Annotated in this window: 46 protein-coding genes (1 of these 46 running past the window's edge); 27 read left to right on the forward strand and 19 right to left on the reverse strand. The window is 73.9% G+C overall.

The window, feature by feature from the left end:
• Positions 1 to 188: 188 nt before the first annotated feature.
• On the reverse strand, positions 189 to 815 hold the full coding sequence (locus tag D7I43_RS23505) for a flavoprotein (RefSeq protein WP_120330729.1): 627 nt from the start codon (positions 813 to 815) through the stop codon (positions 189 to 191).
• Entirely contained in the window at positions 812 to 2170 is a 1359-nt protein-coding gene (locus D7I43_RS23510; protein ID WP_120330730.1) for a radical SAM/SPASM domain-containing protein, read from the reverse strand. The genes D7I43_RS23505 and D7I43_RS23510 overlap by 4 nt, the downstream gene beginning before the upstream one ends.
• Before the next feature lie 373 nt (positions 2171 to 2543).
• Between D7I43_RS23510 and D7I43_RS23515 the strand changes: the two genes are divergently transcribed.
• Both D7I43_RS23515 and D7I43_RS23520 read left to right on the forward strand, forming a co-directional pair.
• A complete protein-coding gene (locus D7I43_RS23515; RefSeq protein WP_158610138.1) occupies positions 2544 to 3119 on the forward strand; it encodes a winged helix-turn-helix domain-containing protein in 576 nt (191 codons plus the stop codon).
• Positions 3120 to 3123: 4 nt separating this feature from the next.
• Positions 3124 to 4398: an MFS transporter gene (locus D7I43_RS23520; RefSeq protein WP_120330732.1), complete on the forward strand. Its 1275-nt coding sequence runs from the start codon at positions 3124 to 3126 to the stop codon at positions 4396 to 4398.
• A gap of 105 nt (positions 4399 to 4503) precedes the next feature.
• Here D7I43_RS23520 and D7I43_RS23525 read toward each other — a convergent pair whose 3' ends face one another.
• The 4 genes from D7I43_RS23525 to D7I43_RS33255 form a co-directional block, all read right to left on the reverse strand.
• Positions 4504 to 5118, reverse strand: coding sequence for a recombinase family protein (locus D7I43_RS23525; protein ID WP_120330733.1), 615 nt, complete (start codon positions 5116 to 5118; stop codon positions 4504 to 4506).
• A 187-nt stretch (positions 5119 to 5305) separates the two neighbouring features.
• The gene (locus tag D7I43_RS23530; protein WP_120330734.1) at positions 5306 to 5950 is read right to left on the reverse strand and encodes a hypothetical protein; all 645 of its coding nucleotides are present in this window, start codon (positions 5948 to 5950) and stop codon (positions 5306 to 5308) included.
• 25 nt (positions 5951 to 5975) lie between these two features.
• Positions 5976 to 7169, reverse strand: a complete 1194-nt coding sequence (locus D7I43_RS33250; RefSeq protein WP_204985274.1) for a Tn3 family transposase — start codon at positions 7167 to 7169, stop codon at positions 5976 to 5978.
• Positions 7063 to 8973 carry a DUF4158 domain-containing protein gene (locus tag D7I43_RS33255; protein WP_204985265.1) on the reverse strand — a complete coding sequence of 637 codons (1911 nt, stop codon included), beginning with the start codon at positions 8971 to 8973 and terminating at the stop codon, positions 7063 to 7065. The genes D7I43_RS33250 and D7I43_RS33255 overlap by 107 nt, the downstream gene beginning before the upstream one ends.
• Positions 8974 to 9440: 467 nt before the next feature.
• Here D7I43_RS33255 and D7I43_RS23540 point away from each other — a divergent pair, with 467 nt between their 5' ends.
• Positions 9441 to 10151: a DUF2975 domain-containing protein gene (locus tag D7I43_RS23540; protein ID WP_192902250.1), complete on the forward strand. Its 711-nt coding sequence runs from the start codon at positions 9441 to 9443 to the stop codon at positions 10149 to 10151.
• Complete coding sequence (locus D7I43_RS23545) at positions 10151 to 10390, forward strand: helix-turn-helix domain-containing protein (RefSeq protein WP_120330842.1); 240 nt, start codon at positions 10151 to 10153, stop codon at positions 10388 to 10390. Before D7I43_RS23540 ends, D7I43_RS23545 begins: the two co-directional genes overlap by 1 nt.
• On the opposite strand, the gene D7I43_RS23550 is transcribed toward D7I43_RS23545, so the two are convergent.
• From D7I43_RS23550 to D7I43_RS23570, 5 genes are all read right to left on the reverse strand, one after another.
• The gene (locus D7I43_RS23550) at positions 10387 to 11643 is read right to left on the reverse strand and encodes an RNA polymerase sigma factor (protein WP_120330735.1); all 1257 of its coding nucleotides are present in this window, start codon (positions 11641 to 11643) and stop codon (positions 10387 to 10389) included. The two genes, D7I43_RS23545 and D7I43_RS23550, sit on opposite strands and share 4 nt — an antisense overlap.
• Before the next feature lie 130 nt (positions 11644 to 11773).
• Positions 11774 to 12130 carry a YciI family protein gene (locus D7I43_RS23555; RefSeq protein ID WP_120330736.1) on the reverse strand — a complete coding sequence of 119 codons (357 nt, stop codon included), beginning with the start codon at positions 12128 to 12130 and terminating at the stop codon, positions 11774 to 11776.
• Between the two features lie 188 nt (positions 12131 to 12318).
• Positions 12319 to 13509 carry an XdhC family protein gene (locus D7I43_RS23560; protein WP_120330737.1) on the reverse strand — a complete coding sequence of 397 codons (1191 nt, stop codon included), beginning with the start codon at positions 13507 to 13509 and terminating at the stop codon, positions 12319 to 12321.
• The gene (locus D7I43_RS23565) at positions 13502 to 14080 is read right to left on the reverse strand and encodes a nucleotidyltransferase family protein (RefSeq protein WP_120330738.1); all 579 of its coding nucleotides are present in this window, start codon (positions 14078 to 14080) and stop codon (positions 13502 to 13504) included. The genes D7I43_RS23560 and D7I43_RS23565 overlap by 8 nt, the downstream gene beginning before the upstream one ends.
• A gap of 117 nt (positions 14081 to 14197) precedes the next feature.
• Positions 14198 to 15040, reverse strand: a complete 843-nt coding sequence (locus D7I43_RS23570; RefSeq protein WP_120330739.1) for a LysR family transcriptional regulator — start codon at positions 15038 to 15040, stop codon at positions 14198 to 14200.
• 72 nt (positions 15041 to 15112) lie between these two features.
• Between D7I43_RS23570 and D7I43_RS23575 the strand changes: the two genes are divergently transcribed.
• The 6 genes from D7I43_RS23575 to D7I43_RS23600 all read left to right on the forward strand — a co-directional run bounded on the left by D7I43_RS23575 (position 15113) and on the right by D7I43_RS23600 (position 21997).
• Positions 15113 to 16381, forward strand: coding sequence for an MFS transporter (locus D7I43_RS23575; protein ID WP_204985266.1), 1269 nt, complete (start codon positions 15113 to 15115; stop codon positions 16379 to 16381).
• 142 nt (positions 16382 to 16523) lie between these two features.
• Positions 16524 to 18392: an acyl-CoA dehydrogenase family protein gene (locus tag D7I43_RS23580; protein ID WP_147427282.1), complete on the forward strand. Its 1869-nt coding sequence runs from the start codon at positions 16524 to 16526 to the stop codon at positions 18390 to 18392.
• Positions 18389 to 19438: a phosphate acetyl/acyltransferase gene (locus D7I43_RS32810; RefSeq protein WP_158610139.1), complete on the forward strand. Its 1050-nt coding sequence runs from the start codon at positions 18389 to 18391 to the stop codon at positions 19436 to 19438. Before D7I43_RS23580 ends, D7I43_RS32810 begins: the two co-directional genes overlap by 4 nt.
• A gap of 77 nt (positions 19439 to 19515) precedes the next feature.
• Positions 19516 to 20466 carry an ATP-binding cassette domain-containing protein gene (locus D7I43_RS23590; RefSeq protein ID WP_120330742.1) on the forward strand — a complete coding sequence of 317 codons (951 nt, stop codon included), beginning with the start codon at positions 19516 to 19518 and terminating at the stop codon, positions 20464 to 20466.
• Complete coding sequence (locus D7I43_RS23595; protein WP_120330743.1) at positions 20463 to 21236, forward strand: ABC transporter permease; 774 nt, start codon at positions 20463 to 20465, stop codon at positions 21234 to 21236. Before D7I43_RS23590 ends, D7I43_RS23595 begins: the two co-directional genes overlap by 4 nt.
• Complete coding sequence (locus D7I43_RS23600; protein ID WP_120330744.1) at positions 21233 to 21997, forward strand: ABC transporter permease; 765 nt, start codon at positions 21233 to 21235, stop codon at positions 21995 to 21997. Before D7I43_RS23595 ends, D7I43_RS23600 begins: the two co-directional genes overlap by 4 nt.
• 190 nt (positions 21998 to 22187) lie before the next feature.
• Here the strand turns inward: D7I43_RS23600 and D7I43_RS23605 are convergent, their stop codons facing one another.
• The gene (locus tag D7I43_RS23605) at positions 22188 to 23033 is read right to left on the reverse strand and encodes an acyl-CoA thioesterase (RefSeq protein ID WP_158610140.1); all 846 of its coding nucleotides are present in this window, start codon (positions 23031 to 23033) and stop codon (positions 22188 to 22190) included.
• A gap of 76 nt (positions 23034 to 23109) precedes the next feature.
• Here D7I43_RS23605 and D7I43_RS23610 point away from each other — a divergent pair, with 76 nt between their 5' ends.
• Both D7I43_RS23610 and D7I43_RS23615 read left to right on the forward strand, forming a co-directional pair.
• Positions 23110 to 24270: an acyl-CoA dehydrogenase family protein gene (locus D7I43_RS23610; protein WP_120330746.1), complete on the forward strand. Its 1161-nt coding sequence runs from the start codon at positions 23110 to 23112 to the stop codon at positions 24268 to 24270.
• Positions 24271 to 24386: 116 nt separating this feature from the next.
• Entirely contained in the window at positions 24387 to 25559 is a 1173-nt protein-coding gene (locus D7I43_RS23615; RefSeq protein ID WP_120330747.1) for an acyl-CoA dehydrogenase family protein, read from the forward strand.
• Positions 25560 to 25657: 98 nt separating this feature from the next.
• Here D7I43_RS23615 and D7I43_RS23620 read toward each other — a convergent pair whose 3' ends face one another.
• Complete coding sequence (locus tag D7I43_RS23620) at positions 25658 to 26053, reverse strand: VOC family protein (RefSeq protein WP_240033109.1); 396 nt, start codon at positions 26051 to 26053, stop codon at positions 25658 to 25660.
• A 79-nt stretch (positions 26054 to 26132) separates the two neighbouring features.
• Between D7I43_RS23620 and D7I43_RS23625 the strand changes: the two genes are divergently transcribed.
• A complete protein-coding gene (locus D7I43_RS23625) occupies positions 26133 to 27662 on the forward strand; it encodes a GMC family oxidoreductase (RefSeq protein ID WP_158610141.1) in 1530 nt (509 codons plus the stop codon).
• Between the two features lie 29 nt (positions 27663 to 27691).
• On the opposite strand, the gene D7I43_RS23630 is transcribed toward D7I43_RS23625, so the two are convergent.
• The gene (locus D7I43_RS23630; protein ID WP_240033110.1) at positions 27692 to 28978 is read right to left on the reverse strand and encodes a condensation domain-containing protein; all 1287 of its coding nucleotides are present in this window, start codon (positions 28976 to 28978) and stop codon (positions 27692 to 27694) included.
• 78 nt (positions 28979 to 29056) lie between these two features.
• Here D7I43_RS23630 and D7I43_RS23635 point away from each other — a divergent pair, with 78 nt between their 5' ends.
• The 9 genes from D7I43_RS23635 to D7I43_RS23675 are packed head-to-tail and all read left to right on the forward strand — an operon-like array spanning position 29057 to position 47638.
• Positions 29057 to 30025: a ferritin-like domain-containing protein gene (locus D7I43_RS23635; protein ID WP_120330750.1), complete on the forward strand. Its 969-nt coding sequence runs from the start codon at positions 29057 to 29059 to the stop codon at positions 30023 to 30025.
• A gap of 12 nt (positions 30026 to 30037) precedes the next feature.
• Positions 30038 to 36472 carry a non-ribosomal peptide synthetase gene (locus D7I43_RS23640; protein WP_120330751.1) on the forward strand — a complete coding sequence of 2145 codons (6435 nt, stop codon included), beginning with the start codon at positions 30038 to 30040 and terminating at the stop codon, positions 36470 to 36472.
• Positions 36469 to 41493 (forward strand): non-ribosomal peptide synthetase, encoded by a 5025-nt coding sequence (locus tag D7I43_RS23645; protein ID WP_120330752.1) that lies wholly within the window; start codon positions 36469 to 36471, stop codon positions 41491 to 41493. The genes D7I43_RS23640 and D7I43_RS23645 overlap by 4 nt, the downstream gene beginning before the upstream one ends.
• Before the next feature lies 1 nt (position 41494).
• Complete coding sequence (locus D7I43_RS23650) at positions 41495 to 42595, forward strand: NAD(P)H-binding protein (protein WP_158610142.1); 1101 nt, start codon at positions 41495 to 41497, stop codon at positions 42593 to 42595.
• Positions 42592 to 43824 carry a Gfo/Idh/MocA family oxidoreductase gene (locus D7I43_RS23655; protein WP_240033111.1) on the forward strand — a complete coding sequence of 411 codons (1233 nt, stop codon included), beginning with the start codon at positions 42592 to 42594 and terminating at the stop codon, positions 43822 to 43824. The genes D7I43_RS23650 and D7I43_RS23655 overlap by 4 nt, the downstream gene beginning before the upstream one ends.
• On the forward strand, positions 43821 to 44597 hold the full coding sequence (locus tag D7I43_RS23660; RefSeq protein WP_120330754.1) for a thioesterase II family protein: 777 nt from the start codon (positions 43821 to 43823) through the stop codon (positions 44595 to 44597). Before D7I43_RS23655 ends, D7I43_RS23660 begins: the two co-directional genes overlap by 4 nt.
• A gap of 11 nt (positions 44598 to 44608) precedes the next feature.
• The gene (locus tag D7I43_RS23665; protein WP_204985267.1) at positions 44609 to 45418 is read left to right on the forward strand and encodes an FAD binding domain-containing protein; all 810 of its coding nucleotides are present in this window, start codon (positions 44609 to 44611) and stop codon (positions 45416 to 45418) included.
• On the forward strand, positions 45415 to 45918 hold the full coding sequence (locus D7I43_RS23670; protein WP_120330756.1) for a (2Fe-2S)-binding protein: 504 nt from the start codon (positions 45415 to 45417) through the stop codon (positions 45916 to 45918). The genes D7I43_RS23665 and D7I43_RS23670 overlap by 4 nt, the downstream gene beginning before the upstream one ends.
• A gap of 28 nt (positions 45919 to 45946) precedes the next feature.
• Positions 45947 to 47638, forward strand: coding sequence for a carbamoyltransferase family protein (locus D7I43_RS23675; protein ID WP_120330757.1), 1692 nt, complete (start codon positions 45947 to 45949; stop codon positions 47636 to 47638).
• Positions 47639 to 47718: 80 nt separating this feature from the next.
• Here the strand turns inward: D7I43_RS23675 and D7I43_RS23680 are convergent, their stop codons facing one another.
• Together D7I43_RS23680 and D7I43_RS23685 are read right to left on the reverse strand one after the other, a co-directional pair.
• Positions 47719 to 48204, reverse strand: a complete 486-nt coding sequence (locus tag D7I43_RS23680; protein ID WP_120330758.1) for a VOC family protein — start codon at positions 48202 to 48204, stop codon at positions 47719 to 47721.
• 11 nt (positions 48205 to 48215) lie between these two features.
• The gene (locus tag D7I43_RS23685; RefSeq protein ID WP_120330759.1) at positions 48216 to 49325 is read right to left on the reverse strand and encodes a methyltransferase; all 1110 of its coding nucleotides are present in this window, start codon (positions 49323 to 49325) and stop codon (positions 48216 to 48218) included.
• A 59-nt stretch (positions 49326 to 49384) separates the two neighbouring features.
• Between D7I43_RS23685 and D7I43_RS23690 the strand changes: the two genes are divergently transcribed.
• A complete protein-coding gene (locus D7I43_RS23690; protein ID WP_120330760.1) occupies positions 49385 to 50800 on the forward strand; it encodes an LLM class flavin-dependent oxidoreductase in 1416 nt (471 codons plus the stop codon).
• 19 nt (positions 50801 to 50819) lie between these two features.
• On the opposite strand, the gene D7I43_RS23695 is transcribed toward D7I43_RS23690, so the two are convergent.
• Both D7I43_RS23695 and D7I43_RS23700 read right to left on the reverse strand, forming a co-directional pair.
• Positions 50820 to 51374, reverse strand: coding sequence for a putative immunity protein (locus D7I43_RS23695; RefSeq protein WP_120330761.1), 555 nt, complete (start codon positions 51372 to 51374; stop codon positions 50820 to 50822).
• Positions 51375 to 51463: 89 nt separating this feature from the next.
• On the reverse strand, positions 51464 to 52615 hold the full coding sequence (locus tag D7I43_RS23700) for an acyl-CoA dehydrogenase family protein (protein ID WP_120330762.1): 1152 nt from the start codon (positions 52613 to 52615) through the stop codon (positions 51464 to 51466).
• A gap of 91 nt (positions 52616 to 52706) precedes the next feature.
• Here D7I43_RS23700 and D7I43_RS23705 point away from each other — a divergent pair, with 91 nt between their 5' ends.
• From D7I43_RS23705 to D7I43_RS23715, 3 genes are read left to right on the forward strand one after another with little or no spacing between them, the layout of a single operon-like run.
• Positions 52707 to 54425, forward strand: coding sequence for an AMP-binding protein (locus tag D7I43_RS23705; protein WP_120330763.1), 1719 nt, complete (start codon positions 52707 to 52709; stop codon positions 54423 to 54425).
• 25 nt (positions 54426 to 54450) lie between these two features.
• On the forward strand, positions 54451 to 54756 hold the full coding sequence (locus D7I43_RS23710) for an acyl carrier protein (protein WP_120330764.1): 306 nt from the start codon (positions 54451 to 54453) through the stop codon (positions 54754 to 54756).
• The gene (locus tag D7I43_RS23715) at positions 54753 to 55892 is read left to right on the forward strand and encodes a methyltransferase domain-containing protein (RefSeq protein WP_240033112.1); all 1140 of its coding nucleotides are present in this window, start codon (positions 54753 to 54755) and stop codon (positions 55890 to 55892) included. The genes D7I43_RS23710 and D7I43_RS23715 overlap by 4 nt, the downstream gene beginning before the upstream one ends.
• A gap of 59 nt (positions 55893 to 55951) precedes the next feature.
• Here D7I43_RS23715 and D7I43_RS23720 read toward each other — a convergent pair whose 3' ends face one another.
• On the reverse strand, positions 55952 to 57544 hold the full coding sequence (locus D7I43_RS23720; protein WP_120330765.1) for a (2,3-dihydroxybenzoyl)adenylate synthase: 1593 nt from the start codon (positions 57542 to 57544) through the stop codon (positions 55952 to 55954).
• A gap of 93 nt (positions 57545 to 57637) precedes the next feature.
• Between D7I43_RS23720 and D7I43_RS23725 the strand changes: the two genes are divergently transcribed.
• On the forward strand, positions 57638 to 57671 hold the 5' end (the start) of the coding sequence (locus D7I43_RS23725) for a methyltransferase (protein WP_192902251.1). It continues 1004 nt past the right edge of the window; 34 of the gene's 1038 nt are visible here — the first part of the coding sequence; the start codon lies at positions 57638 to 57640; its stop codon lies beyond the right edge, outside the window.

Raw genomic sequence — 57671 nt, forward strand, 5'->3', positions numbered from 1 at the left:
TGCGGCCATCGCGCATCACTCTCCTTCACTGGGCTTAGCCGTCTCGAAGGATCGCGCGGTGGCCGTCTCCTATCTACCCAACACGCCCATCACGGGCAAGTCGTACACCACTTCCGTGGACGCAACCCACCAGGATGTTGCGGGCGTTTCTCATCTTGGGCTCCTTGGCTCAGGGCACGCTGTATCCGTCAGGCGGAGGTAGGTGCCTGGTCGATGCGGGCTTTCTCGAGTCGTTCGCCGATGATGTCGGCAATGTCGGTGAAGGACGGCATGGCGGGGTTCTGGACCATGCGTTTGCTGGACACTTCGAAGCCCTCTCCCCATTCGGGCTCGATGACTTCGAGCCCGTCGGCGCGGCACTGTGCGAGGTTGCGTGTTACGGCGGGCTTCGACCACATGACGCGGTTCATCGCGGGGACCAGCAGTACGGGGGTGTGGGCGGCGAGGATGGTTGCGGTGAGCAGGGTGGGTGCGTGTCCGTGCACCACGTCGGCCAGGAGGTTCGCGGTGGCGGGGAGCACCAGGATCAGGTCGTGGCTGGAAGCCACCTTGACGTGATTGCTTCGGAAGGCAACCTCGGGATCGGTGGAGTCCAGGACCTCGTCGGCGAACAGTCCCGCGGTGCGCGGGGGAATGAACCGGGCGGCTGATGCGGTGAGTAGCACGGTGACGTGGCAGCCCAGCTTGGCGCGCATGGTGGCCAGGTAGTTGGGCAGCATGACCACTGATGCCGCGCCGCAGGCCCCGACCAGGACTCGCGCGGCGGGTCCCGGCTGGTCGCCGGCCGGGGAGGTCTGCGCGGGTCGGCCGGTCATCGGACGGCTCCTGTGGGAATGGCGAAGCCGTTGAGCTCGGCGACGAGGTCGAGCCGCTCCTGGGTGTTGAACTTGAAGCTGGGGCAGGGACCGTAGCCGTCGCGCCACAGTTTTGGGCAGGCGCCGCCGCAGGTGGGGTAGAACTCGCAGGAGGAGCAGGCTCGTTGCCCGCCTGCGACCTCCTGCATCCAATCGTCGTAGGCGCCTTCGGGCCGGAGATCTGCTCCTTGCGCCCAGGGTGAGGTCACATCCCCGACGGCGGTGTGGGACAGGTGGTCGACCAAGGGCTGTTCGCTGCAGGAGAAGATGTTCCCGTCCGGTGCGATCAGCTCGTCGGAGCGGGTGACTGCGGGGCAGACCACGGGGGCGGGGGAGGCGGGCAGGATCTCGAAGTTCAGGCCGAGTTGGCGCATGAGTATCAGCCACTGCGCCTCTCGCTCGGCGAAGTGACGCTTGCCGAGTTCGATGGCGCTGACGTCGTTGCCCCAGGAGTGCACGGGTTTGATGCCGAAGCGCACACGGGGGTGAGCAAAGCCGTGGCTGGCGAGTAGTTCCAGGAGATCGGTGATGGCGTCTTCGTTGTGGACATCGACGTTGGAACGGATACCGAACGTCAGTCCGGCTGTCGACTCGTCGTCGAGGGCCTGCTTGATCGCGTCGATGATACGCCAGAAGGATGCTCCGCCGCTCTTCAGCGGCCGGTGCCGGTCATGCATTTCAGGCGGTCCGTCGATGGTGATCTCCGCGTGCGTGACCTTGCACTCCTGCGCCAAGGCCCTGATCTTGCGGATGTCGAGCAGTGCACCGTTGGTGATGATCACGGAGCTCCAGTCGAGCTCGCGTTGCTCCACGACGGGGACGAAGGACTGCGAGAGGTCGCGGATGGCGGCGAAGCCCATCAGTGGTTCGCCGCCGAACCAGTCCAGGCGCATCGAGGTTGTCTGCGGGTGCTTCAGCATTGCCAGGACCCGCCGGCGGACGGCCTCTCGGTGGTTGCCGCGCAGTGAGGTGCGCCGGTGTGTCTGGCCGCAGTAGGTGCAGCCCATGTTGCAGTAGGCGGTCGGGAAGAGCGCGATGTGGCGTCGCCCCGGATCATCGGCGTTGTTCGTGAAGCGTTGCGTCACGGCCTCGAGTTCGTCCTCGGCTGCGGGTACCAGGAGCTGGTAGCGCCGCAGGACGTCGAGTTGCTGCTCGCCCAGCGCGGGTACCCGGCCTGCTTCGAGATCGTCGGCCACAGCCTGCTTGACCGGAAGTACCTTGCTGACGCGGGTCGCGTAGACCAGACGCACCGCGTCCCCGTTGGACGCGAGGTAGGTGTTTCGGCTGATGACTTTGTAGCGACTTACCTTCTCCACGGTGCTGGGGCCCCCCGTCCATCCTGCGCAGAGCCTTCGTTTACAGCGGAGCGGGCGCCGTTTGAAAACAGCGCCCGATCCGTGTGGACGTGCATGCTCCCGCTGGCGCCTGGCTCAGCAGAAGACGTTCACCGAACGGTCAGCCGGGCCACCGGCGGTGGTGGTGACGAGTGCGTCGTCGTACATGGAAGGCACCTCCCCTCTGGTTTCCATCGACGATGTTCGACCTTTTCAGGCCGCGCAATGAAGCTAACCTCCGTCTTTTTCATGAGTCATGCTTTCTTGTAAAAGGAAAACTGAATGAAACTTGACACTTCGGAGGGTTATTCAAGAAACCTTGAATCATGCGCTGACTTCACGTATCGTCCACGTCGTGGACGAGCTGCAACCCCGACGCGTGGATCAGGTGGAGGTCTTGAAGTCCTTCTCCCATCCCCTGCGCTTACGCCTGTACTACGCGCTGGCCAGACATGGCTCCGCGACCGCAACCGTGCTGGCCAAGGACGTGGGAACGACCGCCCAGCTGGCCTTCTACCACCTGTCGAGGATGGCCGAACTAGGCGTCCTCGAAGAAGATCTTGAAGCGCCGAGCCGCGGCCGCGAGCGTTACTGGAAGCAGTCGGCCCGGGGGCTTTCCTTCACCCCGGACGATCTCGGCGACAACACTGTCAGTGACCTTGAGGTCCTGCACCGTGCTCAAGCCGGCATCCACCTCGAGCAACTGCAGGAGTTCTTCAACTCCGGCCCCAACCCGAGCGACGGGTTCCGGTCGGCAGCCTTCGGTGCCGACATGGTCCTGGACCTCACTCGCGCCGAGGTCGACCTCCTACGCGAGGAACTGACCCAGACACTGCTGCGATTCCGTGATCGGCAGCCGCCGATCGCCGAACGGTCAGGAGACCCCAGCCGCAGCATGTTCGTGTTCATCCATGCCTTCCCCATGAAATGACGCCATGACTGACACCGATTCCCGCGATACCACCGCCTCGTCCGCAGCTCCCACGGCGGCCGACGCCACTGTTGTGCCACAGCCGCTGTGGAGGCTGTCGCTGTGGCTGACCGCCGAGCCCGTCTCTCTCATCGGCGACCAGATCTTCTTCCTCGCCATCGCCTGGACCGCTGTGCAAGCGGCAGGACCGAAAGGCGTTGGCCTCGTCCTCGCCGCCGGCGCCCTGCCTCGGGCGCTGCTGATGCTTTTCGGCGGCGCCATCGTCGACAAACTTGGCCCCCGCCGCGTAGCTCTCACCAGCGACATCCTGCGAGCTCTGCTGATGATCGCGGCCGCCGCTATCGCTGCTGCTGCTCCCCATTCGATTGCACTACTGCTGGCGCTGGCGGTCAGCTTCGGCATCATCGACGCGCTGTTCTACCCCGCGACCGGATCGCTGGCGCCCCGCGTCGTACCGCAGCAGCAGCTCGTGCGCGTGCAGAACATCCGCGCCCTCGGCACACGGATGGCCGTGCTGTTCGGAGCCCCCCTGGGCGGTCTCCTGCTCGCCATGGGCGGCCCGTCGCTGTCCTTCGTCGCCAACGCTGCGACCTTCGTCCTGTCGGCCGCAGCCCTGGCCGTCCTGCGCGTCCGCAGCGAAACGTCTCCACATCAGGTGCCGGAGAGCATCCTGCGGCAGGTGACCGACGGATTGCACTACGCCGTCGCCGACCCCGTGGCCCGCAACCTCCTCCTGCTGGTCGCTCTTCTCGAGTTCGCCGTCAACGGCGTCATCAACACAGCCTTCCCCGCTCTCGCCGTAGACCGCGGATGGGGAGCCCAAGGCCTGGGATGGCTCGTTGCGGTCTTCGGCGCAGGTGCCGCAGCCGCCGCCCTGGTGCTGATCATCGTCTCCCGCGCCCCCCGGCCCGGATTGATCGTCGCCGGTGCGGCGCTCACCGGCAGCGCCGTCATGGCGCTGTTCGCCGATGCCCACAGCCTCTACCTCACCCTGAGCCTGTCGTTCGCCGTCGGCGTCGTCGGCGGCGTCGTCGCCGGAATAGTCGTACCCATCATCCAAACCACGACCCCCGAAAACCTCCTGGGCCGACTCATGAGCCTGTTCGGCCTTGCCACCGTCGGCGTGGCCCCCCTGTCGATTGCCGCTGCAGCGCTGATCACCGAGCAGGCCGGCCTACGAACCGCTTTCCTGTTCGCCGCGACGCTGACCCTAATCGGCGCCATTGCCTGCACGGCCAGTACATACGTACGCCGCATCCAGCTTCGGCCGTCCAGTTAGGCCCGCCGGTGCAACGATCGCGATCATGGTAGGAGGTCCAGCGCCCGGGGAAGGCGGCAGAGAACGTCGTCTCCGACGGCTTCGGGGTGTCCTGGTCAAGCCTGCTCACGGCTGACCGGCGACGGGCGTTTCGATGAGGTAGCGGTGCAGTGAGGTCTTCGGGATGCCGGTCTTGCCGGCGATCGTGCCGAGGCTGTGGCCCTGGGCCTTGAGCAGCCGCGCGTACTCGATCTTCTCGGGCGGGTGGGCGACCGGCCGGCCGACGTGCCGGCCGTTGGCTTCGGCGATGGCGCGGGCGTTGGCGGCGCGTTCGGCGGTGAAGGTGCGTTCCATCTCGGCGAACAGGGCCAGCAGCAGGAACGCGATGCGGCCCATGCCTTCGTCGGCGGTGTTGATCGGCAGCGGATCCGCGAGGGACCGCACGCCGATGTCGCGCTCGGCGAGGTCGTGGACGAGGTTGAGGACCTCGCGCAAGTTGCGGCCGAGCCGGTCGAGGGTGTGCACGACGATCATGTCGCCGGGACGCGCGTACTTCAGCAGCGCGGTCAGGCCGTCGCGCTCGACGGTGGCACCGCTCTTCTTGTCGGTAAAGATCCGCTCGTCACCGATGCCGACGGCGGCCAGGGCGTCGAGCTGGCGTTCGAGGCTCTGCTTGGTGGTCGACACCCGGGCATAGCCGAGGTCGAGCCCGCGCGGCGGGTGCACGTCGCCGGTGGCCATACCGGAACCGTACCGGAAATCATCACCGTACGGCTATTTCGGAACACCCTTTGTGGAACGACTTCCGGAACAAGCTCAAGATCGATTACATGCCCTGTGACCTCCGGCGGACGGGCGATCGCTGTCCGCCGGAAGACGTTGTTCCACTTCCAAGGAAGTGGAACAGCCCGTTACCCCCCGGTAGCGGTCACAGCGGTTCGAGGTCGTCGATGTCTTCGCGGCCCGTGCCCGCGAGCAGTTGCAGGGCTTCGCGGAGCCAGCCCAGCTCATCGGGGTGGGTAACGACGGTGGTCCAGCGCCGGACAGCTGTACCTTCGTCGAGGTCGTCGGCGCCTTCGTAGTCGCCGGGCAGCCGGACCGTAATCCACACGTCCTCGTCGAGCAGGTCGGCGGCCTGGCGCAGCCGCATCACGGTCGGGTCCTGGGTGAGGCTGTGGTCGTCGCCGAGGTCGTCGAGGTCGATGCCGTGTTCGTCGTCCTGGTCGTGCTCGGCAACCAGGCCGGCGGTGCAGACCACGGCGAGCCGGGGCTGCTGCTGCGCGGGTGGGTGCAGGCCTTCGGCGACCCCGCAGTACTGCTCGTAGGCGGCCTGTGGGTGCAGCCCGAGGAACTCGCCGAACTGCCACCAGTCCGCGCCGGCGGCGAGTGCGTCGCGGACCACGGCGGTCTGGACGTGCCCGGCGTACTGCGCGAGTTGCTGCGCCGCAGTGGCGGCCCGGGTGAAGTCGCCAACGGCGACCGCGGTAGCGGCGTGCTCGAGCGCGGCGCCGAGGATGACGCTGGCCCGCTGGTGGAGGTCCTCGGTGTGGGTCATGGGCAGGGCCTTCGGCATCGTCGGTGTCTCCTCACAGCAAGGCTCAGCGGACGGGGCCGGTGTCGTCTCCGGCCGGGGTGGCCGGGCGGGTGTCGGCGGTCAGGGTGATGCGCCGGCCGAGGTCGAGTTTCACCTCGCCGTACGGGGCGATGTTCGACCAGAACAGCGGGTTCAGGCCGCGCTCGTCCTCGGCGGTCAGCGTCACGGCGCCGTCGACGATCACGTCCTGGATCATCAGGGTGTTCAGGTAGCCGATCGACGCTTGCAGCACACGCAGACACAGCACGGACAGTTCCTGCTGGTCGCGGCGGTTGCCGGGGATGTCCCCGCCCTTGCCGAAGAAGATCACGCTGTTGCCGTAGTTCCACGACTCGACCACGTTCAACCCCGAGTTGATCTCCCGCTGCAAGTCCCGGTCGCGCAGGTACCGGCACGCGAAGATCGTGCGCTGAGCCCGGCCCAACTCTTGCATCGCCTGGTAGGTGGGGTGCATCAGGTTCGCGCGGTGGAAGCGGCGCAGGATCGCCGCGGTCGACGCGGTCTTGTTCTTGATCGAGATCGCGTACTTGATCATGTGGTCGTACTCGTCGGCGATCAGGTCCCAGTCGATCGCCCGGTTCACCATCGCCGGCGCCAGCCCGGGGTACGCGTCGCGCCAGCCCGATCCGGCCGGGTACAGCCGCAGGTGGTTGATCCGCTTGATCCGCGGCAGCAGATCGAAGCCCAGCAGCCGGGTCAACCCGAAGCCGATCACCGACTGGCCGTGAGTGTCGACGTAGTTGGCGGCCACGTCCATCTCGGTGCCGTGGTGCATCGCCCCGTCGACCATTGCAGCGACCTCGGATGCGGTGCAGTTGAGCAACTGGGAATGTATGACCATGCTCTTGCGCTCGACGTGCCAGTAGATCAGCACACCACGGCCGCGGTAGCGCGAATGCCACTCGGTGAACAGGTTCTGGTCCCACGCACCGAAGTGGGTCGAGTCCGAGGCCACCGCGGTCGACCCGCCGCCCCACAACGCCCGCTGCCGGACCGCGAAGGTGGCGTTGGCGATGTCCACCGCCAGCGCGCGGACCAGTTCTGGGGTGAGGTAGCGGCGGACCAGGTAGTACAGCTCGTGCTCCCGGTGGCTACCGGCGGCCGCCACGGCCCGGATGCCGGTGTTTGTGCCGTACCCGTGCACGCACAGCAGCAGCTTCTCCAGGAAAGCGTCCGCGACGTCCTCCCTCCCGGTCATCGCCGCGATGGTGGCCAGGCAGTTCGAGCGCAGCACCGCCTCCTTCAGCGCGTCGATCAGCGGCACCACGCCCCACCGCTGCACGATCGTCTGCTTGAGCCGTCCCAGGTTCCGCGGCTCGGCCACCGCTTCGAGGGGGGGTCAGCCGGATCGCCCCGTCCCTGCCCCGCGCGACGATTTCCAGGAAGCCCAACCCGGGCAGGGCGTCCTGCAGGGCGGCCAGCTCACCCTCGTGCTCAGCGCGGACCTGCTCGATGAACTCGGTCGCATCGAGGGGTTTGGCGAGTGCGGCGTAGTGCTCACGGCGGCGCTCGGCGAAGTCCGGCTGCAGGTCCTCCTCCGGGTTGCGGAACTCCGCAGCGCCGGCCACCCAGATGCCCTTGCAGCGCAGCTGGTCACACAAGGCTTCCAGGGTGCGCAGCTCGTAGATCGCCCGCACTACCCGCTTGGATCCGCCGCGGGCGGTGCGGTAGACCAGCGACTCCCAGTCCCCGGCCAGACCGCGGTGTCGCGGCACCACCTCCCCCTCTGGGTAGTAGGTGAACTGGGCGTCGTCGGCGTAACGGCACACCAGCTTGACCGCGTCCAGCACCGGCTGGTGCGAGTTCTCGCACCGGAACTCAAGCACATCCAGCAGCCGGATCAGGCCCTGCCGGTAGTGGCGGGTGTAGGACTCCCGGTAGGTGGCCTGCACCTTCGTCTGGATCGCCGTGCGCCCGGACCTAAACTCGGCCGCCAGGTTGCGCAGGTTATCCGAGCCGACCAGCGGGAACACCACCTGCCGCACGGTCTCGTCCGGGCGACGCAGCGCGGCGTCGGCGACCTTCAGCAGCAGGTTCTCCTTGCCGCCCACCCGGGTGAACTCCGCGGCCAGTTGCCGGAACACCTTCTTCTCCGCGCGCAGCCCGATCCGGTGCACCGTCGAGATCAGCAGCTGCGCCAGCTGATCGGTGATCTCCTGCTGCCGGGCCACCAGCAGCGCGGCCAGCATCGCCGCCTGTACCGGCACCGAGCGCCGGCGCACGTGGCTCGGTGACTCGATCAACGCCAGGTGCCGCCACTCCGCGACCACCTTCACCGCGATGTCGTTGAACAGACCCTCCGGCAGCGCGAACGCGCGGATCGCCTCCAGCTTGGCGACCTCGTCCAGCATCGTCTTCAAGCTCACGTCCCCGGCCGCGGTTTTGATCCAGCGCAGCAGACTCGGATCCTCCACCTTGCCATCGACGCCGTCCGGATCGTCGCCGGTCTGCACCAGCCCGAGCAGCCGGCCCAGCACGCCGGGGTCGAGCCGGCCGGCGACCCGGGCCGCGACGGACTCCCCGCCCTGGGCCAGTGCGCTGGCCACCAAGCGGTCAAGCTGCCCTGGCGTTGGCGGCTCCAGCTGCCGGGTACGGCACTCGGCCAGGAAGTGCTCGCGGACCAGCTCCGGCCGGCGGACCCGCTGCGCAAAGTCCCCGGCCAGCCAGTCGGTCAGCTTGTCGAAGTCAGCAACCGTAAACGTCCGGAAGCCGAAAAACCGGCGGATCTCCGCCCGGTGCCGCTTGATCGTGGGCCCGTCCCACGCGTAGAAGCCCAGATCGGACGGCGGCACATTCACCTGCGCCGCCACGAACTCCACAACCTCGTCACGCAGCTCCGTCCGCGCGCGCGGGAACCGGCCGAACCGGCCGTAGAACTTCAGCAACAAGGCGAACGCCAGCTTCGTCGGGCCGTCATGCTTGCCCACCAACAGGTTCGTCTCCCCAGGCAGCAGCGTCCAGTGCTCGACCAGGTCGGCGAAGTTCTCCGGAAGACGCGACACAGACCGACATCATTCCGCCGAGATCAGCCCAGGACCATCCCACCCACGTTGATCAACTTTTTGATCCCTGGTCGCACGTTCGTTAGCAACGCCCCTGATCCGCCGCGCGCTCCTCTTCGCAGCGCCGCGCGCTAATTATCGGATTGCTAGTAACGATAATCCGATAATTAGTCCGGACAATCGCGACATAACCAACGCACACCATAATCACAGTTATGTGCGGCCGGGCAGGCCAGGGGGCGCGGGTCCGGGTTTCGGTCATGTCCTGGCTCAGCGAAGGTGATGCGGCGCAGCAGAGTCGATGCCATGGATCAGAAGATCTGATACGGCGCAATGGATCTGATGCAGCGTGGCTGCGGACCCGCGCTTGGGAAGCTGTCTCAGGACTACAACTGGTCGAATCAGGGCATCATCGTTGACTTATCGATTTTCGTTATGCACTCTTGGGATCCATAGCGAGAATCGATATGGAGGCGTCGGTGAGTGCGACCGTGAGAGTGAGCGTGCGCCTGCTGACCGGGCTGCTCGGTGCGGCGGCTGCGGCCGTGTTGGTGTTCGGCGTGTGGCCGACCGTGCTTGGCCCGTCGGGTCTGGAATTAGGACGTGGGATGGTTCCGATGCCAGCGCCGCAGCCGGTGTCGTCCGTTGCAGTACGGCCCGACGAGGGGTTCAGCGATCGGTGGCAGGCGACCGCGCACGAGTACCACGAGCTGTTCGCGTGGAAGGACACCTCGGACGGCACTCGGGATGCCGCCACAGGGCTGCCGCCGGTGGAGTTGTTCACCCCGACCATGGGGCTTTCGATCTTGGAGCCGACGTGGACCGACCGGGTTGGCTTCGTCGGGCCGGAACTCGCCGCGCAGGCACTGTTGCTGTTGGTGCTCTGGCTGCTGTGGCGAATCGTCCGCACGGTGCCCACCGGCGAGGTGTTCACCTCCGCCAACGCCCGTCGGATAGTCGGCATCGGCCTGGTAGTGGCGGTCGGCGGTAGCGCTGTTCAGCTGCTCGGATTTGCCGCCCACAAGGCCATCATCGCCCGCTCCGCCGCAGCCGGCATCGTTGACGTCGCATTCACCTTCTCCTTCATGCCACTGGCAATCGGTGCGATCGTCCTGTTGCTGGCCGAGGTGTTCCGGCAGGGCGTACGGCTGCGAGCCGACGTGGCCGGGCTGGTGTGATGGCGCGGGCGTCCGACGAGCCTGGTCACCGGATTGTGGTTCGCCTCGACCGAGTGCTCGCCGCTCGGGGCATGACTTTGGTCGAACTCTCCGAGCAGGCGGGCGTGAGCGTGGTGAACCTCTCGGTGCTGAAGAACGGTCGCGCCCGGGCCATCAGGTTCTCCACCCTCACCGCCGTCTGCGACGCTCTATGCTGCGCGCCCGGCGACCTCCTAGAGGTCGACAGCTGCGAGGGCTAGCTAGAACCAGCCGATAGCTGAACGCTGCCGCGGCGGGCGAGGTAGGCGCGCTCCGCCGGGTTACCGGCGAGACCGATGGCCCGGTCGTACGCCGCCCGCGACTCGCCGCCGCGCCCGAGCCGCCGCAGCAGGTCGGCGCGTGCGGCGTGGAAGGCGTGGTAGCCGTCGAGGACCTCGGCGAGCCGGTCGATCTCGGCGAGCCCGACCCCGGGGCCGTCGACCTCGGCGACCGCGACCGCCCGGTTGAGCCGCACGATCGGCGACGGGTCGACCAGCACCAGCCGGTCGTAGAGGGCGGCGATCGTCGACCAGTCGGTGTCCCGGACGGACGGCGCGTCCGTGTGGACCGAATTGATGGCGGCCTGCAGCTGGTAGCGCCCGGGTGGGTCACCGCCGGCCGGCACCGCGTCGATCCGCTCGCGGAGCAGGGCGTTGCCCTCGGCGATGAGGGTGCGGTCCCATGCGCCGCGGTCCTGCTCGGCGAGGGTCACCAACTCCCCGGTGCGGGACACGCGCGCCGGCCGCCGGGCGTCGGTGAGGAGCATCAGGGCGAGCAGGCCGGCGACCTCGCCGTTGTCCGGGAGGAGAGTGCGCAGTAGACGGCCGAGGCGGATCGCCTCGGCGGTGAGGTCGACGCGTACCGGCTCGTCCCCCTCGCCGGGGAGATAGCCCTCGTTGAAGATGAGGTAGACGACCGCGAGCACGCCGGCGAGCCGCGCGGGGATGTCGTCGGCCGAGGGCACGCGGTAGGGGATGCGTGCCGCGGTGATCTTCGCCTTGGCGCGGGTGATCCGTCGCGCCATCGTGGCCTCCTGCACCAGGAAGGCGCGGGCGATCTCGGCGACGGTGAGGCCGCCGAGCAGGCGCAGGGTGAGCGCCACCCGGGCCTCCGGGGCGAGCGCGGGGTGGCAGCAGGTGAAGACCAGTCTGAGCCGGTCGTCCTCGACCGGGCCGGTCGGCTCGGCGGGGGTGTCGTCGTACACGAGGCGGGCCGCCCGGTGCCGGGCGTCGCGCTGCGACTCGCGGCGGAGCCGATCGATCGCCTTGCGGTTCGCGGTCGTGGCGAGCCACCCGCCGGGGTTGGGTGGCACGCCCTCGCGCGGCCACCGCTCCGCAGCCGTCAGAAACGCATCGGCTGTCGCTTCCTCGGCGACGTCGAGGTCGCCGAAGCGGCGCGCGAGACCGGCCACCAGCCGCGCCCACTCCTCGTGGTGGGCACGGGTGATCGCCTGCTCGACGGTGGGGACGGTCACGACACCAGCGGCGCTCGGACGGATTCCGCTGTGGGGAGGGGGCGCACCTCGACGGGGCCGCCGCGCGCCGACGAACCCGCGGGCGGCACGGCGACGTCGAGGTCGGACCGCGCGCGCCTGGGCACGGCGCTCACTTCTCCCCGGGACCAGGGAACCGGTGCACCTCCTGCGGCCAGTCGAGTGCGGTCGCGAGTCTGCCGGCCCAGTACCGCGCCGTCTCGTCGTCGGGCACGTCCACGACGGCGAAGCCGCCGAGGTGCTCCTTGGTCTCCACGTACGGGCCGTCGGTGAAGACGGGTTTGCCGTCGACCGACTCGACACTGCACACGGCCGTGGACCGGTCGAGCGCGCCGTTGCTGAAGACCAGGACGCCGTGGGCCCGCATCTCCTCGATCACGGCCCGGCCGGCCACGCCCTTCTCGCGTATCTCCTCCGCCGTGTGCGGGGGCACCCACTCGTCGTTGAAGCTGATCAGGTACTCCGTCACGCTCGTCTCCTCCCAGACCCCGGACGAGGCCCTTCCCGACCACCGGCGGCCCGGCCAGCCGCCGCACACTGGTTCCACGAACGGCGGGGCCCCGATACGACACCATCCCGGCAGATCCTTTCAAGGCAGCGCCGGGCTTCGGGTCAGCCCCCGGCGCAGGAGGACCGACTTCGCAGGACGGCGGCGAGCTAGGACGCCCCGGGCGCCATCGCCGTCGACCGGCAAACATCAACGCGGTCGGCGTCCTCGTCGGAAGGGCCGTCGAGGCTGCTCGACGGGCGTGGGGGATGGATCCGGCCGGTGCGGTCGGTGAGCCGGCCACCCGGGCGACCGTTGCGCACGGCGATCACCTCGGCCGCGATGCTGACGGCGGTCTCCGCCGGCGTGGCGGCGCCCAGGTCGAGCCCGGCCGGAGCGGCCAGCCGCGCGAGCGCCTGCTCGCCGACCCCGGCCGCCCGTAGCTGCGCCACCCGGTCGGCGTGCGCGCGCCGGGAGCCCAGCGCCCCCAGGTAGGCCACCGGCAGGGGGAGCGCCACCCGCAGCAGCGGCAGCTCGAACTTCGGGTCGTGGGTCATGGCGAGCAGCACGGTGCGCCCGTCCACCCGGCCGGCGCGCGCCTCGGCGGCCAGGTAGCGGTGCGGCCAGTCCACGACGACCTCGTGGGCGTCGGGGAAGCGCCGACGGGTCGCGAACGCCGGTCGGGCGTCGCAGACGGTGACGCGGTAGCCGAGGAGTGCGCCGACGCGGGCCACGGCCGCCGCGTGGTCCGTCGCCCCGAACACGATCATCCGGGGTGGGGGCGGGTAGGCGGCGACCAGCACGGCGATCTCCGCGCCGTCCACCGTGTGGTGGCGGACCTCGGTCCGCGCCTCGGCCAGGAGTTCACGGGCGTCCCGGGCCACCGCCTCGTCGAGCCACGCCGGGCCGAGCGAGCCGTGACGGCCCCAGGGGCCGACCAGCACGCGGCGGCCCAGCCACGCCGCCGGCCCGGCCACGCAGGTGGACACGGCCACCGCCTCACCCGCGTGCACGGCCGCGACCACCTCGGGCAACCGGGGGAAGGTGTCGCGGTCGATCCGCTCCACGAACACGTCGATCGCGCCGCCGCAGGTCAGGCCCACGCCGGTCGCCGTCTCCGTGCCGGCGCCGTAGCGGAGCGCGCGGGGCAGCCCGGTGGCGAGGACCTCCTCGGCCTCGGCGTACACCGCCGCCTCGACGCACCCGCCGGACACGCTGCCGACCACGGTGCCGCCGGGGCCGACGAGCATCGCGGTGCCCACCGGACGGGGCGAGCTGCCCCGGGTGCCGGTGACCGTGGCCACCGCCACCGGTGCTCCCGCCTGCCACCACGTCAGCAGGTCGACCAGGTGGTCACGCATCCAGACCCACCGCCTGTTCCGGAAGATCGATGTCGGTGTCGTCGGCCACGTCGGCGCAGGGCACGAGGCGGACCGTGTCGCCCCGGGCGCGCAGGTAGTCCCGGGCGCCCCGGTCGCCGGTGGCCGCGTGCGCCACCGCCGGCCAGTGGAGACGGCCCAGCAGCACCGGATGGCCCCGGCGGCCGTCGCGGTAGGTCGCCTGGGCGAGGCAGTCGGCGGTGGCGTCGGCGGCCACCCGGCGTACGGCGGCCGGGGTCAGGCCGGGCATGTCGACGAGCGTGACGACGGCGGCCTCGGCCGTGTCGTCGGTGAGCGCGGACAGCCCGGCCCGCAGGGACGACCCCATCCCGGTCGCCCAGTCGCCGTTCACCACCACCTCGGGCAGCCGCGCCCGGGCCTGGACCCGGTCGGCCTCCGCGCCGAGCACCACGACGACGGGACGGCAGCCCGCGGTGGTGAGGACGTCGGCGGCGTGTTCCACGAGGAGTCGCCCCCGGTAGGGCAGGAGGGCCTTCGGCATGCCGAGCCGGCGCCCGGCGCCGGCCGCGAGCAGCAGTCCAGCCGTAGCCATGAGGGGAGCGTATCGGCTGGAACGCGGTTCTTCGCTCCTCGTTTCTCGTTTTTTGACTGTCCGCGGCCGGTTCTTTTCTCTCGGCGGGGAGACCGGCGCGCCGGCCGGCCGTGGACCTCAGATCATGCGCCGTAGTGCGGTCTCGACGGCGTCGACCAGCGGATCACCGTCGGTCCGGGGGTGCCGGGCGAGCCCGAGTTCGACGTCCGGCAGGCGGGGCAGGGCGTCCGCGTCGTGGCAGGCCATGGCCGGTTCGAGGTTGGCCGCCATGAGCGCCGCGACGCCGAGCCCGGCCCGCAGCGCGGCGAGCACGCCCACCAGGCTGTTGCTCTCGAACGCCACCCGCCAGCGCCGGTCGGCGCGGTCCAGTGTCTCCACGACTCCGGTACGCCAGGCGCACGTGTTCGAGAAGAGCACCACCGGCAGCGGGTCGGCGGTCACGTCCACGTCCTGGCCGATCGCCCAGACCAGCGGGCGGCGCACGGTCCAGCGCGGCGGCCCGGGAATGTGCGGCACCTCGTCGAGTACGAGATGGACGCGGCCCGCGTCGTAGGCCTCCCGCATCGCGGCGGTGGAGAGGCAGAGCACCTCCAGCGTGGCGCCGGGGTGCAGCCGGGCGAGGTCGGCGAGGGCCTGCGGAAGCCGGGACGCGGCGAGGTCCTCCAGCAACCCGACGCCGCAGTGGCCGGTGAGCACGCGCCCGGTCTCGGTGAGTGCCTGCGCGGAGAGGGAGAGGATGCGTTCGGCGTACGGCAGGAGTTCCTCACCCGCCCGGGTCGGCGAGACACCCGACGGTGATCGGTGCAGCAACGGACGGCCGACGACGCCCTCCAGCTTGCGCACCTGCTGACTGAGCGCGGGCTGGGTGTGCCCGAGCACCGTCGCGGCGCGGCTCATGCTGCCCTCCCGCACGGCGGTGACGAACGCGCGGAGCAGCACGGGCTCAAGATCCCTGGCCATAAGAAGTCATTATGCTGGTTGCAACAAGTTAAGGAGTTCCTGGAGCCCGGTGGGTGATCTAGCGTCGCTCGGGTGACCGGATACCGGCAGGTGCTCGCCGTACCAGGCATGGCCCCGCTGCTGAGCGTCTCGCTGCTCGCCCGCACCGCGATCACGGCCGACGTGATGGCCCTGACGATGTACGTGGTGCTGGGCCTGGACCTCAGCTACACGGCGGCGGGTGGGGTCGCGGCGACTCTGACCGCCGGGGTGGCGCTCGGCGGGCCCCTTCTCGGCCGCATGGTCGACCGGCGGGGTCCGCGTGCCGTGCTGCTCGTGACCACCGTCGCGCAGGTCGTGTTCTGGCTGGGCGTGCCGGTCCTGCCGTACGCGGTCCTGCTGGGCGCCGCCTTCGCGGCGGGTCTGCTGATGGTGCCGGCCCAGGCGATCACCAGGCAGGCGATCACCGCGATGACGACCGCGGGACAGCGCCGCGCGGCGTTCGCGCTCGAATCGGTGCAGGGTGAGCTGTCGTACGTCGTGGGCCCGGCCGTGGTGATCCTGTGCGCGTCGACGACGTCCCCCGGCATGGTGGCGTGGGGGGTCGGCGCGGCGATCGTGGCGGGCGGAGCCGGGATCGCCCTGCTGAACCCGCCCGTACGCGCCGAGGGCGAGGCGGACGTCGGGGCGGCCGGCGCGGCCCCGCGCCGGGAATGGCTGGGCGCCGGCATGATCGCCGTACTGGTGATGGCGTTCGGCACCACGACGCTGCTCAGCGGCGTCGACCTCGCCATCGTCGCGGCCCTCGAGGAAGCGGGTCAGGTCTCCTGGGCCGCCGCGGTCGTCGCCGTGTTCGGCGTGGCCTCCGTCGCCGGCGGGCTGATCTACGGCGTGCTGCCCCGGCCGCTGCCCACGTGGCTGCTCCTCGGCCTGCTCGGCCTCGTGACGATTCCCGCCGGGCTGGCCACCGACTGGTCGTTGCTGTGCCTGGCCGTCGTCGGCGCCGGGCTGCTCACGGCGCCGACGCTGTCCTCGGTGGCCGACGCCGTGAGCCGGCTGGCGCCGGCCGCCGTGCGGGGGGAGGCGACCGGCATGCAGTCCTCGGCGCAGAGCGCCGGCTTCGCGCTCGGATCCCCGATCGTCGGGGTGGCCGTCGACCTGTCCGTGCCCGCGGGCGGTTTCGCGGCGGCCGGGTTGGCCGGCATCGCCGCGGCGCTGACCGGGTGCCTGCTCGTGCGCCGCTCACCCGCCCGGACGCGGTCCCCGCACGGGGAGTTCGACCGCGCCGGGACGCCGCAGCCGCGCGAGGTGAGCGCCGGGACACCCCAAGCCGCAGAGGTGAGCGCCGGGCCCGGCGCATGACGCCCGTGGGGACGGTGACGGCCACGGGACCCGCGCCACCGCCGGGAGTCCGGCCGTCGAGGCGTACGTCAGGGGGTGAGCCGGCGCCCCACGGACCGCTATCATGTATCTCGTATCTGTTGTCCACGCGGGTGAGGTGCCGGTGACACCAGACGAGGCGTCGGCGTGGCAGCGGCTCTGTCCGCTGTCGACGGACCAGCTCGCTCCCGTGCCGGCGCTCGCCGGCCACCTCGACCGCCCGGAGGTCGCCCGCCGGCTGGCGGCGGCCGACGCGACCCGCTGCCCGCCGGACGACGTCCTGGCCGAGCTGCGCGACCTCGGCGTCACGGCCGTGTTCGACCCGGACACCGCCACCGCCGTCCACGTCAACGCGCTCAACGCGGTGGCCGCCCGGCACAGCGGCAGCCTGGCCATCACGCTGGGCGTCAACGCGCTGGCCCTGCTTCCCCTGTACGTCGCCGGCACCCCCGAGCAGTGCCGCCGGGCCGGCGCCGTGCTGCGGCGGGGCGGGGCCGCCGCCCTGCTCCTCACCGAACTCGACAACGGCAGCAACCTCGCCCGGACCCGCACCCGCGCCGAACCGGTCCCCGGCGGCCACCGGCTCACCGGCGAGAAGCACCTCATCAACGGCGGCACCCGCCACGACCTGCTGGTCACCCTGGCCCGTGTGGCCGGCACCGACGACCTCGGCCTGTTCCTCGCCGAGCGGGACGACACGGTCACCGCCCTGCCCCGCTGGCGTACGCTGCCGGCCGCCGCCGCGGACATCTCCGGCGTACGGTTCGCCGGAACACCGGCCGACGTGATCGGCGCGCCGGGGGAGGGGCCGAACCTGCTGCAACTCACGCTGGCGCTGTCCCGGGGCGGGATCGGCTCGCTGGCCTCCGGCGCGGCGAGCGGGGCGCTGGCCGACGCCCTGCGGTACGCCCGCGAGCGGGACGTCTACGGCGAGCCGATCGTCCACCTCGGCGCGATCGCCGAGCACCTGTTCCGGGCCGCCGCGCTCGACGTACTGGTCGCGTCGACGGCGCTGAAGGCCACCTTCCTCATCAACGCGATCGGCCCGGCGGCGGCGCACGTCACCGCCGTGGCCAAGTACGCCTGCTGCGTCCTGGCCGAGCAGGCGGTGACCGAGGGACGCGCGGTGCTCGGCGCCCGGGCGCTGGTGGAGGAGTCCGGGTACGCCGCCCGCGTACGCGACGTGCTGCTCTACGGCGTCTTCGACGGCACGAGCCACATCATGCTGGACCAGTTGCAGTGGCGGTTGGAGCGCTTCGCCGCCGGCAACGGGCGGGCGGACGACGGCCGCGCGGTGCTGGCCGACGCGTACGCAAGGGCGCCGCAGCCCCTGGTCCGCGTCGCGCGGCTGCGGCTGCGCCCGTACGCCCCGGCCCCGGCCGTGCGTGCCGCGGCCCTCGCCGCCGCCGGCGACCGACCCGCCGTGGCCGCGGTCGGCGCGCTCCTCGCGGCTCTGCTCGACCTGGTCGCCGCGGCCCGGCGCAGCGGGCGGTGGGCCCGCGACCAGGCCTGGCGCTTCGCCGCCGCGGCCGTCCTCGCCGAGGCCGAGGCGCTGCTCGCGGCCGTCGAACTCGTCGATCCCGACTGCCGTGCCCGCGGTGGCCTTCCCGGCCGCGCCGGCGCCTGGGACGAGGCCGCCCTCGGCTACGCGCTGGGCTGGCGCGGCGGCGACCTGGCCGGGCGGGTGGCGCTGCTCGCGGCCGACCTGGCCGCCGACGGGACGGCCGTCCCCGACGGGCCGGACCAGGCCGGTCTGCTCGCCGCGTTCGCGGCGGAACTGGCGCCGGCCCGGGCCGCGCTGCGCGCCCGGCTCACCACCGCCGCGTCGGCCGACCCGCCGGTTCGGGGCGCACCGGCCGCCGGAGACCAACCGGCCACACCGGACCAAAACGGCGCGGTCACGGTCGCCGGTGGCGACGGCGGGAACGCACCGCCGGACGACCGCCGGGGTACGTCCACGGCCGACACGCTCACCGGCGGAGCGCGCCGGTGACCGCGCGGCACCCGGCGGGCAGGCGGCTGCGGGTGGCCGTCGACGTCGCCGGGGCCGACCTGGGACCCGCGCCCGTGGTCGCGGGGGCCCTGGCCGCGGCCGCCACCGTGGACGTGACGCTCGTCGGCCCGCGGGCGCTCGTGCGTCCGCTCCTGCCCGCCGGCGCCCCGCCGCCCGGCGTACGGCTGGTCGACGCCCCCGACGTCGTCGGGATGGCCGACGAGCCGGTCGCCGCGACGTACGCCAAGCGGCGCTCCTCGCTGCTGGTCGCGGCCGGGGAGGTGGCGGCGGGCCGCGCCGACGCCATGGTGACGCCGGGCAACACGGGCGCCGCGGTGCTCGCGGCGGCCGTCCGGCTGGGACGGGTGCCGGGGGTGACCAACCCGGCTCTGGCCACGGTGCTGCCGGTGCCGGGCGCCGGCCCGACCGTGCTGCTCGACATCGGCGCGACGGCGACCGCGGTGCCCGAGTGGCTCGTCGAGTTCGCGGTGCTCGGCGCGGAGTACGCCCGCTGCCGCCTCGGGCTGGAGCGGCCCCGGATCGGGTTGCTGTCCAACGGCCACGAGTCGGTCAAGGGCGGGCCGGTGCGCCGCGATGCCCACCTGCTGCTCGCCGCGATGCCCGGCTACGTGGGCCAGATCGAGGCGTACGACGTGCTCGGCGGCCGGGTCGACGTCGCCGTGACCGACGGGTTCACCGGGGACGTGGCGCTGAAGATGTACGAGCGCACGCTGGACGCCACCGTGGGCCTGGCCCTCGACGCGGTGCGGGCGTTCTCGCCGATCGGCGCGCTGGCGCGGGAGCGGCAGCGCCGGGTGACGCGGGCGGTGCGGTCGGGTCTGGCCGCCGAGGCGGGCGGCGCGCTGCTGGGCGTACGCGGGGTGTGCGTGATCTGCCACGGCACCGCGCAGGCCGCCGACGTGGAGGCGAGCGTGGGCATCGCCGCGGAGTGCGTCCGGTCCGGCCTGGTGGGTCGGGTCGAGGCGGCCTTCGCGGCCTCGTCCCGGCGGCGGCGCGTCGTGCGGCCGGCCCGCGTCGACCACTGATCTACTCATTCTCGTATCTGGTTTCCAGATACGAGCGTTGATATGGTCTCGGGGATTCCTGGTGTGAGGGTGGTGCGATGTCACAACAGATGATCCAGGTGAGCGACCTGCGCCGGTCCTTCGGCGCGACGGTGGCGGTCGACGGGGTCGGTTTCGAGGTCGCCGCCGGCGAGGTGGTGGGCCTGCTGGGGCCCAACGGCGCGGGCAAGACGACCACCATCCACTGCCTCACGACCCTGCTGCGGCCGGACTCCGGGACCGCCCGGGTCGCCGGTTTCGACGTGGTCCGGCAGGCCGCCGAGGTCCGCCGCAGCATCGCGGTGACCGGCCAGTTCGCGGCGCTGGACGAGATGCTGACCGGACGGGAGAACCTGGTCCTGTTCGGCCGGCTGCTCGGGCTCGGCCGGCGGGCCGCCGCCGCCCGGGCCGACGAGCTGATCGAGCGTTTCGACCTCGGCGAGGTCGCGGGCGCGGCCGTACGCACGTACTCCGGCGGGTTGCGGCGGCGCGTCGACCTGGCCGCGAGCCTCGTGGTGGACCGGCCGGTGCTCTTCCTCGACGAGCCGACCACGGGGCTGGACCCGCGCAGCCGGCGGGCTCTGTGGGAGGTGGTCCGGCAGCTGCGGGACGACGGCACGGCGGTGCTGCTGACCACGCAGTACCTGGAGGAGGCCGACCAGCTGGCCGCCCGGGTGCTGCTCGTCGACCACGGCCGGGTCGTGGCCGAGGGCACGCCCGACGACCTCAAGGGCCGGCTCGGCGGCGCGGTCTGTGAGGTGCGGATCGAGGACCCGCGGGACCGGGCGGCGGCGTCCGCGCAGCTGCGCGCGGCGTTCCCCGACCTGACCGAGGACGAGGACGTGCTGCGGCTGGCCGCGGGCTCCGGCACGCTCACCGAGGTCGTCCGGCGGCTGGAGTCGGCCGGCGTCGAGGCCGACGACGTGACCGTCCGCCGGCCCACCCTGGACGAGGTGTTCCTGTCCCTCACCGGCGCCGGCGTGCCCGATCCGGCGGGAGCCCGCCGGTGAGCGCGACCGCGGCGCCGGCGGCCGGCCCGGTCCAGCAGTTCGCGGTGCTGGCGGCCCGGAACCTGCGACAGGCCCGCGCCGGCCGGTCCGTCGGCCTGACCGTCGTCTTCCCGCTGGCGTTCTTCGCCGGCTTCATGGTGGTCTTCCGCCGGTTGATGGCCGACTACGGCATCGCCTACGAGCAGTTCCTGCCACCGGCGATCGTCGTGCAGACCACCGCCCTGGTCGCCATGTCGGCCTGCTACATGGTCGCCGGTGACGCCCGCAGCGGCCTCATCGCCCGGTACCGGACGCTGCCGATGGGCGCGGCCGTGGTGCCGCTGGCGCGGCTGGTCGTCGACGCGGCCCGGGCCGCCGTCGCGGTGGCCGTCATCCTCGTCGCCGCCACGGTGGTCGGCTTCCGGTTCACCGCCGGCGCCGCCGCGGCGGTCGGGTTCGTGCTGCTGGCGGTCGGCTTCGCCGTGGTGCTGGCGGCCGGCTGCACGGCGCTGGGGCTCGGCGCCCGCGACCCCGAGCACGTGTACTCGGCGTTGACGCTGCCGTACCTGGTGCTCACCACCGTCTCCACGGCCTTCGTGCCGGTCGACGCCTTCCCGGGCTGGCTGCAGCCGGTGGTCCGGGTCTCGCCGTTCTCCGCCCAGGTCGACGCCCTGCGGGCGCTCTCCACCGACGGCGCCGACGAGGCGGTGTGGCCGGCGCTGGTGTGGTTGCTGGCCCTGGCGCTGCTGTTCGGATTCGCCGCCGCGCGTTCGTTCCGGAGGAGCCGATGAGCACTCTCGCACAGGCGTCATTGTTCGCCGGGCGCAACCTGCGCCGGTTCTTCCGGGCACCGCCCGCGCTCGTGTACGCGTTCGCCTTCCCCGTCCTGCTGCTGCTCACCCAGTACGCGGTCTTCGGCCGCATCGTGGGCGACGGCGACCGCCAGCACTACCTGGAGCGGCTCGCCCCGCTGGTGGTGCTGTCGACCGCCGCGTTCGGCGCGCCGTCGAGCGCCGTCGGGTTCCTGCGCGACCTGCACGGCGGGCTCGTCGACCGGCTCCGCACCATGCCGGTACGCCCGGGCGCGCTGCTGGCCGGCCGGGTCGCCGGCGACGTGCTGCGGATCGTCCTGATCGGACTGCTCACCACGAGCGTGGCCATGCTCCTGGGCTTCCGGTTCCGGCAGGGCGCGCTGGCCGCCGTCGGTTTCGTCGCGGTGATCGCGCTGTTCGGTCTGATGTGGGCGGCCATCGCGCTCTGGCGCGGCTCGGGCCCGGGCGACGAGCAGTCCCTGCCGCCGTCGCTGACCGGTCCCGCGACCCTGCTGTTCATCTTCTCCTCCGGATTCGTGCCGGTGTCGGCGTTCCCGGAGGTGGTGCAGCCGGTGGTGCGGGCCAACCCGTTCTCGGTGGCCACGGAGGCGCTGGTCGGCCTCTCCGCGGGCGGGCCGGTGCTGGTCCCGGTGCTCCAGACCGCCGCCTGGGTGGTGGGGCTCGGCGGGATCTGCCTGCTCGTGGCGCTGCGCCGCTACGCCCGCCGCACGGCTTCCTGACGCGACGGCCCGCTTCGCCGTCCGCACGACACGCTGGTCCGGCCGCGCCGCCCCGGGGACCGACCGTCCGGGGCGGCGCGGCCGGCGTGCGGTCGCGGGGATGACGTGGCGCGTGTGCCGGGGTCGTGACGTGGTGCGCGAGCGCCGGCACCGTCGGGCGCGGTGACGTGGGGCGCGGGCCCCGGCGCCGTCAGGCGGGGCTCGCCATCCGGTACAGCATCTGCTGCCCGCCGGTCGCGAGCAGTTCGCCGGCGTCGGACCAGACGCGGGCGCGGGCGCCGAGCATCCCGCCGGTGGCGGCGGCCGCCTCTCCCTCCACCAGCAGCCACTCACCGGCGTCGGCGCCGGCCGCGCCCTGGAAGCCCACGTACAGGTCCATGCTCGGCGCCATGAACGTGGTCCGCTCGAACGCCTGCACGATCGCGGGGAACTGCACCACGTCGACGGCGAAGACCAGGCGGGCCGCCGCGAGCCACGGGTCCGCGCCGGCCGGCAGCGGTTTGTGCAGCCGCAGCCAGCCCCGGATCGTCGGCACACCGTCCCGTTGCGGGGTCCAGCCGCCGGCGGGCCAGCCGGACAGCCGCACCTCGTAGCACCGTTCCCAGATCGGCAGCACCGGCAGGCCGTCGCGGCGCATGAGGTCGACCAGGGTGGGCAGCTCCTCGGGCGCTGGCAGGTCCGGCGGCGGCATCCAGCGCCGCTCGGGCCCGACGAGGCCGCCGGCGATCGTCCAGACGTGGGCGGCGAGCACGGTCCGGCCGCGTTGCCGCAGGACGGCGTGGAAGGCCGCCGCCCGGCGGGTGCCGTGGACGCGGCTGACCTCCACCTCGACCTCGCCGTACCGGGGTGGTGCGAGGAACTGGCAGCTCAGGCTGACCGGCAGCATGCCGCCGGCGGCGTGCCCCGCCGCGCGGAGCGCGACCGCCGCGAGGTAACCGCCGTTGGGCCCCCACACCGACCAGTCCTCGGACAGGTGCGCCCGGTAGCGGCCGGGAGTGGTGGGTTCGACCGCGGCGTCGTCCGCGAGGCTGGCCATGGCACCCCTTCCGGGCAGGGAACGCGTCGACCCAAGATACTGCAAAAGAATACGAGATACGAGTACGATGCGGCGCATGGATCTGCGTGACAGTCCCGAGGAGGCCGAGTTCCGCGCCGGGCTGCGGGACTGGCTGGCCCGCAGCGTCCCGGCGGCCGCCGGACCGGACGGGGCCCCGCCCCAGGGCCGGTGGGGCGACATCGCCGCCGTCCGGGCGTTCACGTCGGCGCTGCACGCCGCCGGCTACGCCGGCATCACCTGGCCCGCCGAGCACGGCGGGCGCGGCCTGTCCCCGGTCTACCAGGCCATCTACCTGGAGGAGACCGCGCGGGCCGAGGCGGCCGAGCACATCGGCGTCATCGGGCTCGGGATGGTGGGTCCGACGATCATCGCCTGCGGCTCGCCCGAACAGCGCGGCTGGTACCTGCCCCGCATCCTCAGTGGCGAGATCGTCTTCTGCCAGGGCTTCTCGGAGCCGGAGGCCGGTAGCGACCTGTCCGCCGTGCGTACCGTGGCCCGGCGCGAGGGCGACGAGCTGGTGGTGACGGGGCGCAAGGTCTGGTCGTCCTACGCCCACCTCGCCGACCACTGCCTGCTGCTCGCCCGCACGGACCCCCAGGAGAAACGCCACCGTGGACTGTCCTGCCTCCTGGTCGACCTGCGCTCGCCGGGCGTCACGGTCCGCCCGATCCGGCAGATGACCGGCGAGGCGGAGTTCGCCGAGATCGAGTTCGACGAGGTCCGGGTGCCGGTCGACGCGGTGGTGGGCGGCATCGGTGACGGCTGGGGCGTGGCGATGACCACCCTCGCCCACGAGCGGGGCACCTTCGGCTTCACGCTCACCGCCCGCTTGGAGGTGGCGTTCCGCCGCCTGGTCGCGACCGCCCGCGCCCGGGGGAGGGACGGCGACCCGCTCGTCCGCGACGAGATCGCCGCCCGCTACGTCGAGCTGGAGGGCCTGCGCTGGACCAACCGGCGTGCCCTGGCCGAGCTGGCGCGTACCGGGGTGCCCGGCCCGGAGACCTCGGTGATCAAGCTGCGCTGGTCGCAGGCGCACCAGCGGCTCACGACGCTCGCGGTGCGGCTGCTCGCCGGCGGCGGGGAGCCGGACGGCTGGGACCGCTACTGGCAGCACCAGATGCTGCGCAGCCGCGCCAACACCATCGAGGGCGGCACCTCCGAGGTGCTGCGCAACGTGGTCGCCGAGCGGGTGCTGGGCCTGCCCCGGTCGTACTGACCGGTGGCGGCCCCCGCAGCCCGCGCCTCGTCCGCCCCCCGCGCCGGCATCCCTCATCCGCCCGCGGCCCGTCGCGCCGTGGGACCTCATCCGCCCCGCCCACGAGGAGACAGCAGATGGACTTCGCACTGACCGGCGAACAGGAGGCGCTGCGGGACACCGCAGCCAAGTACCTGGCCGACGGCCGGGCGTCCGCGGGGAGCGGCCAGGCGTGGGCCGACGCCGTCGGGCTCGGCTGGCTCGACCCGGAGCTGGGCACGGTGGAGCTGGCGCTGATCGCCGAGCAGCTCGGCCGCGCGGGCAGCCCGCTGCCCTGGTGGGCCACGGTGGGGCTGGCCGCCCCGGCACTGGGGGCGGCGGGCCGGCCGGTGCGGCGACCCGCGACGCTGGCGTGGGCCGAGCCGGGCGGCCCGGACACCCTCGCCGCCTGGATCCGCGCCGCGGACGGTGGCGCCGGGTCCGTGGCCGGCGGCGGGGAGGCCCGGACGGGCGCCGGGTCCGCGGCGGCGAACGGCGGCCGAACGGCGGCCGGGCCCGCGGCGGCGAAGGGCAGCGCGCACCCCGGGCCGACCTGCGTCGTCGCCGCCGACGGCACGGTGACCGGACACAAGATACGCGTACCGCACCTGGTGGACGCCTCGGACGTCGTGGTGGCCGCGGCCGGCGCGCACGGCGTCGAACTGCGGCTCGTCGACGGGGAGCACCTGCGTCCGCGCCCCGTCGACGCGGGGCCGCACGGGCTCGACGCGACCCGGCCCGTGGCGTCGGTGGAACTCGCCGCGGTGCCGTCGGTCCCGCTCGTCGCGCCGGACCGGGCCGCAGACGTGCTCGCCCTGACCCGGCGGCGTGCGCTCGCGCTGCTCGCGGCCGAGGGCGTCGGCGTGGCGGCGCAGGCCCTCGCCACGGCGACCGGGCACGCCGCCAGCCGGACGCAGTTCGGGCGGCCGATCGGCGCGAACCAGGCCGTCGCCCACCCGCTCGCCGAGGTCTACGGCCAGGTCGAGACGGCCCGGTCACTGGCCTACCGGGCGGCCTGGTCGGTCGACGCGGAGTCCGGGCCGGCGGCCGACCTGGCGGTCGTCACGGCGACGGCCGCCGCCCGCGAGGCCGCGACCGCCGCGTGCGAGGCGGCCATCCAGACGTACGGGGGGAGCGGCTTCACCTGGGAACAGCCGCTGCACCGCTGGTACCGGAGGGCGTGGTGGCTGGCCACGTTCGACGGTACGGTCGCGGACTTCCGGGCGGAGCTGGCCGGGCTGCTGCTGGACGGGCCCGGCGACACGCGCTGAGCCGCGCCGGGTTCCTGCGGTGGTGGCCGGGGCCCGGCCGGCCACCACCCGCGCTGATGCGTGGCCGGCCGGTCGGCCCGGTCGGCGGGTGGCGTGGGTCAGGAGACGGAAGGCCGGTAGGAGCCGAAGCTCCAGAGGTTGCCCTCCGCGTCGCGGACGGAGTATCCCTGCCCGCCGTAGTCCTCGTCGCGCAGCTTCTGCACGACCTCGGCCCCGGCGGCGACGACCCGCTCGTAGTGCGATGCCACGTCGTCGAGCACCACGTAGACGGCGGCGGGCCCGGTCTGCATGACCATGCGCCCGTCGCTGCCGTCGGTCTCGGAGGCCAGCATGACCATGCCGTTGCCCCAGGTGAGCTGGGCGTGGCTGATGGAACCGTCCGGGCCGGGGACGACCAGGTTCTCACGGAAACCGATGACGTCCACCAGCCAGCGGATGGCGGCCGGCGCGTCACGGTAGCGCAGCGTGGGGATGATTTCCGGACCTGTGTTCATGGGCGTGAGTCTAATGAAGAATCGCGGATAGCACATGCTGTGCGGCGTGGCATGTCGAGTATTCGGCTACCCTGTGCCCATGCTTCGCTACGACTACGTGATCGTCGGTGCGGGTGCCGCGGGGGCGGTGCTCGCCGCCCGGCTGAGCGAGGATCCGGGGCGCTCCGTGCTGCTGCTGGAGGCCGGGCCGGACCTCACCGGGGCGGCGGTGCCCGAGGTGCTGCGCACCGGCTCGGTCGACGCGGAGGACGGCTTCGACTGGGACCTGCGGGCGACGGTCGTCGCCGGCCGGGAGGCCCCGCTGCGGCGCGGCCGGGTGGTCGGCGGCTCCACCCAGATCAACGACCGGGGCGCGATGCGCGCGCCGGCGGCCGACTTCGCGGCGTGGGCCGCCCGGGGTCTGCCGGAGTGGGACTGGTCGGCCGTGCTTCCCGCGTTCCGCCGGCTGGAGAGCGACCAGCAGTTCGGCGACCGCGACTACCACGGCGCCGACGGCCCCGTCCCGATCACCCGCTGGTCGCGTGGCGAGCTGACCCCGGCCATGGACGGCTTCCTGGAGGCCGTGCTCGCGCTCGGCCACGAGTACCAGGAGGACATGAACGCCCCCGACGCCGTCGGCATCGGGATGTACCCGCAGAACCGGCGGGACCGGCTGCGCATGTCCACGACGCTCACGCACCTGGACCCGGCCCGCTCCCGCGCCAATCTCGTCGTGCGCGGGGACGCGGAGGTGGAGCGCGTGGTGCTGGCCGACGGGCGTGCCGTCGGCGTGCAGGTGGCGGGGGAGACCATCGGCGCCGGCGAGGTGATCCTCTGCGCCGGCTCGCCGTACAGCCCGGCCCTGCTGCTGCGGTCGGGCATCGGCCCCGCCGACGAGCTGCAGGCCGCCGGGATCACCCCGCTGGTCGACCTGCCCGGGGTGGGCGCCGACGTGATCGACCAGCCCGGCGCGATCATCCTCGTGGTGCCCGAGCCGGAGACGATCACCGGTGACTGGCCGCGTACGCAGCTCATCGCCCGGCTCGCCGGCATCCCCGGCCACGAGCCGGACCAGGGCTTCTACCTGAGCCTGTTCACCGGCATGAGCACCTCGCGCGGCGCCGGGGCGGGCCTGGACAAGCTCGTGGGCGCCGACCAGGTCAACACCGTGATGATCGGCGACATGGCGATGGCCTCCCGGGGGCGCGTCGGCGTACGCGGCGCCGACCCGGCCGCGCCGCCGGTGGTGGACCTCAACTTCTACTCGGCCGAGGGCGACCTCGCGCGGATGCGGGAGGCGTACCGGCACGCGTGGGAGATCGCCAACCAGGCCGCGTTCACCAAGACGGTGGCACGGTTCGCGCTCGTCGACGACCGGCTCATGGCCGACGACGAGCAGCTCGACCAGGTCCTGCGGGCCACCACGTACAGCCGGCTGAACCTGGTGGGCGGCGCGCGGATGGGCGCGGCGGACGACCCGGGCGCGGTCGTCGACGGCCGGTGCCGGGTGCGCGGCGTGGCCAACCTGCGGGTGGTCGACGCCTCCATCGTGCCCGTGCCGTTGCGGGCACCCGCCGCGCTCACCAGCATGATGCTGGGCGAGCGCGCCGCGGAGCTCATCGTCGGCTGACGACCGGTGGCCCCGGGGGCGACGCGCGGTCAGCGGCGCAGCAGGGCCGACAGCGGCGCCCCGGGCTCGGCCACGGCGGCCCGGGCGACGGTGAGGTACCCGTCGAGCAGCCGTTCGGCGTCGGCGGGCGCCAGCCGCGGGGTGTGAAACAGCAGGACCCGCAGCCCGTGCCCGCGCGGCGCGACGGCCAGTTCGGTGCCGAACCGGCTGCCGATGGCCTCCGGCACGAGCAGTTCGAACTCGGTCCCGCCCACGTGTACCCGGTGCGCCAGCTCGGCCATCATCTGGAACACCACGTCGTCGACCCGGCCGCCCAGGTTGGCGCTGCCCGTCGGCACCGCCTGGTAGGGCTGCTCCTGGTTGGCGAACGCGGCGGCCGTGGTCGCGTGCGTGGCCCGCAGCAGGCTCTCGAACGTGGCGAACGGTGGCAGGCGGGTGCGCAGCACCACCATGTTGGCGCAGAAGCCGACCGTGCGCTGGATCTCGGGTCGGGTTCGGTTGGCGAACAGCGAGGCGACGGCGAGGTCGCCCTGCCCGGTGACCCGGTGCAGGACGGCGTAGTAGACGGCCAGCGCCACGGTGAACAGGGTCATCCGGTGCCGCCGCGCCAGCTCCCGCATGGCGCCGGCCACCTCCGCGTCGAGGTCACCGCCCAGCACGCCGGGGGTCGCGCCCGGTGGCGGCTCGCGGTACGGCAGGCGGGGCAGCCGCAGCCCGGTCAACTGGGTACGCCAGAACTCGCGTTGCCGCTCCAGGTCGTCACCGGCCAGTCGCTGCTCCTGCCAGGTCACGAACTGGCCGTACTGCCACCGCACCGGGGGCAGTTCGGCGGGCAGGCCGCGCTGCCGGGCGTAGAGCGCGCGCAGCTCCTCGAACAGCAGCCCGCAGGACCAGGCGTCGGTGACGAGGTGGTGCATGGTGAAGCACAGGACCACCTCGTGGTCGGTCACCCGCCACGCGGTGGCCCGGGTCGGCCACTGCGCCACGTCGACGCGGGTGGCCAGTTCGGCGGTGACGGCGGCGTCGGCCGCGGCGTGCGGATCCGGCTCGCCCCGCAGGTCGACCACGCGCAGCGCGACGGGCCGCGGGTCGTGCACGAGCTGGGACAACCGGGGGCCCCGCCCCGCGAACGTGGTCCGCAGCGCCTCGTGCCGGGCCGTGAGCCCGGTCAGCGCCGCCTCCAGGGCCGTCAGGTCGACGTCGCCGGTGACCCGGCAGAGCAGGGGACAGTTCAGCGCACCGTGGTCGGCGCGGTAGTGGTCGATGATGCCGAGCAGCCGTTGCCCCACGGAGGCCGGGAGGGATCGGGGCGCCACGGTGAGACCGTACCGCCGTTCATCGTATCTGTCATCAAGGGTCTGGCATCTTGTGTCCACTGTCGGTACCTTGGGCGCATGTCTGGACTGTCGGTGACCACGCCCGTGCCGGCCCGACTGACGTGGCGGTACGACTCCGAGATGCCCCGCGTTCTCTCGCTCTACGAGCGGGCCAAGAGCGCACAGTGGAACGCCAGCACCGACGTCGACTGGTCGATCGAGGTGCCGTTCGGCGAGCCGCTGCCCGACGACTCGGCGTTCGCCATGGCGTCGTTCGACGCCTCACCGCTGGCCCGGCGCGGCCGGCGGATGTGGGACACGTTCCGGTGGGAACTGCAGTCCTGGATGGTGAGCCAGTTCCTGCACGGCGAGCAGGGCGCCCTGGTGGTCGCCGCGCGGCTGGTCGAGGTCGTGCCGGACCTCGACAGCAAGTACTACGCGGCCAGCCAGGCCGCCGACGAGGCCCGTCACGTCGAGGCGTTCTCCCGCTACCTGCGCGAGAAGGTTCCCGAGCCCTACCCGATCAACCCCGCCCTGGCCGAGCTGCTGGAGGACCTGCTCACCGACACCCGGTGGGACATCACGGCGCTGGGCATGCAGATCGTGGTCGAGGCGCTGGCCATGGCCGCGTTCCGGCTGGCCAACAGCACCTTCCACGACCGTCTCATCTGCGACATCACCCGTCTCGTGGCCCGCGACGAGGCCCGGCACGTCTCCTTCGGCGTCCTGTCGCTGGAGGGCATCTACCGCGAGATGACCCGGGCCGAGCTGGCCGACCGGGAGGAGATGGTGCTCGACGCGGCGAGCCTCATGCGGCGCCGCTTCCTCCTCGAGGACGTGTGGGAGCGCATCGAGGTCGACCGCACCGAGGGCGTCGACTTCGCGTCCCACAACGAACTGATGATCAAGTACCGGCAGGCCATCTTCGCCCGGGTGGTGACCGCCCTCGCCAACATCGGCCTGCTCACACCCCGGGTCCGCGAGGGTCTGGAGCGACTGGACCTCATCGGGTTCGCCGACCGCTCGATCCGCGTCCCCCGCGCCTGACCTGGAGTAGCGATGCCAGTGCCGACCACCCTGACCATCGAGGGCATGTGCGCCGACGTCGCGGCGCTGCTCGAGGAGCCGGTGTCACCCGACGACGACCTGCTCGAACGCGGACTCGACTCGATCGGCCTCATGCGGCTCGCCGCCGCGTGGGCCGCCGCCGGCGCGGACCTCACCTTCGCGCAGCTCATCGAGCACCGCACCGTCCGGCAGTGGCACGGGCTCGTCGGCCCGGGCGCCGCCGACGCGACCGGCGGCGGCGAGCCGGTCGAGGACGACGTCGAGGTCGATCCGGACGCGCCGTTCCCCCTGGCGACGATGCAGCACGCGTACTGGGTCGGACGCGCCGCCGACCAGGCCCTCGGTGGCGTCGGCGCGCACTTCTACAACGAGTTCGACGGGCGGCACGTGGACCCGTCGCGGCTGGAACGGGCCGTGCGGGCGCTGATCCGCCGGCACGACATGCTCCGGGCCCGCTTCCTCGACGACGGCCGCCAGCAGATCACCCCCGACGGCGCGTGGCCCGGTCTCACCGTGCACGACCTGCGCGACCTGCCGGAGGCCGACCGGGAACGGCGGCTCACCGACCTGCGCGACACCCTGTCGCACCGCAGCCTGCGCGTGGACCGCGGCGAGGTCTTCGACATCCAGCTCTCCCTGCTGCCCGACGGCGCGACCCGCATGCACGTGGAGATCGAGATGCTGGTCGCCGACGCCCACAGCTTCCGGGTGCTCCTCGCCGACCTGGCCCACCTCTACCGCCGGCCCGACGAACCACTGCCGCCCATCGGCTACAGCTACCCGCGCTACCTCGCCACCCACGAACGCCGCCGCGCCGACAGCCGTGAGGCCGCCGCCGCGTACTGGCGGCAGCGGGTGCCCGAGCTGCCCGGCGGCCCGGAACTGCCCGTCGCCGTGGCGCCGGAGCGGATCTCCGGGCACCGGGTGGTCCGCCACCACCACTGGCTCTCCGGGACCGACCGGGACCGACTCGCCGCCCGCGCCCGCGAGCACGGCATCACCCTGTCGATGGTCTTCCTCACGGCCTTCGCCGAGGTCCTGGCCGCCTGGAGCAGCCGGCACCGCTTCCTGCTCAACCTGCCGCTGTACGACCGCACGCCGTACCACCCGGACGTGCCGCTGCTCAGCGGCGACTTCACCAACCTGCTGCTGCTCGAGGTCGACGCCATCGACGACATCCCGTTCGTCGCGCGGGCCCGGCGGTTGCAGGAGCAGTTCGCGCGGGACGTGGCACACAGCGCGTACTCCGGGGTGGAGGTGCTGCGGGACCTCGCCCGCGCCCGGTCCGACCGGGGCGTGCTCGCGCCCGTCGTCTTCACGAGCGCGCTCAGCCTCGGCGAACTGTTCAACACCGACGTCCGGGAGTGCTTCGGCGACCCGGTGTGGACCAGCTCGCAGACCCCGCAGGTGTGGCTGGACAACCAGGTCACCGAGCGCGAGGGCGGCCTCTACCTGAACTGGGACCTGGTGGCCGAACTGTTCCCGCCCGGCGTGTCCGAGGCGATGTTCGGCGCGTACGTCCGGCTGCTCACCCACCTCGTCGACGGCGACTGGACCGCGCCGCCGGACCTGCTGCCCACCGCCCAGCGGGCGGTGCGGGCGCGGGTGAACGACACGGCGCGGGTGTTGCCGGTGGGGTTGCTGCACGAGGGGTTCTTCCGGTGGGCGGCCGCGGAGCCGGGTCGGGTGGCGTTGCTGGGTGACGGGGTGTCGGTGTCCTACGGCGACCTCGCCGGTCGGGTGCTGGCGTTGGCGGGGGCGTTGACGCGGGCCGGGGTGTGTGCCGGTGACGCGGTGGGGGTGTGTCTGCCCAAGGGGGTGGACCAGGTCGTCGCGGTGCTGGGAGTGCTCGCCGCCGGTGGGGTGTACGTGCCGGTGGGCGTCGACCAACCCGCCGCCCGCCGCGACCGGATCTGGGACCGCGCCGGCGCGAAGGTCGTCGTCGGGGCCGGCGGGCTCGCCCCCGGCGGCGACGGCGGACCCGCCCTCGAACACGCCGTCGTACGCGACCCGGGCGACGTGGCGTACGTCATCTTCACCTCCGGCTCCACGGGCGAACCCAAGGGCGTGGAGGTGCCGCACGCGGCCGCCCTCAACACCATCACCGCCATCCGCGAGCGCTTCACCATCGGGCCGGACGACCGGGTGCTGGCCGTGTCGGCGCTGGACTTCGACCTGTCGGTGTTCGACATCTTCGGGCTGCTCGGCGCCGGCGGCGCTCTCGTGCTCGTCGGCGAGGACCAGCGCCGCGACGCCGCCGCCTGGGTGCGTCTCGTCCGGCAGCACCGCGTCACCGTCTGGCAGTCCGTGCCCGCGCTGCTGGACATGCTGCTCACCGCCGGCGAGGCCGAGCAGCGGCTCGACCACCTGCGGCTGGCCCTGCTCGGGGGCGACTGGGTGGGGCTGGATTTGCGGGACCGGCTGGTCGCGCTGCGGCCCGACGCCCGGCTGATCGCCCTCGGCGGGACGACCGAGACGGCCATCCACTCCACCGCCTTCGAGGTGGGGGAGGTGCCGGCGCACTGGCGGTCGATCCCGTACGGGTTCCCGCTGCCCAACCAGCGCTGCCGGGTGGTGGACGGTCGGGGTCGGGACTGCCCGGACTGGGTGGTCGGTGAGCTGTGGATCGGCGGGGCCGGGGTCGCGGCCGGCTACCGGGGTGACGCCGAGCGTACCGCGCAGCGGTTCGTGCAACACGACGGGTCGCGCTGGTACCGCACCGGGGATCTCGGCCGGTACTGGCCGGACGGGACGCTGGAGTTCCTCGGCCGGGCCGACTTCCAGGTCAAGATCCGCGGGCACCGCATCGAACTCGGCGAGGTCGAGGCCGCCCTCACCGACTGCCCCGGCGTCAAGGAGGCCGTGGCCGTCGCCGTCGGCGGCGCGACCCGCCGGCTCGCCGCCGCCGTCGTCCCGGAACCGGACACGACCTGCGACCCCGAGGCGGTGGGCGCGTTCGTCGCCGGCCGGCTGCCGTCCTACATGGTCCCCGAACACATCGCCGTGCTCGACCAGCTCCCGCTCAGCCCCAACGGCAAGATCGACCGGCGGACGCTCACCGAGCGGCTCGCCGACCGCGCCGACCGGCCCGAGACGGTGCAGCCGCCCGTCGGCCCCGTCGAGACGGCCCTCGCCGCGCTCTGGGCGGAACTGCTCGGCGTCGCGCAGGTCGGGCGCGGCGACAACTTCTTCACCCTCGGCGGGGACAGCCTGCTCGCCACCCGGCTGCTCGGCCGGATGCGCGCCGCCGGGCTGGCCGGCGGCCAGCTGCGCCGACTGTTCGCCGAGCCCACGCTCGCCGGGTTCGCCGCCGGCGTCCGCCTCGACCCCACCGTCCGGTCGGCCACCGGGTTCGTCGCCGACCCGGAGCACCGGTACGAGCCGTTCCCGCCCACCGACGTGCAGCGGGCGTACTGGATCGGCCGGACCGGCGACTTCGCCCTCGGCGAGGTCGGCTCGCACTGGTACTGGGAGTTCGACGGGCAGGACGTGGACCTCGACCGGCTCACCGAGGCGTGGAACCGCCTGGTCCGCCGGCACGAGATGCTCCGCGCGGTCTTCGACGCCGACGGGCGGCAGCGCATCCAACCCGAGGTGCCCGAGGTGACCATCCCGGTCACCGAGGGCGAGGCCGCCCTCACCGCGCTGCGGGAGCGGCTGTCGCACCGGATCGCCGACCCGACGCGCTGGCCCCTCGTGGCCATCGAGGCGGTCCGCTACGGCGACCGCCGGGTACGGCTGGCGTTCAGCTTCGACTACATCGTGCTCGACGCGCTGAGCATCGTGACCGTCTTCGCCGAGCTGTCCGCCCTCTACGTCGACCTGGACACGCCGCTGCGCCCCGTCGACGTGTCGTTCCGCGACTACGTGCTCACCGCGCACCCGGACGAGGCCACCGTGGACGCCGACCGGCGGTACTGGTCGGCGCAGCTCGCCGACCTCCCGCCCGCGCCGCAACTGCCGCTCGCCGTCGACCCGGAGCGCGTCCGTGCCCCCCGCTTCGTCCGGCACGAGGCCCGGCTCACGCCCGCGCAGTGGAGCGCCCTGGTCGACACGGCCCGGGCCCACGGGGTGAGTCCGGCCGCCGTGCTGGCCACCGCGTACGCCGAGGTGCTCTCCGCCTGGAGCGGCCGACCCGACCTCACCCTCAACCTGACCCTCTTCGACCGGCGCGAGGTCCATCCCGACATCGACCGCGTGCTCGGCGACTTCACCTCCCTGCTGCTCGTCCCGCACCGGCCCGGCGCCGACGACAGCTTCCTGGCCCTGGTGCGCCGCTTCCAGGAGCGGATGTGGGACGGCATGGAGCACAACGCCGTCTCCGCCATCTGGGTGCTGCGGGAACTCGCCCGCCGCACCGGCGCCCCCGCGGCCACCATGCCGGTGGTCTTCACCAGCGCCCTGGGGATCAGCGACGAGCTGGTCAACATGTCCCTGCCGTTCGGCGAGCAGATCTGGGGCGCCTCCCAGACCCCGCAGGTGTGGCTCGACAACCAGGTGATGGAGCGCGGCGGCGGGCTCAGCGTCAACTGGGACGTGGTCGCCGAACTGTTCCCGCCCGGCGTCGTGGAGGCCATGTTCGACGCGTACGTCGACCTGCTGACCTGGCTCGCCACCGCCGACTGGTCCGGCGCCGTGCCGGTCGCGCTGCCCACCGCCCAGCGGGGCGTGCGGGCGCGGGTGAACGACACGGCCCGGGTGTTGCCGGTGGGGTTGCTGCACGAGGGGTTCTTCCGGTGGGCGGCCGCGGAGCCGGGTCGGGTGGCGTTGCTGGGTGACGGGGTGTCGGTGTCCTACGGCGACCTCGCCGGTCGGGTGCTGGCGTTGGCGGGGGCGTTGACGCGGGCCGGGGTGTGTGCCGGTGACGCGGTGGGGGTGTGTCTGCCCAAGGGGGTGGACCAGGTCGTCGCGGTGCTGGGAGTGCTGGCCGCCGGTGGGGTGTACGTGCCGGTGGGCGTCGACCAGCCCGCCGTCCGCCGGGACCGCATCCTGACCCGGGCCGGTGTCCGGACCATCGTCGGCGCGGGTGGCGTCTCCCCGGAGGGCGACGGTGGGGCTCCTCTCGACGCGCCCGTGCCGGTGGACCCCGCGGCACTCGCGTACGTCATCTTCACCTCCGGCTCCACGGGCGAGCCGAAGGGCGTGGAGGTCTCCCACGCGGCGGCGGTGAACACGCTGGCGGCGGTCTGCGAACGCTTCGACGTGGGGCCGGACGACCGGGTGCTGGCCGTGTCGGCGCTGGACTTCGACCTGTCGGTGTTCGACATCTTCGGGCTTCTCGGCGCCGGTGGCGCCCTCGTGCTCGTCGGCGAGGACCAGCGCCGCGACGCGCGCGCGTGGCTGCGCCTGGTCAATGGGCACGGCGTCACCGTCTGGAACACCGTGCCGGCGCTGCTGGACATGCTGCTCACCGCGGCCGGCGAGGACCCACTGGGCGACCTGCGACTCGCCCTGGTCTCCGGGGACTGGGTGGGGCTGGACCTGCGGGACCGGCTGGTCGCGCTGCGGCCCGACGCCCGGCTGATCGCCCTCGGCGGCGCCACCGAGGCGGCCGTCTGGTCGAACGCCTTCGAGGTGGGGGAGGTGCCGGCGCACTGGCGGTCGATCCCGTACGGGTTCCCGCTGCCCAACCAGCGTTATCGGGTGGTGGACGGTCGGGGTCGGGACTGCCCGGACTGGGTGGTCGGTGAGCTGTGGATCGGCGGGGCCGGGGTCGCGGCGGGCTACCGGGGTGACGCCGAGCGTACGGCGCAGCGGTTCGTGGAACACGACGGGCTGCGCTGGTACCGCACCGGGGATCTCGGCCGGTACTGGCCGGACGGGACGCTGGAGTTCCTCGGCCGGGCCGACTTCCAGGTCAAGATCCGCGGGCACCGCATCGAACTCGGCGAGGTCGAGGCCGCCCTCACCGACTGCCCCGGCGTCAAGGAGGCCGTGGCCGTCGCCGTCGGCGGCGCGACCCGCCGGCTGGCCGCCGCGATCGTCGCCGAGCCCGGCGCCGGATGCGACCCGGAGGCGGTGACCGCGTTCGTCGCCGGCCGGCTGCCGTCCTACATGGTCCCCGAACACATCGCCGTGCTCGACCAGCTCCCGCTCAGCCCCAACGGCAAGGTCGACCGGAACGCCGTGGCCGCTCGGCTCGCCGCCGGTGACGACGCGCCGACCGACGAGCCGCCCCAGCCGGGGCTGGAGGCCGAGCTGGGTGCGCTCTGGGCCGAGCTGCTGGACTGCCCCGTACCCGGGCGGACCCGGAACTTCTTCGCCCTCGGCGGGGACAGCCTGCTCGCCACCCGGCTGCTCGCCGCGCTGCGCGAGCGGTACGGCGTGGACCTGCCGATGCGCGGCCTGCTGGACCGACCCACGATCGCGGACCTGGCCGCCGCCGTGCGGCACGCCGCCGGCGCGTACGAGGAAGGGACGATATGAACGGGCAGGACCTGGTCGCCGAACTGGCGCAGCTCGGTGTCCAACTCTGGGAGGAGGACGGCCAGCTGCGCTTCCGGGCCCCGACCGGGGTGCTGACCGAGCAGCGGCGCGCCGCCCTGCGCCAGCACCGGGAGCAGGTGCTGGCCGTCGTGCGCGACGCCGCCGTCCCCACCGCCGTCCCGCACCCCGACCAGCGGTACGAGCCGTTCCCGCTCACCGACGTGCAGAGCGCCTACCTGCTCGGGCGGGGCGACAGCTACGCGTACGGCGGGGTCGGCTGCCACGGCTACGGCGAGCTGACCTTCCCCGAACTGGACGTCGACCGGCTGGAGTCCGCCTGGCACGAGGTGGTGGCCCGGCACGACATGCTGCGGGCCGTCGTCAACCGGGACGGCTCCCAGCAGGTCCGCCCCGAGGTGCCGCCGTACCGGATCGCGGTGCGCGACGTCGACGCGGCCGGCTTCGCCGACGCGGTCGCCGCCACCCGCGCCGAGCTGGACCACCACCGCTACGACCCGCAGCAGTGGCCCCTGTTCGCGCTGCGGGTCACCCGCGGCCCGGACCGGTGCGTGCTGCACTTCTCCATCGACTTCCTGATCTGCGACTTCGTGAGCATCAACATCCTGCTCGACGAGCTGGGCCGCCGGTACGCCGGCGATCCGCCCACCGACGCGCTGGAACTGACGTTCCGCGACCACCTGCTGGCCACCGAGCCGCTGCGCTCCGGCCCCCGCTACGAGGCGGACCGGGACTGGTGGCTGGCCCGCCTCGACGACCTGCCGCCCGCTCCGGAGCTGCCGCTGCGCGGCGACGCGACCGCCGCACCGCCCCGGTTCCGCCGCCTCGACCTGCGCCTGGACGCGGCCGAGTGGGCGGGGCTGAAGCAGCGGGCCGGCCGGCACGGGGTCAGCCCCTCCGGCGCCGTGCTCGCCGCGTACGCGGAGGTGATCGCGGCGTGGAGCGCCCATCCTCGGTTCACCATCGACGTCACCCTGCTCAACCGGACCCCGACCCACCCGCAGGTGGACCGCATCGTCGGCGACTTCACCTCGGTGAGCCTCCTCGCCGTCGAGCAGGACCCGGACGCGCCGGTGCAGGAGCGCGCGAAGCGCATCCAGGCGCAGCTCTGGACCGACCTCGACCACCGCCGGTTCTCCGGTGTGGACGTGGTCCGGGAACTGGCCCGCCGCCGGGGCGGCGACGCCGCGCTCATGCCGGTCGTCTTCACCAGCGCCATCGGGCTCGGTGGCGACACCGGGGTGGAGGGCTTCGGTGAGCTGGGGTACGGGATCAGCCAGACCCCGCAGGTCTGGATCGACTGCCAGAACATCGAGCGCTCCGGCGGGCTCGCCACCAACTGGGACGTCCGGGAGGGGGTATTCCCCGACGGCGTGGTCGAGCAGATGTTCGCCGCGTACGCCGCGCTGCTGCGCCGGCTCGCGCTCACCGACGACGCGTGGGAGGAACTGAGCCCCGTCGCGCTGCCCGAGGCGAGCGCCCGGCGGCGCGCCGAGGTCAACGCCACCGCCGCCCCGCTGCCCGACGGTCTGCTGCACGAGGGGGTGTTCGCGCAGGCGCTGCGGACGCCGGACCGGGTCGCCCTGGTGGCACCGGACGCCACGCTCACGTACCGGCAGCTCACCGGCCGCGCCGCGGCGGTCGCCGCCCGGCTCGCCGACGCCGGCTGCCGTCCCGGCGACCTGGTGGCCGTGGTCGCCGACAAGGGGTGGCGGCAGGTGGTCGGGGTGTTCGGGGCGTTGCTGGCCGGCGCCGCGTACGTGCCGGTCGACACCAACCAGCCCCCGGCCCGCCGCGACCTGATCCTCAGCGGCGCGGGGATCCGGCACGTCCTCACCGAGGCCGCCCGCGCCGACGGTGACTGGCCGACCGGGGTGCGGCCGATCGCCGTGGACGACTGCGACGGGCCGGCGCCGACGGCACTGCCGCAGCGGGCGGTCGGCCCCGACGACCTGGCCTACGTGATCCACACCTCCGGGTCGACCGGCACCCCGAAGGGGGTGATGATCACCCACCGGGCGGCGCTGAACACGGTGGCCGACATCAACGCCCGGTTCGACGTGGGCCCCGACGACCGCGTCCTCGGCCTGGCCAGCCTCGGCTTCGACCTGAGCGTCTACGACCTGTTCGGGCCGCCCGCCCGCGGCGCCGCGCTGGTGCTGCCCGCGCCCGAGCGGCGGGGCGACCCCACGCACTGGGCGGAACTGGTCGCCGACCACGAGGTCACCCTCTGGAACTCGGTGCCGGCGCAGCTGCAGATGCTCGCCGACTACCTCGCCGCCGCGCCCATGGTGCGGATCCCGTCGCTGCGGCTGGCCCTGCTCAGCGGCGACTGGATCCCCGTCACCCTGCCCGACCAGATCCGCGACCTGGTCCCCGGCCTGGCCGTGGTCAGCCTGGGCGGCGCGACCGAGGCCGCCATCTGGTCGATCATCCACCCGGTCGGCGCGGTCGACCCGTCCTGGCGCAGCATCCCGTACGGGGTGCCGCTGGCCAACCAGAGCTGGCACGTGCTCGACGCCGGGCTGCGCCCCCGACCGGACTGGGTCACCGGTGAGCTGTACATCGGCGGCGCGGGGCTGGCGCGCGGGTACCTCGGCGACGAGACGCGCACCGCCGAGCGGTTCATCACCCACCCCGAGACGGGGGAGCGGCTGTACCGCACCGGCGACCTCGGCCGGTACCGGCCCGACGGCGTCATCGAGTTCCTCGGCCGGGAGGACTTCCAGGTCAAGATCCGCGGCCACCGCATCGAGCTGGCCGAGATCGAGTCGGCGCTGCTGGCGCATCCGGCGGTGGGCGGCGCCATCGCCGTGGTCGACGGCGACCGTCCACTGGAGCGGCGGCTGGCCGCCGTCGTCCAGCCGGCCGCCGTCGAGCCCGGCCCGGGGCGGCCGGTCGACCCGGCGGCGCCCGTCGCGGCCGGCGCCGGCGTGGTCGCGGGCGTCGACCTGGAGGCGTACGCGGCGTACCTGCACGACCTCGACCGGCTGGGCCTGGCCGCCATGCTGGACACCCTGCGCGCCGGTGGCCTCTTCCTCGACGACCGCCCGCACACCCTCGACGAGGTGTACCGGGCGACCCGGGTGGCGCCGCGGCACCGGCGGCTGCTGCGCCGCTGGATGCGGGCGCTCACCGAGGCCGGTGTGCTGCGCCACGACGACGGCTACCGGCTGGCGGACGCGCCGCCCCTGTCCGCCCGGGCCTGGGACGCCGCGGCCGAACGGGCCGCGTCGGTCGGTGAGTCCGCCGAGCTGGTGCGGTACTTCCAGAGCAGCGCCGCCGCGCTGCCGGCGCTGCTGCGCGGCGACGAGGACCCGCTCGCGCTGCTCTTCCCCGGCGGCGAGCTGGCGGTGTCGGACAACCTGTACGCCGACGCGCTGTTCAACCGGTGGGCCAACGCGGTGGCGGGCGCGACGGTCCGCGCCCTCGCGGAGCGGCTCCCCGGTCCGGTGCGGATCGTCGAGGTCGGCGCCGGGTCCGGCGGCACCACGAAGGCGGTCCTCGACGCGCTGGACGGCCTCGACGTCGACTACCTCTACACCGACCTGTCGGCGTTCTTCCTCGGCGCCGGACGGCAGCGCTTCGGGGACCGGCCCGGGATGCGCTTCGCGGTGCTCGACCTCGACGCCGACCTGGCCGGCCAGGGGATCGCGCCGAACAGCGCCGACATCGTGGTCGCCGGGGACGTCCTGCACGCCACCCGCGACGTGCCGGCCACCCTGCGGCGGCTGCGCGGACTGCTCGCGCCCGGCGGGCACCTCGTGCTGCTGGAGATGACCCGGGAGCACTACCAGATCATGACGTCGCTGGAACTGCTCGTCCGGCTCGACGACGACCTCGGTGACTTCGCCGACCTGCGGCGGGGCACCGACCGCACGTTCCTGCACGGCGACGAGTGGCGGACCCTGCTCACCGACGCCGGCGCGTCGCCCGTGCTCGACCTGCCGGCGGCCGGCGACCCGATGGCCGGTCTCGGGATGCGGATCATCGCGGCGCAGGTCAAGGCGGACCGGCGGCGCGTCGTACCGGACGAGCTGCGGGCGCACCTGGCCGACCGGCTGCCCGACTACATGATCCCCGGCGTGCTGCACGTGGTGGACGAGCTGCCCCGCACGGCCAACGGCAAGCTCGACCGCGCGGCGGTGCGCCGCCTCGTGACGACCACGACGGCCGGGCCGGAGGAGGCGGCGGCCGCACCGCACTCCGGCCTGGAGGAGGAGATCGCGGCCGTCTGGGCGGACGTGCTGCGGGTCGAACGGGTGGGCCGGGACGCGGACTTCTTCGGGCTGGGCGGCGACTCGCTGCTCGCCGCGAAGCTCGCCGGCCAACTCGCCGAGCGGGTGCCGGCCGCCGCCGGTGTCTTCTTCGACGAGCTGCTGCGCCGGATCCTGGAACACCCCACGGTGGCCGCGCTCGCCGAGTACCTGGGCGCCGTCGCCACCGGCCGCGACGACGAGGAGCCGTCCGAGGCCGAGACCGCCGAGGCCGTGGCGCTGGCCGGGGACGGCCCACCCCGGTACGTCCTGGTGCACGACGGCAGCGGCCGGCTCGACGGGTACGCCGGACTGCCCGAGCGCCTGGCCGCGTCGGGCCCCGTCTGGGGCGTCGTGGACGGCGGACTGCACCGGTACGCCGGCCTGGACCCGGCGCCGCTGGTGCAGCGCCTCGCCGCCGACAGCGCCGCCGCGCTGGCCGGGCACCTGTCCGCCGGGCCGTTGACGCTCGTGGGCCGGGGCGAGGCCGGGGTGCTGGCGCTCGAACTGGCACGCCAGCTCACCGAGTCCGGGGTGGATCTCGCCGGCCTGGCCGTCGTCGACCCGGTTCCCGGTGACGGCTACGGCAGCTCCCCGTACGCCGGTGACGTCACGTTGCTCTGCCCCGGCGAGCCGGACGGCGCGGCGGTGGACTGGTGGCGCGACGTGTGCCTCGGTGACCTGGCCGTGCACCGGGTGCCGGACGACCCCGCCTGCTGGGCGGGACCGATCGCCGGGGAGGGCTGACGTGTCCGGGACGATCGCCCTCGTGGGCGCCGGCGGCGGTGTGGGCCGGCACGCGCTGGCGCACCTGCTCGCCTGGAGCGTCGACACCGTACGGGCCGGCGGCCGGAACCCGGCGCGGCTGCCCGCCGACGATCCCCGGGTGCAGGTCCACGCCGTCGACGTCACCGACGCCGCGAGCCTCGACGCCTTCTGCGCCGGCTGCCACACGGTGGTCAACTGCGCCGGGCCCGCCGCCACGATCGGCGACAAGGTGGCCCGCGCCGCGATGCGGGCCGGCGCCGGCTACGTCGACGCGGCCGGCGACGACGTGCTGCACGCGGCCGTCGCCGCGCTGCCGGGCGCCGCCGACCGGGTCGCGGTGCTATCCGCCGGCATGATGCCGGGCCTGTCCGGGCTGCTGCCCGCGTACCTGGCCGGGCAGGTGCCGGGAGCCCGCCGGATGACCGGCTACGTCGGCGGCCGGGACACGTTCACGCCGGGCGCCGCCCTGGACTTCCTCGCCTCCGGCGACGCCGGGTACGGCGAACCGCTGGCCGCGTGGCGGGACGGCGCCCGCCGCAGCCGCGCCCTGGCCGCCCGCACGGGCGTGCCGGTGCCGTTCTTCGACGAGCCGGTCCTGCTGCAGCCGTATCTGAGCACCGAGACCGAGCGGCTGGCCCGGCGGCTCGGCCTCGCCGACGTCGACTGGTACTCGGCGTTCGCCGGTGACCGGCTGCCGGCGGCGCTCGGCGCGGGCGCGCAGCAGGCCCGCACGGGCGCGGACCTCGCGGCGGCGGCCGCGCGGCTGTGCCGCGCCGCGGAGCTGGACGCGTTCGGCCGCCCCCGCTACCAGCTCCTGCTCGTGGAGGTGGCGGGCGTGGCGGGCAGCCGGGTCCTGGCCTGCCGGGGCACCGGCGCGAACGCGCTCACCGGCGCGGCGGCGGCCCTCGGCGCGCTGGCGGTCGCGGCCGGGGACGTGCCGGCCGGGGTGCACCACCTCGCCGAGGCGGTGGACCCGGGCTGGGCCGTGGAGATGCTGCGCGCCAGCCCGGCGGTGACGTCGCTGCACGTCGGCGACGGCCCGCTGGGCGCACACGAACTGATCGAGGAGGGGGTGGCGTGAGACCGAGGGTGCTGGTCGCCGGTACCAAGTTCGGCCAGGTGTACCTGCAGGCGTTCCGCCAGCCCGACTTCCCGTTCGAGCTGGCGGGGATCCTCGCCGCCGGCAGCGAACGGTCGGTGGCGTGCGCCCGGCACTACGGGGTGCCGTTGTGGACCGACGTGACGCAGGTGCCCGACGACGTTCGGCTGGCCTGCGTGGTGATCCGCGGCGGCCTGCTGGGCGGGCCGGGCGGCGAGGTGGCCCGGGCGCTGATGGAACGCGGGATGCACGTGCTCCAGGAGCATCCCCTGCACCACGACGAGCTGGTGGAGTGCCTGCGCACCGCGAACCGGGCGGGCGTGGTGTACCACCTCAACTCGTTCTACGTGCACACGGCGCCGGTGCGCCGGTTCCTCGCCGCGGCGCGGGCGCTGCTGGCCCGGCAGCCGGCCCGGTACGTCGACGCGGCCTGCGGCTTCCAGGTCGCGTACGCGCTGCTGGACATCCTCGGCCAGGCCCTGGGCGGCGTCCGCCCGTGGGGACTGGCCCCGCCGGTCGAGCTGCCCGAGCAGGTACGCCGGCTGTCCCGGGTGGACGTGCCGTTCCGCAGCCTCGACGGCGTGCTCGCCGGCGTGCCGCTGACCCTGCGGGTGCAGAACCAGATGGACCCGGCCGACCCCGACAACTACGCGCACCTGCTGCACCGGGTCACCATCGGCACCGAGGCCGGCAACCTGACCCTGGTGAGCACCCACGGCCCCACGGTCTGGAGCCCCCGGCCCGACTTCCCGCAGCAGGTGCAGGACCGGGGTGTGGGCCGCCCGCACTTCGCCGACGGGGACGCCGCCGAGCCCGACCACCTGGACGTGCCGAGCGCGCAGCCGCTGGACGACCCGACGGCGCCAAGCTACCGCACGGTGTTCCGGGAGGTGTGGCCGGCCGGGGTCGGGCACGCGCTCGGCAACCTCTACCGGGCGGCGCTGGCCGGGGAGAAGCCGGCCCGGCACGGCCAGTACCACCTGACGCTGTGCCAGCTCTGGCAGGACATCACGGCCCGGCTGGGCCCACCGGACCTCGTCCACTCCGTACCGCCGCGGATGCTCGTGCCGTCCGACGTGGCGGAGCTGGCCGACGCCGCCGAGCGCGCGGTCCCGCCGCCAGACGCCGCCGAGCCGGTGCTGCCGACGCCCCGGGTCGACGCCGCGCCGGCGGCACGCGCCGACGCCGCACCGATCGGGGTACGCCCGTGACCGCCGCCGTGCGTACCTGGCTGCGCTGCCCCCGGCCGCTGCGCTGGCCGGCGCTGCGGCTGGTCTGCTTCCCGCACGCCGGCGGCAACGCGGCCTTCTACCGGCCCTGGGCCAGCCAGGTGCCCGACGACGTCGAGGTGTACGGCGTGCAGTACCCGGGCCGGATGGACCGCACGGGTGAACCGTTCGCCGCCGACCTGCCCACCCTCGCCGAGGGCGCCGCCGCCGCGATCCGCGCGCTGCCGGCCGACGCTCCCGTCGTCCTGTTCGGGCACAGCCTCGGCGCGTCCGTCGCGTACGAGGCGGCCCGCCGGCTGGACGGACCCGGCTCCACGCTGCGGGCGCTCGTGGTCTCCGGCCGCCCGGCGCCCGACCGGCTGCGCGCGACCAGCGTCCACCTCGCCGACGACGACACGCTCTGGGCCGAGACCGGCCGCCTCGGCGGCACCGACCCGGAGGCGCTGCAGCACGAGGGCGTCCGCGCGATCGCCCTGCCGGTCCTGCGCGCCGACTACCGGATCGCCGAGACGTGGCGCCCCCGGCCACCGGTGCCGCTGCGCGTGCCGGTGCTGGCGTGCGTGGGCGCGGACGACCCGGAGGTCACCGAGGACGAGGCCGGCGCCTGGGCCCGCCGCACCCGGGGCGAATTCACGCTGCACACGTTCCCCGGCGGCCACTTCTACCTGCTGCCGCGACGTCACCAGCTGATCGAGACCATCCTGCGCGCCACGCACCGCAGCCCGGTGCCCACCTGGTCGGCGGCCGGCCCGTGATCCCGGCGAGCGTGCGCTACCACCGGGCCGCGGACCTGGCCGAGGCGCTGGAGCTGCGGCGCGCGTACGGGGACCTGCTCCGGCCGCTGGCCGGTGGGCAGTCCCTGCTGCCCGCCCTGAAGCTGCGCCGCGACCGGGTCGACACGCTGCTGGACCTCGGCCGGATCGGCGAGCTGTCGTACGTGGCGCACCGGGGCGACCACCTCGCGGTCGGCGCGCTCACCCGCTACCAGCGGCTGCTCACCGACCCGCTCGTCGACCGGTACGCCCCGATGCTCGCGACGGCGGCCGCCGCCGTGGGCGACCCGCAGGTCCGGCACGCCGGCACCGTCGGCGGCGCGCTCGCGCAGGCGGACCCGGCCGCCGACCTGCCGCTGGCACTGGTCGCGCTGGACGCCGTCGTGGTGCTGGCGAGCACCGCCGGGACGCGGGAGGTGCCCGCCGCGGAGCTGGCCGTCGGGCCCGGCGCGACGCTCTGCCGCCCCGACGAACTCGTCACCGAGGTGCGCGTACCGCTGCCCGGGCCCGCCCGGTGGAGCTACCGGACATTCGCCCGGCCGGCGCTGGAGTGGTCGCTGGTGGCCGTCGCGGTCGCCGACGGCCGGGTGGCGCTGGCCGGCATGGGACCGACCATCCGCCGGGCCCGCGGCGTGGAGGCCGCGCTCGCCGACGGCGCCGGTGCCGCCGCCGCGGCGGCCCGCGCCGATGAGGACTGCGACCCGGTCGACGACGTCCGCGCCTCCGCCGCGTACCGGCGGCACCTCAGCCGTGTGCTGGTGGCCCGGGCCCTGGCCGACTGCTCCCCGGAGGTACGCCCATGACCGTCGACGCCCGCCCCGGCACCGAGGCGGTCACCGTCACCACCACCGTCAACGGCCGCGCCGACAGCCGGCAGGTGCCCGCCCGGACGCTGCTCGTGCACCTGCTGCGCGAGGAACTGGGGCTGACCGCCACCACGGTGGGTTGCGACACCTCCTCGTGCGGGGCGTGCACCGTCCTGCTCGACGGCCGGTCGGTGAAGTCGTGCACCCTGCTCGCCGCGCAGGCCGACGGCGCCGACGTCCGCACCGCGGAGGGGCTCGCCGACGGCGACCGGCTGCACCCGGTGCAGGAGGCGTTCCGCGAGCACCACGCGCTGCAGTGCGGCTTCTGCACGCCCGGGATGGTGCTCGCGGTGGTGAGCCTGCTGGACGAGAACCCGGGCCCGCTCACCGAACACGACGTCCGGCGGGCGCTCGTCGGCAACCTGTGCCGCTGCACCGGCTACCACAACATCGTCCGTGCCGTGCTCGCCCTCGACGCGGCCCGGCAGGCCGGATGACCGGCAGACACCGGAAGGGAGGCCGACCATGTCGGCGCGCTACGTACTCGGGGTGAACATCGGCTTCCACGACTCCAGCGCCGCGCTGCTGCGCGACGGGGCGCTCTGCGCGCTCGTCGAGCAGGAACGGGTGAGCCGGCGCAAGCACGCGGTGGGTCAACCTCCCGCGGAGGCCGTCGCCGCCTGCCTGGCCATGGCCGGCATCGGCCCGGAGGAGGTGGACACGGTCGCCATCGGGTGGGACTTCCGGAGCATCCCGCTCGGGCGCAACCGGCGGTTCACCACGGAGGGGCTGCGGGCGATGCTCTTCCCCGACCGCGAGGACCTCACCATGCCGGCGGTCCGCTGGGTGCCGCACCACGTCGCGCACGCGGCCAGCGCCGCGTTCAGCTGCGACTGCGACGAGGCGGCCGTCCTGGTCGTCGACGGCGCCGGCGAGAGCCAGTCGACCTCCATCGGGCGGTACGCGGACGGGGAGATCGACATCCTGCGGGAGTGGCCGGTCGACCAGTCGCTGGGCTTCTACTACAACGCCGCGGCCGAGTGGGCGGGGCTGGGCTACTGGGGCACCGGGAAACTGATGGGGCTGGCCGCGTACGGGCGACCCGGCCCGGGCGCGCCGGTGCGGGCCGTGCCGGGCGGGTACGAGCTGGTCCGCGGCACGGCCACCGCGGAGGTGCCCACCCGGCGGGCCGCCACCCTCGGCCCCCTGATGGCCTACTACCCGGCCGTGGCCGAGTCGCTCCGGCCGGAGTTCGGCACGCTGTTCCCGTACGCGCCGCGCACCGGCGAGGAGCCGATCGCGTACGCGGACTTCGCCGCCACCATCCAGCAGGGGCTGGAGCAGGCCGTGCTGTCCCTGGCCGCCGAGCTGCGCCGTCGGGTGGACACGCCGGTGCTGGCGTTGGCCGGCGGGGTGGCGATGAACTGCACGATGGTCGGCGTCCTCGTCCGCAGTGGACTGTTCGACCGGGTGTACGTCCCGCCGGTGCCCACCGACGCGGGCGTGTCGCTCGGCGCCGCGCTGGTCTCGGCCCGCGAGTGCGGGGCGTTCGCGCCCACCCGGATCGACCACGCGTACTGGGGTCCGCCAATCACCACCGAGGCCGGGGAGGCGGCCGCGGCGGACGCCGGCATGGCGTACCGCCGCCTCGGCGACGACGAGCTGGCCCGGTTCGTGGCGGGTGAGCTCGCCCGCGGCCGCATCGTGGGCTGGGCCCGCGGCCGGGGCGAGATCGGGCAGCGCGCGCTCGGCGCCCGCAGCCTGCTCGCCGACCCGCGCGACCGGCGCAGCCTGGAGCGGCTCAACGTCATCAAGGGGCGGGAGATGTGGCGTCCCGTGGCGCCCAGCATCCTGGCCGAGCACGTGCACGAGCTCATCGAGGGCCCGGTGGGTGACCCGTCGCGCTTCATGCTGGCCGCCGCGTCGGTGCGCCCGGACGCGCGGCTGCGGATCCCGGCGGTGACCCACGTGGACGGCTCGGCCCGCCCGCAGACCGTGCACCGCGACACGAACCCGGGCTACTGGGCGCTCATCGAGCAGTTCCGGCAGCTCACCGGGGTGCCGGCGGTCGTGAACACCTCGTTCAACCTGGCCGGCGACCCGATCGTCAACTCGGCCGCCGACGCCGTGGACACCTTCACCCGGGCCAAGGAGATCGACCTGCTGGTGCTCGGCGACGCGGTGGTGGCGCGCAGCGAGGACGACCTTCCGGCGTGACGTGCGGGCGGCGGGCGTCCCGGTCCGGGACGCCCGCCGCCCGCATCGCCGGCGTGCCGTTCAGGCGCGCACGTTGCGGCTCAGGTCCGCACGGCCCGCCGCTCGCGGCGCCACACCTGCCGGAGCCGGTCGACGAAGAAGTCGCGGTTGACCCAGTAGAACTCCAGCCAGATGTTGTCCGGGTCGCGCAGCCAGATCTGCGATCCCGCCTCGTGCTTCGAGGTGGTGATGCCGGAGTGCGGGACGCCGATCGCGTCCAGGTGGGCGACCCACTCGTCCAGGTCGCCGCGCTCGGGCACGTGGTAGGCCAGGTGGTGCAGTCCCGGCCGCCGCTCGTCGAACCGCTCGGCGCCACCGTCGGGCGGTGCCGCCGCGTCCTCGACGCTGCCGAGGACGACCGAGGCGAACGAGGCGGGGTGCAGCAGCGTGCGGAACCGGAACCCGGACCCGGGCGGGGTGACGTCGTTGACCACCACCATCTCGAAGACGGCGCGGTAGAAATCGGTGCTGCGGTCCAGGTCGACGACGGTGAGGTTGATGTGGTTGCGGCCGTCCAGGCGCGGCATCCCGGGCCTCCTCAGGCCGTCCGGCCGGCGGGCGTCGGGGCGGCCGGGCCGCCGGCGGCCGGGCGGCCCCCGCCGGTGGCGGCCCCGACGTGTCCGTCGGTGACGGGCACGGGAACGGCCTCGAGCACGGACATCGAGGAGGTCGGCGTGACCCGCAGCAGCTGGAAACCGGCCTCGCCGAGCAGGGCGCGGAACTCGTCCTCGGTGCGGGTCCGCCCGCCGAACAGGGCGAGCGCCTTGACGTCCATCACCTTGCCGGTGTCGTCGTGGTTGCCGAAGCGGCTCACCGACTCGATGATGACGACGCGGCTGTCGGGCCGGGCGGCGGCGCGGACGTTGCGCAGGATCCGGGCGGCCTTGTCGTCCGGCCAGTCGTGGATGATCGTCTTGAGCAGGTACACGTCGGCGCCGGCGGGCAGCGGGTCGAAGAAGGATCCGCCCCGCGTCTCGCACCGGTCGGCCACCCCGGCCCGTTCCAGCACGGCCGGCGCCTCGGCGACGACGTGCGGCAGGTCGACGAGGGTGGCGCGCAGCCGGGGGTGGCGGGCCAGCAGGCCCGCGACGAACGTGCCGTGCCCGGCGCCGACGTCGACCAGCGTCCGGGCCGCGGCGAGGTCGAGGACCGGCAGCACGGTACGCAGCACGAACGGGTTGACGCTCTCCGCCGACTTCTCGAACCGTACGCACTCGTAGGGGTGCTTCGCGAAGTGGTCGTAGTAGTGGGCGCCCCCGTGCACGTGCCCGAACGCCGTCTCACCGGTACGCAGGCTGTGCGTCAGCCGCGCCCAGGAGTAGATGTCCGGTGGCATGAGCGGGAAGCACTCGCGTACGGAGAACGGGTGGTCGCTGCGCAGCGGCTCGGCCAGCGGGGTCAGCCCGAACACCTCGGGCTCGACCTCGGTGAAGATGCCCCGTCCGGCCAGTGCGCGCAGCCCGCGGGTCAGCGCGCCCGGGTGGGCGCCGACCCGCCGCGCCAGGACGTCCACCGGCAGTGGGCCGTCGACCAGGTGGTCGGCGACCGCGAGGTCACACATGACCCGGATGGTGAACGGGACGATGTAGTCGGCGAGTTCGGTGAGTCGGGTGACCGACGCGAGGTCGATCCGAGGCGTCGCGGACATGAGGTCACCGTATCGGTTCCACCGTTGCGATACCAGATACCATGCGAGATGCTTGATACGTGCATCTGAATCTGTTCACCCAGTGCTCACCGTCACCGCAGTTCAAGGGGTTCTGGCGGCATCCCCGCGACCGCAGCGCCACCGGCTACCGGGACCTCGGCTACTGGGTCGATCTGGGCCGCCGGCTGGAGGCGGCCTGCCTGGACGCCCTCTTCTTCGCCGACGTGCACGGCACCTACGACGTCTACCAGGGCTCCTGGCGCGCGGCCGTCCGGCACGCCGTGCAGATCCCGTCGGTCGACCCGCTGCTGGTGCTGCCCGCCATCGCCGCCACCACGACCCGGCTGGGCCTGGCCGTCACCTACTCGACGACGTACCACGCCCCCTACGAGTGCGCCCGCGTGTTCAGCTCGCTGGACCACCTCACCGGCGGCCGGGTGGCCTGGAACATCGTCACCTCGTATCTGCGGTCGGCGTCCGCCAACGGGCTGGGGGAGTACCTCGACCACGACGAGCGGTACGACCGCGCCGACGAGTACGTCGAGGTGGCACGCCGCCTGTGGGAGGAGAGCTGGGACGACGACGCGGTCGTCCGCGACGCGGCGGCCAACGTCTTCACCGACCCGGACCGGGTGCACGAGATCGGCCACGAGGGGCGCTGGTTCTCCGTCCGGGGGCCGCACCAGTGTGAGCCGTCCCCCCAGCGCACGCCGGTGCTCTACCAGGCCGGCGCCTCCGGGCGGGGGATGACCTTCGCGGCCCGGCACGCGGAGGTCGTCTTCCTCACGATGGCGGATCCGACCAGCGGCGCCCCGCAGGTCGCCCGGCTGCGGTCCCTGGTGGCCGCGCACGGCCGCGACCCTCGTTCGGTGAAGGCGTTGCAGGGCAGCATGGTGATGGTCGCCCCGACCCGCGAGGAGGCCCGCCGCCGCGCCGAGGAGTACGTGGCGCTCTGGAGCGGCGAGGGGCAGCTCGCCAAGTGGTGCGGCTGGATGGACGTCGACCTCGCCGCCTACCCGGACGAGACGCCGGTCGCGGAGATCGCCGGGCAGGGCAGCCACAGCTTCGTGGGGTTCCTGCGCCGGCTCGGCCCCGAGCGGACCTGGACCGTCGGCGACGTGCGCTACCTGGTGGCCACCGCCCGCCGGCCGCGCACCAACGCGCCGGTGACCCTGTTCGGCACGGTCGAGCAGGTCGCCGACCGGATGGAGGAGTGGTGCGAGGTGGCCGACGTCGACGGGTTCAACCTGATCCCCTGCCCGACCACGCAGGGCATCGACGACATCTGTGACCTGCTGGTGCCGGAGCTGCAGCGGCGCGGGCTGTTCCGCACCGCGTACGACGCGGCGGAGCGGACGCTGCGCGAGCGCTACTTCGGGGCGGGAGCGCCCGTGCCGCCCCGGGTGCCGGCGCTGGACCCGGAGGCCGTCGCCGCGGCGACCGCGACGGGCGAACCGGCCGCCGCCCGCGCCTGACCCGGCGCCCGCGACACGGTCATCGGCCGGTCGCGAGCCGGCGCACCGCGGCGTCCAGTTCGCGCAGCAGCTCGCCCGCGCGGCCACCACCGGGCGGGGCGCCCGGGTAGCGTGCCAGGACGCCGACCACGACGGGACCGGCCAGCCGGCGCGCCCGCTCGACGTGCTCGGCTCCCACGCGGTCGTCGCCCGCGTCGAGTTCGGCCGCCCGCGCGGCGTGCGCGGCCGAGCCCAGGATGTGCCGGACCTGGGTGGCCTGGGCCAGCGGGTGCAGGTACGCGGCGGCCGCCGCGTGACCGGCGGCCCGCGCGGCGTCGGCCGCGGCGTCCCGTCGCAGCTCCTGGGCCGCCCGCGCCGCCCGGTGCGCCGCCAGCGCGGTGACCCGCAGCTCCTTCGTCCGGCGGCCCCCGGCGGCGAACCGGCGCGCCTCGTCGAGCGCGGCGCGCGGGCGCGGGTCGCCGGGGCAGTCCCGCTCGAAGATCGACAGAGCGGGCTCCGCGCAGGCGAGGGCGTACGCGGTGACCGCGCGCAGCTCCGCGGCGCTGAGGTCGATCGTGCGGTCGGCGGCCGTCATGCCCTCGACCGTATCGTTGAACCCTCGGTGGAGACTTTTCCGTGGGTACGCGCGCGAGCGCGGGGCGGAACCCTCACGCGACGCGCCGGTCAGAACATCGTGGTGTCGACCTGCGCGCCGGCCAGCAGAGCACCCACCGTGCCGTAGCTGTCCCGGCCGTTGACGAAGTGCTGGGTCGCGGTGTTGATGTCGCGCAGCCGCCGCTGCAACGACGACGAGTCGAAGACGGTCGACGCGCCCGCCAGCGCGTACGCCGTCTGCACCGCCTGGTGCGCGGTGGCCGTGACCTGCGTGGCCGTGGCCCGCAGGCAGGCCCGGTCCAGCGGGCTGAGCACCTCGCCCCGCCGCGCGGTCTCCCAGGCGTTCTCGGCCTCCCGGTACAGCAGCGCCCGGGCCGCCCGCAGCGCCACGTGGGCCTCCCCGAGGCGGTCGTGGAAGACGGGGGAGTCGGCGAGCGCGCGGGTGCTGAACGTCCGGCGGCGGCCGGCCGCCGCCTGGTCCGCGGCGTCCTGCACGGCGCCCTGTGCGATGCCGATGTCGACGGCGGCGATGAGCAGCCCTGCCTGGGCGATCCGGAACACGGTGCGGCGCACGTCGTCGCCGTCGCCGACCAGGCTGAACCCCCGGTGCTCCGGGCAGGTCAGGTTCACCGCGCGCACGTCCTGACTCGCGGTGCCGCGCAGGCCGAGCACCTGCCACGTGTCGAGCTGCTGCAGCTCGGCCGCGGGGAAGAGCACCATGCGGGTCAGCGGCGCGCCGTTGGGCAGGGTGCGGGGGGTGCGCCCGTCCAGCACGATGCAGTTCAGGTAGATCCAGCTCGCCTGGGGGCTTCCCGTGACGAACGGCCACTGGCCGTTGACCCGCCAGCCGCCGGCGCCGTCCGGGGCCGCCCGGCCCTTCGGCGCGACCGCGCCGGCGCCGAGCACGTCCGGGCCGTCGGCGTAGATCTCGTTCCGGGCGGCCTCGGGGAAGCAGGCGAACAGCAGGTGCGCCAGGCCGACCTGGCCGACCAGCCAGCCGGTGGAGGCGTCCGCCGTGGACAGCTGCTCGATGACCCGCAGCGCCTCGGCCAGCGGCAGGTCGGCGCCGCCGTACGCCGCCGGCACCAGCATCCGCAGGCATCCCGCCCCGGTGAGGTCGGCGATGAGGTCGTCGGGGACGCGGCCGGCCCGGTCTATCTCCGGTGCCCGTTCGGCGAGCGTGGGGAGCAGTCCGTCGACCCGGGGCAGCGTACTGGTCACGACTGCACTCTATCGTCTCACTCGTATCTTGTTTAGCCTTGTATCTGCTATCAATCTCGGATAGACGTACTGGGGAGGAGGTGACGGGCCGATGAGCGCACGCGCGGGGTCGGGTTCGCCGCTGCTGGACTGGCTGGAGCGGCCCCGGCGGGACCGGGGCGTCCACTTCGCCGCCGCCGGCGACGACTGGACCTTCCTGTCGTACGCCGAACTGGCCGACCGCATCCGCACGATCCTGGCCGGTCTGCGGGCGGTGGGTGTCGTGCCGGGCGACGTCGTCTCGATCGTCGAGCCGGCCGGCCCCGACTTCGTGGCCACGCTGTTCGCCGCGATGGCCGCCGGCGCGGCGCCCTCGCCGATCGCCCCGCCGCTGGCGTTCCAGGACCGCGAGGTCTACGGCGACCACGTGCGCGGCCTGCTGCGCGCCGCCGCTCCCCGGGTGGTCGTCTGCGCCGCCGCGCTGACCGCGGCCATCGAGCCGCTGGCCACGGCGGCCGGTGTCCGCCTGGTGCTCCGCGCCGACGAGCTGGTCGAGGCCGGCGGCAACGCCCGGGCCGCGGACGTCACGCCCGGCCCGCTCGCCCTGCTCCAGTTCACATCGGGTTCCAGCGGCCGCGCCCGGGGGGTGCGGGTGCCGCACACGGCGCTCGCCGCCAACGTCGCGGCGATCCGGCAGTGGCTGGCCATGACCCCGGACGACCCGACCGCGTCCTGGCTGCCCGTGCACCACGACATGGGGCTCATCGGCTGCCTCGTCACCCCCGTGGTCAACACCAGCGACCTGTGGCTGATGCCGCCCGAGGAGTTCGTCCGCAACCCCGGCCGCTACCTGCGCTGCTTCGGCGAGCGCGGGGCGCGGCTGACGTCGATGCCGAACTTCGGCCTGGAGTACATCGCCCGCCGGGTGCGCCCGGAGGCCCTGGCGGGGCTGGACTTCTCCGCCTGGCGCGCGGTGATCGTCGGCGCCGAACGCATCGACGTCGAGGCGCTGCGCCGGTTCAGCGCGCTGCTCGCCCCGCACGGCTTCGACCCGCGGGCGCTGCTGCCCGCGTACGGGCTCGCCGAGGCGACCCTGGCCGTCACCGGCCTGCCGCTGGACGAGCTGTACCGCAGCGTCGACCTGCGGCCGGACCGGCTGCGCCCGGGCGCCCGGGCCGTGGCCGACGACGGCGAGCCCGCCGCGGGCGCCGACGCGTACCCGGTGGTGGGCTGCGGCCGGCCGCTGGCCGGCGTGCGGGTGCGCATCGTCGACGAGTCCGGCGAGCCGGTGCCCGACGGCGTGGTCGGCGAGATCGAGGTGCGCGGCCCGTCCGTCGCCCAGGGGTACGTCAACGAGGCCGACTCGGCCTCCCAGACCGCGCTCGGCGGCGGCGTGCTGCGCACCGCCGACGCCGGCTTCCTGCACGAGGGCCAGCTGCACGTGCTCGGCCGGCTGGGCGACAGCATGAAGGTTCGGGGTCGGGCGGTGTTCGCCGAGGACCTCGAATGGGCCCTGGGCCGGCCGGGCGTGCCGGCACAGCGGATGGCCGCGCTGCTGGGCCACCGGGCCGGCACGGCGACCGTCGTGGCCGTGTTCGAGCAGGCCCGACCGGAATGGCTGGCCCAGGCCGAGCGGGAGCTGCGCCGGCGGGCGGAGGGCGCGCAGGTGGTCATCGTGGACGCGCCGCGCGGCACGATCCCCCGCACCTCCAGCGGCAAACCCAAGCGACGCCAGCTCTGGCAGGCGTTCGTCGACGACCGGTTGCCCGGCACCGTGGTCACCACGGCCGGGCAGCGGAACCAGACCGAGCAGACCACGACGGCGTCCTGAAGCGACGTCCGGACAGGAGGCGGGAATGACCGAGGCGACCACATCGGCGGCGGCCGGGACGCGTACCGAGGAGGAGGTGCGCGAGTCGGTCACGGCGATCGTCACCGAACTGGCGCCGAACCCGGAGCAGATCGAGGGAGCGGGTGACTCGCGGCTGGTCGAGGACCTGGGGTTCCACTCCCTCGCCCTGCTGGAACTCGCGTTCACCCTGGAGGACGAGTTCGAGCTGCCGCCGATCGACGAGACCACCGCCCGCAAGATCGTCACCATCGACGCGGTCGTCGACCACGTGACGGGCATCCTGCGGGACCGCGGCGAGCTGGCCAGTTGACCGCGCGTACCGGGCTGGCCCCGGGCGCGGCGGCGCGGCACGGGCCCGCCGGCGGGGACGGCGAGCAGCAGCGGGCCAGGGCCCTGTCCCTGCGGCTGTTCCTCGCCATGCTCCACACCCAGGAACTGCTCTCCGGCTACCTGGGCGTCCGGCTGGGACTGTACGAGGCGCTGCACCGGGGCCCGGCCACCGTGGCCGACCTCTGCGCGCGCGCCGGGATCGACGCCCGGTACGCGCGCGAGTGGCTCGAACAGCAGGCCGTGGCCGGCTTCATCGAGGTGGACGACGTGGCGGCCCCGCCCGACCGCCGGGTCTACCGGCTGCCGCCGGGGCACGCCGAGGTGCTGCTGGCCTCGGACAGCCCGCTCTCGCTGGTGTCGCTCACGATGCTGCCGCTGGGCGGGGTGGCCGGGGCGTTGCCGGCGCTGCTCGAGGCGTACCGGACCGGCGCCGGCGTGCCGGACGAGGCGTACGGCGACGACTGGCGCGAGGGGCACGCCGGCGCCAACCGGGCGCTGTTCACCCACGCCCTGCCCGGCTGGCTGGCCACCGCGCTGCCGGAGATCCACGGCCGGCTCGCGGGCGGGCCGAGCCGGATCGCCGACGTCGGCTGCGGCGCCGGCTGGGCGGCGATCGCGTTGGCCCGGGCGTACCCGCACGCGCGGGTAGACGGCTACGACCTGGACGCGGCGACGCTCGCGGCGGCGACCGCGAACGCCGAGGCGGCCGGCGTGGCCGACCAGGTCCGCTTCCACCGGCGCGACGCCGCCGACCCGGAGCTGGCCGGCCGGTACGACCTGGTCTGCGTGTTCGACGCGTTGCACGAGATGAGCCAGCCGGTGCCGGTACTGCGCGCCTGCCGCCGGCTGCGCGCCGACGGGGGCGCGGTGCTGGTGCTCGACGCCAAGGTCGCGCACCGGTTCGTCGCCCCCGGCGACGAGATCGAGCGGTTCCAGTACGCCACCAGCGTGCTGCACTGCCTGCCGGCGTGCCTGGCCGGGCCGGACTCGGCCGGCACCGGAACGGCCCTGCGCCCGGCCATGGTCCGCGCGTTCGCCACGGAGGCCGGCTTCGCGGACGTGCAGATCGTGCCGGTGGACGACCGTTTCCACCGGCTCTACCACCTGACCGGCTAGGACGCCGGCACACGAGGAAGGGGCCGCCGGCGGGTGCCGGCGGCCCCTTCCGCTACGCGTCAGCCCGCCAGTTCGGCGCCGAGCGCCCGCTTGTCCACCTTGCCCACCCCGGTGTACGGCAGCGACGTGCGCAGCTCCAACCGGTCGGGCAGCTTGTAGCCGGCCAGCCCGCGGGTGGTGAGGAAGTCGCGCAGCTGCCCGAGCGTCGGGGCGTCCCCGCGCGGCACCACGACGGCGCAGGTCTTCTCCCCGAGCACCCGGTCGGGCACGGCGAGCACCGCGACCTCGCGGACCGCGGGGTGGGCGAGCAGGTGCTCCTCCACCTCGCCGGCGGGCACCTTCTCGCCACCCCGGTTGACGACCTCCTTGATCCGGCCCACCACGACCAGCTCGCCGGTCGGGGTCCAGCGGACCAGGTCGCCGGTGCGCAGGAAGCCGTCCGGGGTGAAGGTCCGGGCGTTGTACTCGGGCACCCGGTAGTAGCCGCGCAGGGTGGTGGGGCCCTGCACGGTCAGCTCGCCCACCTCGCCGGCGGGGACCTCCCGGCCGTCGTCGTCGACCACCCGGAACTCGTCGGCGGGCGACAGCGGACGGCCCTGGGTGTGCGCGGCGAGTTCCGGCGGGTCGTCCGGGCGCGTGCAGCACAGCGGGCCCTCGGCCATGCCGAAGAAGTGCGCGAGCCGGATCCCCAGCTCGCGGGTCGCCCGGGCGGCCACCTCCGGGCTGAGGTTGGCGCCGCCCACCTCGACGACCAGGCCGGACAGGTCGGCGCCGAGCACCGGCGCGAGGTCGGCCCACAGCGGCAGGAACGCCGGCATGAGGGTGGTCAGCGTGACCTTCTCCCGGGCGATCAGCCGGAACGCCTCGTCGGGGCTGGGGCTGCCGGCCAGCACGGCGGTGGCGCCGACGCGCAGCGCGCCGAGCACGCCCGGGCAGCCGAGCGCCGCGTTGTGGGCGACCGGCAGCGCGGCGAGGTACGTCCCGCCCGCGTCGAAGCCCATGGCGGCGGCGGTCGCCCGCAACTGGTACGCGTAGTCGTCGTGGGTGCGCGGGATCAGCTTCGGCAGGCCCGTCGACCCGCCGGAGAGCAGGAAGAACGCCACGTCGGACGGGTCCGGCGCGGGCAGCGCGACCGGTTCGGCGTCCACGGTCGACAGGGCGGTGAACTCGCCGGGGTCGCCGACGACGAACACCTCCCGCAGCGACGGCGTCTCGGCGCGGACGTCGGCGGCGAGCTTGCGCAGGTCGAACCCCTGCACCTGGTCGACGGTCACGTACGCGACGGCCTCGGTGTGTGCGCACAGGTGGCCGATCTCGGCGCGGCGGTGGGCCGGCAGCGCCAGCACCGGCAGGGCGCCCAGGCGGAACAGCGCCAGGCACACCACGACGAACTCGACACCGTTGGGCAGCTGGACCACCACGCGGTCGTGCCGGCCGATGCCGCGGGCCCGGAACCCGGCGGCCAGCCGGTCGGCGCGGCGGTCGAGGTCGCCGTAGGTGACCCGCTGGTCGGCGGCCACCAGGGCGGTGCGCCCCGGGTCCGTGCGCGCCCACTCCCGCCCCAGGTCGGAGAGCACCTCGCCGCGCCAGTAGCCCTCGGCCCGGTACCGCTCGGCCAGCTCCGGCGGCCAGCTCACACATCCGTCCAGCATGAACGCCTCCCGCGGCGACGGTGACAGCGACCCGCAACACAAGCTAGTGTGCAGATACGCGAGATACAAGACACGCGATAGTGGAGGCGGTTGATGCTGGCGGCGCGGCCCCGCACCGACCTCGGTG

Origin of the sequence: Micromonospora globbae (genome assembly GCF_003610785.1) — a bacterium.
Lineage (GTDB): Bacteria > Actinomycetota > Actinomycetes > Mycobacteriales > Micromonosporaceae > Micromonospora > Micromonospora globbae.

Bases quoted from the DNA above. Each gene is read 5' to 3' on its own strand.
- D7I43_RS23720 (WP_120330765.1), bottom strand. From the start codon at position 57,544: ATGCTGGACGGATGTGTGAGCTGGCCGCCGGAGCTGGCCGAGCGGTAC.
- D7I43_RS23670 (WP_120330756.1), top strand. From the start codon at position 45,415: ATGACCGTCGACGCCCGCCCCGGCACCGAGGCGGTCACCGTCACCACC.
- D7I43_RS23530 (WP_120330734.1), bottom strand. From the start codon at position 5,950: ATGCCGAAGGCCCTGCCCATGACCCACACCGAGGACCTCCACCAGCGG.
- D7I43_RS23570 (WP_120330739.1), bottom strand. From the start codon at position 15,040: ATGGCCAGGGATCTTGAGCCCGTGCTGCTCCGCGCGTTCGTCACCGCC.
- D7I43_RS23640 (WP_120330751.1), top strand. From the start codon at position 30,038: ATGCCAGTGCCGACCACCCTGACCATCGAGGGCATGTGCGCCGACGTC.
- D7I43_RS23560 (WP_120330737.1), bottom strand. From the start codon at position 13,509: ATGCGTGACCACCTGGTCGACCTGCTGACGTGGTGGCAGGCGGGAGCA.
- D7I43_RS23620 (WP_240033109.1), bottom strand. From the start codon at position 26,053: ATGAACACAGGTCCGGAAATCATCCCCACGCTGCGCTACCGTGACGCG.
- D7I43_RS23710 (WP_120330764.1), top strand. From the start codon at position 54,451: ATGACCGAGGCGACCACATCGGCGGCGGCCGGGACGCGTACCGAGGAG.
- D7I43_RS23685 (WP_120330759.1), bottom strand. From the start codon at position 49,325: ATGTCCGCGACGCCTCGGATCGACCTCGCGTCGGTCACCCGACTCACC.
- D7I43_RS23520 (WP_120330732.1), top strand. From the start codon at position 3,124: ATGACTGACACCGATTCCCGCGATACCACCGCCTCGTCCGCAGCTCCC.
- D7I43_RS23615 (WP_120330747.1), top strand. From the start codon at position 24,387: ATGGACTTCGCACTGACCGGCGAACAGGAGGCGCTGCGGGACACCGCA.
- D7I43_RS23525 (WP_120330733.1), bottom strand. From the start codon at position 5,118: ATGGCCACCGGCGACGTGCACCCGCCGCGCGGGCTCGACCTCGGCTAT.
- D7I43_RS23695 (WP_120330761.1), bottom strand. From the start codon at position 51,374: ATGACGGCCGCCGACCGCACGATCGACCTCAGCGCCGCGGAGCTGCGC.
- D7I43_RS23540 (WP_192902250.1), top strand. From the start codon at position 9,441: ATGGAGGCGTCGGTGAGTGCGACCGTGAGAGTGAGCGTGCGCCTGCTG.
- D7I43_RS23680 (WP_120330758.1), bottom strand. From the start codon at position 48,204: ATGCCGCGCCTGGACGGCCGCAACCACATCAACCTCACCGTCGTCGAC.
- D7I43_RS23705 (WP_120330763.1), top strand. From the start codon at position 52,707: ATGAGCGCACGCGCGGGGTCGGGTTCGCCGCTGCTGGACTGGCTGGAG.
- D7I43_RS23625 (WP_158610141.1), top strand. From the start codon at position 26,133: ATGCTTCGCTACGACTACGTGATCGTCGGTGCGGGTGCCGCGGGGGCG.
- D7I43_RS23565 (WP_120330738.1), bottom strand. From the start codon at position 14,080: ATGGCTACGGCTGGACTGCTGCTCGCGGCCGGCGCCGGGCGCCGGCTC.
- D7I43_RS23610 (WP_120330746.1), top strand. From the start codon at position 23,110: ATGGATCTGCGTGACAGTCCCGAGGAGGCCGAGTTCCGCGCCGGGCTG.
- D7I43_RS23590 (WP_120330742.1), top strand. From the start codon at position 19,516: ATGTCACAACAGATGATCCAGGTGAGCGACCTGCGCCGGTCCTTCGGC.
- D7I43_RS23545 (WP_120330842.1), top strand. From the start codon at position 10,151: ATGGCGCGGGCGTCCGACGAGCCTGGTCACCGGATTGTGGTTCGCCTC.
- D7I43_RS23675 (WP_120330757.1), top strand. From the start codon at position 45,947: ATGTCGGCGCGCTACGTACTCGGGGTGAACATCGGCTTCCACGACTCC.
- D7I43_RS33250 (WP_204985274.1), bottom strand. From the start codon at position 7,169: ATGACCGGGAGGGAGGACGTCGCGGACGCTTTCCTGGAGAAGCTGCTG.
- D7I43_RS23645 (WP_120330752.1), top strand. From the start codon at position 36,469: ATGAACGGGCAGGACCTGGTCGCCGAACTGGCGCAGCTCGGTGTCCAA.
- D7I43_RS23605 (WP_158610140.1), bottom strand. From the start codon at position 23,033: ATGGCCAGCCTCGCGGACGACGCCGCGGTCGAACCCACCACTCCCGGC.
- D7I43_RS23635 (WP_120330750.1), top strand. From the start codon at position 29,057: ATGTCTGGACTGTCGGTGACCACGCCCGTGCCGGCCCGACTGACGTGG.
- D7I43_RS23505 (WP_120330729.1), bottom strand. From the start codon at position 815: ATGACCGGCCGACCCGCGCAGACCTCCCCGGCCGGCGACCAGCCGGGA.
- D7I43_RS23600 (WP_120330744.1), top strand. From the start codon at position 21,233: ATGAGCACTCTCGCACAGGCGTCATTGTTCGCCGGGCGCAACCTGCGC.